54 protein-coding genes, 1 rRNA gene and 1 riboswitch (2 of these 56 cut by a window edge) are annotated in these 56301 nt (G+C 37.6%); of the genes, 17 read left to right on the top strand and 38 right to left on the bottom strand.

The annotated features are described in order from the left end of the window. The 7 genes from NIZ91_03545 to NIZ91_03515 all read right to left on the bottom strand — a co-directional run. Positions 1–460 (bottom strand): 16S ribosomal RNA (locus tag NIZ91_03545); it reaches 1093 nt to the left of the window's first position. 324 nt (positions 461–784) lie between these two features. Beyond that, the gene (aceA, locus tag NIZ91_03540; GenBank protein USY57081.1) at positions 785–2071 is read right to left on the bottom strand and encodes an isocitrate lyase; all 1287 of its coding nucleotides are present in this window, start codon (positions 2069–2071) and stop codon (positions 785–787) included. A gap of 393 nt (positions 2072–2464) precedes the next feature. Then, positions 2465–3724, bottom strand: a complete 1260-nt coding sequence (locus NIZ91_03535) for a M48 family metallopeptidase (GenBank protein ID USY55753.1) — start codon at positions 3722–3724, stop codon at positions 2465–2467. A 183-nt stretch (positions 3725–3907) separates the two neighbouring features. Next, positions 3908–4684 (bottom strand): enoyl-CoA hydratase-related protein, encoded by a 777-nt coding sequence (locus NIZ91_03530; protein ID USY55752.1) that lies wholly within the window; start codon positions 4682–4684, stop codon positions 3908–3910. Between the two features lie 39 nt (positions 4685–4723). Continuing rightward, positions 4724–6262 carry a fatty acid--CoA ligase family protein gene (locus NIZ91_03525; GenBank protein ID USY55751.1) on the bottom strand — a complete coding sequence of 513 codons (1539 nt, stop codon included), beginning with the start codon at positions 6260–6262 and terminating at the stop codon, positions 4724–4726. A gap of 421 nt (positions 6263–6683) precedes the next feature. Continuing rightward, positions 6684–7673, bottom strand: a complete 990-nt coding sequence (locus NIZ91_03520) for a lipoate--protein ligase (GenBank protein USY55750.1) — start codon at positions 7671–7673, stop codon at positions 6684–6686. Positions 7674–7688: 15 nt separating this feature from the next. Beyond that, entirely contained in the window at positions 7689–8423 is a 735-nt protein-coding gene (locus NIZ91_03515) for an MBL fold metallo-hydrolase (GenBank protein ID USY55749.1), read from the bottom strand. A gap of 222 nt (positions 8424–8645) precedes the next feature. On the opposite strand from NIZ91_03515, the gene NIZ91_03510 reads away from it, so the two are divergent. Next, positions 8646–8777: a YhfH family protein gene (locus NIZ91_03510; GenBank protein ID USY55748.1), complete on the top strand. Its 132-nt coding sequence runs from the start codon at positions 8646–8648 to the stop codon at positions 8775–8777. Between the two features lie 178 nt (positions 8778–8955). Here NIZ91_03510 and NIZ91_03505 read toward each other — a convergent pair whose 3' ends face one another. After that, entirely contained in the window at positions 8956–9120 is a 165-nt protein-coding gene (locus NIZ91_03505; protein ID USY55747.1) for an aspartyl-phosphate phosphatase Spo0E family protein, read from the bottom strand. Between the two features lie 166 nt (positions 9121–9286). Further along, a complete protein-coding gene (locus tag NIZ91_03500; protein USY55746.1) occupies positions 9287–10468 on the bottom strand; it encodes a peptidase M14 in 1182 nt (393 codons plus the stop codon). 244 nt (positions 10469–10712) lie between these two features. Then, positions 10713–10814: riboswitch (purine riboswitch) on the top strand. A 69-nt stretch (positions 10815–10883) separates the two neighbouring features. On the opposite strand from NIZ91_03500, the gene NIZ91_03495 reads away from it, so the two are divergent. Continuing rightward, positions 10884–12074, top strand: a complete 1191-nt coding sequence (locus NIZ91_03495; protein USY55745.1) for a NupC/NupG family nucleoside CNT transporter — start codon at positions 10884–10886, stop codon at positions 12072–12074. A 62-nt stretch (positions 12075–12136) separates the two neighbouring features. Here NIZ91_03495 and NIZ91_03490 read toward each other — a convergent pair whose 3' ends face one another. The 3 genes from NIZ91_03490 to NIZ91_03480 all read right to left on the bottom strand — a co-directional run bounded on the left by NIZ91_03490 (position 12137) and on the right by NIZ91_03480 (position 16971). Continuing rightward, positions 12137–13723, bottom strand: a complete 1587-nt coding sequence (locus tag NIZ91_03490; GenBank protein USY55744.1) for a response regulator — start codon at positions 13721–13723, stop codon at positions 12137–12139. Continuing rightward, positions 13704–15527 carry a sensor histidine kinase gene (locus tag NIZ91_03485; GenBank protein ID USY55743.1) on the bottom strand — a complete coding sequence of 608 codons (1824 nt, stop codon included), beginning with the start codon at positions 15525–15527 and terminating at the stop codon, positions 13704–13706. The genes NIZ91_03490 and NIZ91_03485 overlap by 20 nt, the downstream gene beginning before the upstream one ends. A gap of 154 nt (positions 15528–15681) precedes the next feature. After that, a complete protein-coding gene (locus NIZ91_03480; GenBank protein ID USY55742.1) occupies positions 15682–16971 on the bottom strand; it encodes an ABC transporter substrate-binding protein in 1290 nt (429 codons plus the stop codon). Positions 16972–17559: 588 nt separating this feature from the next. Here NIZ91_03480 and NIZ91_03475 point away from each other — a divergent pair. After that, positions 17560–19704, top strand: a complete 2145-nt coding sequence (locus NIZ91_03475) for a penicillin-binding protein 2 (protein USY55741.1) — start codon at positions 17560–17562, stop codon at positions 19702–19704. A gap of 36 nt (positions 19705–19740) precedes the next feature. Here the strand turns inward: NIZ91_03475 and NIZ91_03470 are convergent, their stop codons facing one another. From NIZ91_03470 to NIZ91_03450, 5 genes are all read right to left on the bottom strand, one after another. Further along, positions 19741–20313, bottom strand: coding sequence for a TetR/AcrR family transcriptional regulator (locus NIZ91_03470; GenBank protein USY55740.1), 573 nt, complete (start codon positions 20311–20313; stop codon positions 19741–19743). 122 nt (positions 20314–20435) lie between these two features. Further along, complete coding sequence (gene hemY, locus NIZ91_03465) at positions 20436–21872, bottom strand: protoporphyrinogen oxidase (protein ID USY55739.1); 1437 nt, start codon at positions 21870–21872, stop codon at positions 20436–20438. A gap of 72 nt (positions 21873–21944) precedes the next feature. Beyond that, on the bottom strand, positions 21945–22892 hold the full coding sequence (hemH, locus tag NIZ91_03460; GenBank protein ID USY55738.1) for a ferrochelatase: 948 nt from the start codon (positions 22890–22892) through the stop codon (positions 21945–21947). A gap of 95 nt (positions 22893–22987) precedes the next feature. Continuing rightward, positions 22988–24031, bottom strand: a complete 1044-nt coding sequence (gene hemE / locus NIZ91_03455; protein ID USY55737.1) for a uroporphyrinogen decarboxylase — start codon at positions 24029–24031, stop codon at positions 22988–22990. A gap of 192 nt (positions 24032–24223) precedes the next feature. Next, the gene (locus NIZ91_03450; GenBank protein ID USY55736.1) at positions 24224–26359 is read right to left on the bottom strand and encodes a PBP1A family penicillin-binding protein; all 2136 of its coding nucleotides are present in this window, start codon (positions 26357–26359) and stop codon (positions 24224–24226) included. 196 nt (positions 26360–26555) lie between these two features. Between NIZ91_03450 and NIZ91_03445 the strand changes: the two genes are divergently transcribed. Beyond that, positions 26556–27062 carry an antibiotic biosynthesis monooxygenase gene (locus tag NIZ91_03445; GenBank protein USY55735.1) on the top strand — a complete coding sequence of 169 codons (507 nt, stop codon included), beginning with the start codon at positions 26556–26558 and terminating at the stop codon, positions 27060–27062. Positions 27063–27148: 86 nt separating this feature from the next. After that, positions 27149–28540, top strand: coding sequence for a hypothetical protein (locus tag NIZ91_03440; protein ID USY55734.1), 1392 nt, complete (start codon positions 27149–27151; stop codon positions 28538–28540). Between the two features lie 134 nt (positions 28541–28674). On the opposite strand, the gene NIZ91_03435 is transcribed toward NIZ91_03440, so the two are convergent. Beyond that, positions 28675–29340 carry a phosphatase PAP2 family protein gene (locus tag NIZ91_03435; GenBank protein ID USY55733.1) on the bottom strand — a complete coding sequence of 222 codons (666 nt, stop codon included), beginning with the start codon at positions 29338–29340 and terminating at the stop codon, positions 28675–28677. Between the two features lie 192 nt (positions 29341–29532). Here NIZ91_03435 and NIZ91_03430 point away from each other — a divergent pair, with 192 nt between their 5' ends. Together NIZ91_03430 and NIZ91_03425 are read left to right on the top strand one after the other, a co-directional pair. After that, positions 29533–30735, top strand: a complete 1203-nt coding sequence (locus NIZ91_03430; GenBank protein ID USY55732.1) for a M20 family metallopeptidase — start codon at positions 29533–29535, stop codon at positions 30733–30735. Positions 30736–30842: 107 nt separating this feature from the next. Next, complete coding sequence (locus tag NIZ91_03425; GenBank protein USY55731.1) at positions 30843–31565, top strand: EcsC family protein; 723 nt, start codon at positions 30843–30845, stop codon at positions 31563–31565. 14 nt (positions 31566–31579) lie between these two features. Here the strand turns inward: NIZ91_03425 and NIZ91_03420 are convergent, their stop codons facing one another. Continuing rightward, the gene (locus NIZ91_03420) at positions 31580–32788 is read right to left on the bottom strand and encodes an ABC transporter permease (protein ID USY55730.1); all 1209 of its coding nucleotides are present in this window, start codon (positions 32786–32788) and stop codon (positions 31580–31582) included. Further along, positions 32781–33521, bottom strand: coding sequence for an ABC transporter ATP-binding protein (locus tag NIZ91_03415; protein USY55729.1), 741 nt, complete (start codon positions 33519–33521; stop codon positions 32781–32783). Before NIZ91_03415 ends, NIZ91_03420 begins: the two co-directional genes overlap by 8 nt. Before the next feature lie 748 nt (positions 33522–34269). Here NIZ91_03415 and NIZ91_03410 point away from each other — a divergent pair. Further along, complete coding sequence (locus NIZ91_03410; protein USY55728.1) at positions 34270–34701, top strand: HIT family protein; 432 nt, start codon at positions 34270–34272, stop codon at positions 34699–34701. A gap of 285 nt (positions 34702–34986) precedes the next feature. Here NIZ91_03410 and NIZ91_03405 read toward each other — a convergent pair whose 3' ends face one another. Further along, on the bottom strand, positions 34987–35439 hold the full coding sequence (locus tag NIZ91_03405; protein ID USY55727.1) for a GNAT family N-acetyltransferase: 453 nt from the start codon (positions 35437–35439) through the stop codon (positions 34987–34989). Positions 35440–35660: 221 nt separating this feature from the next. Between NIZ91_03405 and serC the strand changes: the two genes are divergently transcribed. The 4 genes from serC to NIZ91_03385 all read left to right on the top strand — a co-directional run bounded on the left by serC (position 35661) and on the right by NIZ91_03385 (position 38658). Continuing rightward, positions 35661–36752 carry a 3-phosphoserine/phosphohydroxythreonine transaminase gene (gene serC, locus NIZ91_03400; GenBank protein ID USY57080.1) on the top strand — a complete coding sequence of 364 codons (1092 nt, stop codon included), beginning with the start codon at positions 35661–35663 and terminating at the stop codon, positions 36750–36752. 116 nt (positions 36753–36868) lie between these two features. Further along, entirely contained in the window at positions 36869–37393 is a 525-nt protein-coding gene (locus tag NIZ91_03395; protein ID USY55726.1) for a tryptophan transporter, read from the top strand. Between the two features lie 159 nt (positions 37394–37552). After that, positions 37553–37927 (top strand): YtxH domain-containing protein, encoded by a 375-nt coding sequence (locus NIZ91_03390; protein USY55725.1) that lies wholly within the window; start codon positions 37553–37555, stop codon positions 37925–37927. 131 nt (positions 37928–38058) lie between these two features. Then, the gene (locus NIZ91_03385; protein ID USY55724.1) at positions 38059–38658 is read left to right on the top strand and encodes an HTH-type transcriptional regulator Hpr; all 600 of its coding nucleotides are present in this window, start codon (positions 38059–38061) and stop codon (positions 38656–38658) included. Positions 38659–38661: 3 nt separating this feature from the next. Here NIZ91_03385 and NIZ91_03380 read toward each other — a convergent pair whose 3' ends face one another. After that, positions 38662–39006 carry a YhaI family protein gene (locus NIZ91_03380; GenBank protein ID USY55723.1) on the bottom strand — a complete coding sequence of 115 codons (345 nt, stop codon included), beginning with the start codon at positions 39004–39006 and terminating at the stop codon, positions 38662–38664. Positions 39007–39317: 311 nt separating this feature from the next. On the opposite strand from NIZ91_03380, the gene NIZ91_03375 reads away from it, so the two are divergent. Beyond that, positions 39318–39497: a hypothetical protein gene (locus NIZ91_03375; GenBank protein USY55722.1), complete on the top strand. Its 180-nt coding sequence runs from the start codon at positions 39318–39320 to the stop codon at positions 39495–39497. 38 nt (positions 39498–39535) lie between these two features. Here the strand turns inward: NIZ91_03375 and NIZ91_03370 are convergent, their stop codons facing one another. Together NIZ91_03370 and NIZ91_03365 are read right to left on the bottom strand one after the other, a co-directional pair. Continuing rightward, on the bottom strand, positions 39536–39625 hold the full coding sequence (locus NIZ91_03370) for a YjcZ family sporulation protein (protein USY55721.1): 90 nt from the start codon (positions 39623–39625) through the stop codon (positions 39536–39538). A gap of 40 nt (positions 39626–39665) precedes the next feature. Further along, positions 39666–39758, bottom strand: coding sequence for a YjcZ family sporulation protein (locus tag NIZ91_03365; protein ID USY55720.1), 93 nt, complete (start codon positions 39756–39758; stop codon positions 39666–39668). A 266-nt stretch (positions 39759–40024) separates the two neighbouring features. Between NIZ91_03365 and NIZ91_03360 the strand changes: the two genes are divergently transcribed. Beyond that, the gene (locus tag NIZ91_03360; protein USY55719.1) at positions 40025–40918 is read left to right on the top strand and encodes a peptidylprolyl isomerase; all 894 of its coding nucleotides are present in this window, start codon (positions 40025–40027) and stop codon (positions 40916–40918) included. A 57-nt stretch (positions 40919–40975) separates the two neighbouring features. Here NIZ91_03360 and NIZ91_03355 read toward each other — a convergent pair whose 3' ends face one another. From NIZ91_03355 to NIZ91_03340, 4 genes are all read right to left on the bottom strand, one after another. Beyond that, positions 40976–41158 carry a sporulation YhaL family protein gene (locus NIZ91_03355; GenBank protein USY55718.1) on the bottom strand — a complete coding sequence of 61 codons (183 nt, stop codon included), beginning with the start codon at positions 41156–41158 and terminating at the stop codon, positions 40976–40978. A gap of 70 nt (positions 41159–41228) precedes the next feature. Continuing rightward, positions 41229–42170: a 3'-5' exoribonuclease YhaM gene (gene yhaM / locus NIZ91_03350; protein ID USY55717.1), complete on the bottom strand. Its 942-nt coding sequence runs from the start codon at positions 42168–42170 to the stop codon at positions 41229–41231. Between the two features lie 147 nt (positions 42171–42317). Beyond that, on the bottom strand, positions 42318–43565 hold the full coding sequence (locus NIZ91_03345) for an ABC transporter permease (GenBank protein USY55716.1): 1248 nt from the start codon (positions 43563–43565) through the stop codon (positions 42318–42320). Further along, a complete protein-coding gene (locus NIZ91_03340) occupies positions 43558–44457 on the bottom strand; it encodes an ABC transporter ATP-binding protein (protein ID USY55715.1) in 900 nt (299 codons plus the stop codon). Before NIZ91_03340 ends, NIZ91_03345 begins: the two co-directional genes overlap by 8 nt. A 298-nt stretch (positions 44458–44755) precedes the next feature. Between NIZ91_03340 and NIZ91_03335 the strand changes: the two genes are divergently transcribed. After that, the gene (locus NIZ91_03335) at positions 44756–44941 is read left to right on the top strand and encodes a hypothetical protein (GenBank protein USY55714.1); all 186 of its coding nucleotides are present in this window, start codon (positions 44756–44758) and stop codon (positions 44939–44941) included. Between the two features lie 43 nt (positions 44942–44984). Here the strand turns inward: NIZ91_03335 and NIZ91_03330 are convergent, their stop codons facing one another. The 10 genes from NIZ91_03330 to NIZ91_03285 all read right to left on the bottom strand — a co-directional run bounded on the left by NIZ91_03330 (position 44985) and on the right by NIZ91_03285 (position 54658). Beyond that, positions 44985–45257, bottom strand: a complete 273-nt coding sequence (locus NIZ91_03330) for an HU family DNA-binding protein (GenBank protein ID USY55713.1) — start codon at positions 45255–45257, stop codon at positions 44985–44987. Between the two features lie 114 nt (positions 45258–45371). Next, on the bottom strand, positions 45372–46175 hold the full coding sequence (locus tag NIZ91_03325) for an enoyl-CoA hydratase (GenBank protein USY55712.1): 804 nt from the start codon (positions 46173–46175) through the stop codon (positions 45372–45374). A gap of 6 nt (positions 46176–46181) precedes the next feature. Further along, the gene (locus NIZ91_03320; GenBank protein ID USY55711.1) at positions 46182–47801 is read right to left on the bottom strand and encodes a long-chain fatty acid--CoA ligase; all 1620 of its coding nucleotides are present in this window, start codon (positions 47799–47801) and stop codon (positions 46182–46184) included. A gap of 134 nt (positions 47802–47935) precedes the next feature. Next, entirely contained in the window at positions 47936–49432 is a 1497-nt protein-coding gene (locus tag NIZ91_03315) for a coproporphyrinogen III oxidase (protein USY55710.1), read from the bottom strand. A 271-nt stretch (positions 49433–49703) separates the two neighbouring features. Then, positions 49704–50582, bottom strand: coding sequence for a Cof-type HAD-IIB family hydrolase (locus NIZ91_03310; GenBank protein USY55709.1), 879 nt, complete (start codon positions 50580–50582; stop codon positions 49704–49706). Between the two features lie 131 nt (positions 50583–50713). After that, a complete protein-coding gene (locus tag NIZ91_03305; GenBank protein ID USY55708.1) occupies positions 50714–51418 on the bottom strand; it encodes a hypothetical protein in 705 nt (234 codons plus the stop codon). Next, positions 51411–52289 carry an ABC transporter ATP-binding protein gene (locus NIZ91_03300; GenBank protein ID USY55707.1) on the bottom strand — a complete coding sequence of 293 codons (879 nt, stop codon included), beginning with the start codon at positions 52287–52289 and terminating at the stop codon, positions 51411–51413. Before NIZ91_03300 ends, NIZ91_03305 begins: the two co-directional genes overlap by 8 nt. A gap of 2 nt (positions 52290–52291) precedes the next feature. Beyond that, positions 52292–52654: a GntR family transcriptional regulator gene (locus NIZ91_03295; GenBank protein ID USY55706.1), complete on the bottom strand. Its 363-nt coding sequence runs from the start codon at positions 52652–52654 to the stop codon at positions 52292–52294. A 363-nt stretch (positions 52655–53017) separates the two neighbouring features. Further along, positions 53018–53362 carry a YlbF family regulator gene (locus tag NIZ91_03290; protein USY55705.1) on the bottom strand — a complete coding sequence of 115 codons (345 nt, stop codon included), beginning with the start codon at positions 53360–53362 and terminating at the stop codon, positions 53018–53020. A gap of 162 nt (positions 53363–53524) precedes the next feature. Further along, the gene (locus NIZ91_03285; GenBank protein ID USY55704.1) at positions 53525–54658 is read right to left on the bottom strand and encodes a DUF445 family protein; all 1134 of its coding nucleotides are present in this window, start codon (positions 54656–54658) and stop codon (positions 53525–53527) included. A gap of 103 nt (positions 54659–54761) precedes the next feature. Here NIZ91_03285 and NIZ91_03280 point away from each other — a divergent pair, with 103 nt between their 5' ends. Continuing rightward, complete coding sequence (locus tag NIZ91_03280; GenBank protein ID USY55703.1) at positions 54762–56096, top strand: YheC/YheD family protein; 1335 nt, start codon at positions 54762–54764, stop codon at positions 56094–56096. 18 nt (positions 56097–56114) lie between these two features. Then, positions 56115–56301: the 5' portion of a YheC/YheD family protein gene (locus tag NIZ91_03275; protein USY55702.1), read on the top strand. Its footprint extends 896 nt past the window's final position; 187 of the gene's 1083 nt are visible here — the first part of the coding sequence; the start codon lies at positions 56115–56117; its stop codon lies off the right edge, out of view.

Raw genomic sequence — 56301 nt, 5'->3', positions numbered from 1 at the left:
TTCTTCCCTAACAACAGAGTTTTACGACCCGAAAGCCTTCATCACTCACGCGGCGTTGCTCCGTCAGACTTTCGTCCATTGCGGAAGATTCCCTACTGCTGCCTCCCGTAGGAGTCTGGGCCGTGTCTCAGTCCCAGTGTGGCCGATCACCCTCTCAGGTCGGCTATGCATCGTTGCCTTGGTGAGCCGTTACCTCACCAACTAGCTAATGCACCGCGGGCCCATCTGTAAGTGATAGCCGAAACCATCTTTCAATTTTCTCTTATGCAAGAGAAAATGTTATCCGGTATTAGCTCCGGTTTCCCGGAGTTATCCCAGTCTTACAGGCAGGTTGCCCACGTGTTACTCACCCGTCCGCCGCTAACGTCATAGAAGCAAGCTTCTAATCAGTTCGCTCGACTTGCATGTATTAGGCACGCCGCCAGCGTTCATCCTGAGCCAGGATCAAACTCTCCGAAGAAATGTTTGACTTGCTCATAAAAGTTTAAAAAAATTAACGTTGACGTTTGTCGCTTTGTTCAGTTTTCAAAGTTCAACCGTCGCTCTCAGACGACTTTACTATCTTACCAAGTTATCAACTTGTTGTCAACAACTTTTTTGTTTTTTGTTTCATTCTTAACTTGTTTGTTACCTGTTCGTTAAGAACATTTATTAATATAACAAATGAAATACTACTTGGCAATCCCTAAATAATAAGTTTAAATTTTCAATTATATTAAAGGGGTAATTTTTACTCACAATAAAAAAACACAAGTGGCTTTCACTTGTGTTTTTGGTTTTTCTATTATTTGCTGGTAAACTGCTCTTCTTCCGTTGAACCTTTTAGTGCTGTTGTAGACGATGTACCACCTGATACAACTTGAGCAACCTCATCAAAGTAACCCGTACCTACCTCTCTTTGATGTCTTGTTGCCGTATAGCCATTTATTTCACTACTAAACTCTCTCTCTTGCAGCTCCGAATAAGCCGCCATACCTCTATCTTTATAGCCTCTAGCTAATTCAAACATGCTATGATTAAGCGCATGGAAGCCCGCCAACGTAACAAATTGAAATTTGTAACCCATCTTTGCAATTTCTCTTTGAAACTTTTCAATCGTTTTTGCATCCAGCTTTTTCTTCCAGTTAAATGAAGGTGAACAGTTATACGCCAACATTTTACCAGGAAACTTTTCATGAATTGCGTCCGCAAATTGTTGTGCTTGTGCTAAATTAGGCTCAGATGTCTCACACCAAATTAAATCAGCATACGGTGCATAAGCTAATCCTCTAGCAATCGCTTGATCTAGCCCTGCTTTTGTACGATAAAAACCTTCTGCAGTTCTCTCTCCTCTAATAAATTGCTTATCAACCGGATCAATATCACTTGTGATTAAATCTGCAGCATCTGCATCCGTACGTGCAATTAATATAGTAGGAACTCCCATAACATCTGCCGCTAACCTAGCAGCAATCAAGTTTTTAACCGCCGTTTGGGTAGGAAGTAAGACTTTTCCTCCAAGATGACCACATTTCTTCTCTGAAGATAACTGATCTTCAAAGTGAACCGCAGATGCACCTGATTCAATCATACCTTTCATCAACTCAAATACGTTGAGTTGTCCGCCAAACCCAGCTTCAGCATCTGCAATAATTGGAGCAAAGTAATCAACTTCTCCTTCTCCTTCTAGATGTTGAATCTGGTCGGCACGTTGGAGCGCTTGATTAATTCTTTTTACAACATGGGGAACGCTATTAGCTGGATACAAACTTTGGTCAGGATACATATGGCCGGATAAGTTGGCATCTGCCGCTACTTGCCATCCGCTTAAATAAATAGCCTTTAACCCTGCCTTTATTTGCTGAACGGCTTGATTCCCAGTTAATGCTCCTAACGCATGAATGTAGTCTTCTGTTTGAAGCAAATTCCAAAATTTATTGGCACCCCTTCTAGCCAATGTATGTTCAATATCTATGGAGCCTCTTAAACCAATTACTTTCTCTGCTGAATAAGGTCTTTCGATTCCACTCCAACGCTCATCATTTTTCCAACTATTCTCTAATTGCTTTACTCTTAAATCGTTCACTTTAATATCCCCCTTGCGATTTTCTCTTCTTTTTAGCTTTCCTATTAGCTACTAATTCGCTTGCATGCATTTGTTTAGAAACAATACATCAACTTTATAAGTGTGAGAGTTACAAGAATGAAAGTGGGATCTTATTCAGCGTATAGCGGGATGCATCCGCTTCTTTGTTAAGTAATATGAAATATTCCGCTATTTTTATAACTTTAAATGTTATGAGAACCACAACTCCTCCTTATCACTTTGTTATAAAACAGATAACCTTATACAAAAATTATTATATAACAGTATATTCAAAAGATGAACCCTTGCTTTTACAAATTTTCTATATAAGCAAGGGTTCTACGCCTAAAACCCTTGCTGTTAGTGGTTTTTCAGTAATATTTACTTTCCTTATAACAGTTATTCTTCTTTATTATGCTCTTCCATAAACTCGATTCTCTCTAAGATGGTTGGATGGCTATAACGAAATACTTTCACAAGAAACGGAGGGTTTACCTGAGATAGACCCGAACGACTAAGTTCTTGAAACGTTTTAATCGCAGCTTCCTTGTCTTCTGTTAATTCTAAAGCATACGTATCTGATTGCACTTCATGATGCCGGGACAATAAGTTTGTAGCTGGGCTAACCGCAAACGTAAGAACAGAGAGTAATAGCAAAATTAGCGGTAATGATGATACATCCTGCAACGATTTAACCTTTATATTAGTTCCCCATCTACGCATTATCATGTCCGCCAGTCTCTTTGTCACCCATAACCCAACCAAAGAAAGCACTAGAGCACTGGCAATTCCAACATAGATATGCTTTTTCACGTAATGACCCATTTCATGAGCCATGATAAATAAAATTTCATTATCACTTAGTTTATTTAAAGTAGTATCCCAAAGTACAATTCTTGAGTTTGCACCTATCCCTGTTACATACGCGTTCATTGAATTTGTCTTTTCGGACATATTCACTTCATATACATGATCCGTAGGAATGGACGCTTCATCTGCTAAGCGGAGAATTTTTTCTTCTAGCTGCTTATCTTTTAACGGATAAAAATCGTTATACAAAGGATCGATGACAACCGGCTGAATAAATGTGATAAATAAAGTAAAAGGAATTGATAATAACCATGCATAAAACCACCACCTGTTTGGGGACTTGGTGATTAAAGTATATAGAACAAACACGATTACCCACATCATAACAAGGCTTACCCAAAAGTCAGTGGTCACATCCTTCATCCAGCTTGTAAAAGGCTGCGTTGTAATATTATACGCCATCGATAATTTGTAACTAATCCAATCAAGCGGGAACGTAAATACTTGTAAAAGCAACGATAGCCAGAATACATAAATAGCAGTTTGCAAAGGCTTCATTTTTGTAATGTCTTTTGCCCACTTACTAAATTTACGCGAGAATCCTAGTACTAGAACTAAAACAAAGCTTAACCATTCATACGGCACAGAGAGAAAGAATAAAAAATCTTTTATTTGTGAGTATTCTTGCGCTAATACAAGCTCTCTTTCATTCATAAAAGTAGCCGGATCCGCACTTGTCCCTTTTAACGCATCAGGAATAGAAGTGTCGCTCCATTGAAATAAGTAAAGCCATATTAATACAGCGTATATAACAAATAGAATAAACGAACCAAGTACTATCTTCTTCATATAAACCCCTCCTTTTAAAACTTTCCAAAAGTGTACAAACAGTTATCAACTATTATTATTGTAGGTTTCATCCTGAGATTTAGAACAAGATTATTGAATTCTCTATTTTATATGGGAAGGTTCCCTTTTATCCCTTCTTATAAAAAAAGAACTGCCGCTATCGACAGTTCTTTTTCACTCTATTTATCTTCCTTTAAAAATTGGCTTTCGTTTCTCAGCAAAGGCTGTTAGAGCTTCAATACGATCTTCTGTTGGAATCGTTAACTCATAAGCTTTCCTTTCAATTTGCAAGCCTGTCTGCAAATCTACTTTCATTCCTTCTTTAATAGCAAATTTCGCTTGCTGCAAAGCAATTGGTGCATTTGCTAATATACGGCTAATAAAACAGTCAACAACATCGTTTAATTCGTGGAGCGGGCTAACCTTTGTCACTAAGCCAATCTTTTCTGCTTCGTGTGCTAGTAACCGCTCTGCTGTTAGAATTAGCTCAAGTGCTTTGGTTTCCCCAACAATGCGAGGTAAGCGTTGAGTCCCACCAGCACCAGGGATAATTCCCAAGCTTGTTTCAGTTAACCCAAGACCTACATCTTCCCCAGCAAATCGAAAATCACAGGCTAAAGCTAGTTCCATACCTCCACCAAAGGCATAACCGTTAATGATTGCAAGCGTAGGTTGTGGAAGTTGCTCAATTTTAGAAAACACTTCACCAATTTTAAAGATATTTCGCTTTACTTCTTGATCAGTAAGCGTTTTTCTTTCTTTCAAATCCGCTCCCACACTAAATGCTCTTTCACCTGCACCGATAAATTTCACAACTCGCACATCTGGATCAATACGAGCTTTTTCTATCACTTGCTCTAATTCACATAGCATGTCGTAGTTAAATGCGTTCATCGCTTCCGGTCGATTTAAAATGATTGTGGCCACTTGTTTATCCTTATCATATACAATAGATTCCATAGTACCGCCTCCTATTGAAATCGCTTCCAATTATACGTTTTACTTTCCTAACAACTCTTTCCGTAAAGCCTTTCGCAAAATCTTCCCTGTAGCATTTTTAGGCAACTCATCTAAAAATGTAATACTGCTTGGAATTTTATATTTTGCTAAATGAATTTGACAGTAATCAAGTAAATCTTGTTCACCAATATTAGCGCCTTTAGTTACAACGTAACATTTAATCTGTTCACCAAACACAGGATCGGGAATGCCAAGTACTGCCACTTCTACAATGTCAGGATGTGAATACAACACTTCTTCCACTTCTCTTGGATACACGTTGTAACCACCTACAATAATCATATCTTTTTTACGATCTACAATATAGAAATAACCTTCATGGTCCATGCGAGCCAAGTCACCCGTATACAACCATCCATTTCGAAGTGCGTGAGCCGTATCTTCAGGAAGCTTATAGTATCCTTTCATGACGTTTGCACCTTTTACAATTAACTCTCCCACTTCTCCTATAGGAACCTCTCTTCCCATTTCATCGACTACTTTGTTTTCGACATTCATAATTGAAGTTCCAATCGAACCAGGTTTGCGTTCTTTATCAATTGGGTTAAAGCACGTAACGGGAGACGCTTCTGATAAACCATACCCTTCAGCAACAACAACCCCAAATTGTCTTTCAAATTCTTTTAATAAAGCAACTGGCATCGACGCGCCTCCTGATATGCATAAACGCAGCGTCTTTACTTTTTCTTTTGCACCTTTGTTTGACTGCAAAAGAAAATTATACATCGTTGGTACACCAGCAAAAATTGTTGCTCGTTTCTCTTCTACAAGTTGAAAGAAAGTAGTTGGACTAAATTTAGGCATTACTAAAACTGTGCCACCATTCATCAGTGGGGCATTCAGCGCAACAGTTAAGCAAAAAACATGAAACATTGGCAGTGCTGCCACTACTCGATCTTCTCCGTTAATACTTAAATAATCAGCGACATCTTTAGCATTTTGATATACGTTTTGCTGAGTAAGCATAGCGCCTTTTGGTTTACCTGTCGTTCCAGAAGTATATAAAATTAAAGCTGTGTCATCTTCATCAAGTGTTGGGAAAATATATGTAACGTCTTGGTGTTGTACAAGAGATGAAAACGAATGAATGCCGTTTGAAGATAGAAGGTTGTGCTCTTGTTGAAGGTTACTTTCACAAACAATAAGATGCTGAAGCGACGAGATTTCTTCTTTTACTTCTTCTAATGAAGGGACTAAGAAATCAAGCGTAATGGCCACCTTTGCATCGCTGTTCTTTAAAATATAAGTAATTTCCCCTTTCGTGTAGGTTGGATTAATTGGGATAACTGTAGCACCAATTCTTAAAGCACCATATAATCCAATAATAAAATGCGGTGAGTTTCCAAGTAGTAATGCAATATGGTCGCCTTTTTGAACTCCTAACCTTTTTAAACCGTTTGCAAATAAAGTGATAGAGGTATCAAGATCGGCATAAGTGACTTCTTTATCTAAAAACACGTATGCAACCTTTTCAGGATACTGCTTCGCAGTGGTATGAAGCTGTAATGACAAATTCAATTCTTCTCCTCCTCTCGCCATAATGAATGAACAACCATTCATTATTTAGGCGTAATATTGGAAACATTCTTACTATATTATACTTTTTTTTATCTATCGTTGACAAGACTCTTATAAAGATAAGACTGCCTTTAAATTTTCCCCATTACAAACGATTACTGCAGCTATTATAGTTCTCTTACTTTTCATAACGCCTTACTATATATAGAAAGAGGGTGGGACATAACAAAACAGATTTTCAAAAAGACAAACAATCCTTTTTTGACCTCTTTACGTTGTTGGAATGTCCTGGCTTCATTCCACCCTGTTTCCAAAATTCGTTTCACAATCAAAATAACCTGAATGATTAAAAGTTCTTTACTTTTAATCATTCAGGTTTATCATTGGCTAAATTAATTATGACCCAGCCTGCTTTATGCTCTTAATAAATTAGATCAATAAACTCTTCTTTTTCAACATTTCCAAAGTAGTGCTTCACATCAATATTGTCTAATGCTGCTGAAATGCTAGCTCTTTCATAACGGATATTTGTTAACTTTTCTTCAACTTCGCTAACATCCCCTACTCCAAAGAAGTCTCCGTAAATTTTACATTGTGTAATGGTACCTTTACTTACTTCTAAGCGCACATCAATTTGTCCAACTGGGAAGCGGTGAGCATGCTGTACGTTAAATTTTGGTGATTTCCCATAATTCCATTCCCACGTTTGATAACGTTCGTTTGAAATCTCGTTGATTTTCTCCCAGTCTTTTTCAGTAAGCTTATATTCTTTAATATTTTCTTCTCCATTAAAAATATAGCGTAAAATAAGCTGTTTAAATTCGTTTACTGTAATTTTGTCCGTTAGAAATTCACTGATATTCGCTACGCGACTTCGAATTGACTTAATACCTTTTGACTCAATTTTATCTTTTTTTACTTTTAAAGCAGATACTACATTTTCAATTTCAGAATCAAATAAAAGCGTTCCATGACTAAACATACGACCTTTTGTTGAAAACTGTGCATTCCCGGAAATTTTACGTCCTTCGGCTAAAATGTCATTACGTCCACTTAGCTCTGCGTTTACTCCCAGTTTTGCTAATGCTTCAATAACAGGCTCCGTGAATTTCTTGAAATTATGAAAACTTTCCCCATCGTCTTTAGTAATAAAGCTAAAGTTAAGGTTACCCAAATCATGATACACGGCACCTCCACCCGATAAACGGCGAACAACATGAATTCCTTGGTCTTCTACATACTTCGTATTGATTTCTTCAATGGTATTTTGATTTTTACCAATAATGATAGATGGTTCATTCACATAAAATAATAAATATGTTTCGTTAATATCTAAATGCTTCAGCGCATATTCTTCGATTGCTAGGTTAATCCTTGGGTCATGTATATCTCCGTTGTTAATATATAACATCTTTCTTTTATCCTCCTACTTATTCCATTGTAATCCTGAACTTGCTAGAAAAACGTTCCCTGTAAACTGATTTTGTGCTTCTGTCACTAATTGTTCTACATTTCCGTAGTGTGGCAAATGCGTTAACATTAGTTCTTTCACGCTAGCACCTTGTGCTAACTTCCCTGCTTCGGTACTGGTCATATGCCCTGCACCGCTTCCATTCTGGTGAGCATAGAAATTGCATTCACAGATTACTAAATCAGCTTGCTGTGAAAAAGGCACGAATTCATCAATGAAGCTAGAATCTGCCGTATACACGACAGTTTTATCTCCAGCAGAAATTCGCATTGCAAAGCATGTTACAGGATGCTTTGTTTGTAGAAATGTAATGGTAAATGGTCCAACTTCTAACGATTGATTAGGGTTATAAGAAATCCCTTTGGTAATGCCAGAATGCGTCAGCTTCTCAAACGCTGCTTGATCATATGTATGTCCATAAATAGGTAATTCTTTCACATCATTACCTAAGTGAGATTGAATTAATCGAGCATATTGAAGTACCCCAATATCCGCAACATGATCATGATGATAGTGAGATAAAATAACTGCGTCAAGATCTTGTGGAGCTACATAATTTTGCAACTGTGCAAGTGCTCCACTTCCACAATCCACCAACAACTTATAGCCATCATGTTCAAATAAATAGCTCGAGGTTGCTTCTGACACAGCAGGGTATCCGCCCCAAAAACCAACAACTGTTACTTTCATTCAAGTTGCCCTCCCTTTCTGAATGCCTTTAGCCCTAGTATACCCCAGACCTATTTAAAATCTAAACAAAAAAGAACGGAACAAGAATTAACAGATAACTAACTGTTATATAACAAATTACGTTTTTTTATAAAAATGGGCTGTTTTTGTTCTAAAACACAGTTGCTAAAATACATCTGTTATAATACAATGTTAATAACAAATTAAACGGAGGCGATGGAGATGTTAGAAAAAATGTCTGATTTTTTCAAAAAATTACCGACTAAAAAGTGCTTAGAATGCGGCCAGGAGATCGAAGAGCAGCATGAATGCTATGGAAATAAATGCGATAACTGTGTAGATGTTATGAAATAGTAAGCGGTCACATCAAAAAGGCTCTGTTTTATAACAGAGCCTTTTTGATGTGATTAACTTCATCACTTACGCTACTCTTTTCAATTATCGAACAAATAAAACTGTTCTCTTCCGAGTTTTAACACTTTAGTAGAGTCGTGCATACTCGGTTTGCTTACAGCGACAGAAAATCATTCATTTAATCACATGAATTCTTCAATTTTTGATACAAAAAAATTTTTTTATCTAACTCCTGGCTAACTTTTAAAATCGTGCCATAAGAGTACTCATTCGTTTCCTTTGCCAAGCGATAGATGATATCTTGTAAAGCTCGAATCTCCTTTTCTAACTGAGATTGTTTCATCCAGTTACTTCATCCCCTAGGTTTAATTTCAACTACTTCATAATACCATTAACACCCGTATAAATTCATAGTTTTTTTGTAATAAATGTCATAAATTTAGACCAATCAAAAAAAAGAGAGAGGTTTTTATTCTCTCTCCATTTAGTATATTCTATGAATTGTTATCTTATAGGCCTGGTTGATATGCGGTTTTGGGAATGTCATCATACTGATTTGAATTTAGCTTATAAACAGATTCGTCTGTTACACCATGTAAAATTCCATATAAGCCTGTTTCAACCGCTTTTACAAGTTGACCTTTTTTCTTTTGTCCAAATGTGTGAGTTTGACCTCGCACTTCAAATAAGACCGTTCCGCTTCCGTTTAATGCGAATGTACCAAGAGCTGTTCCAGGTAAGTCGATATTCTGATCATACAGCGTAATATTAGTAAAAGGTGAATTGCCAACCGCCTGCAGTGCATTATAAGCTGCTAAATTAAGCTGTTTAGAAAATTCAAGGTTGTAGTTTGATTGATATTCTTCATAACGGCTTTTATTAATATCAACAAATTTTCCTGAAAGTGACATTGTCACTAAATCGTCTGTTCCCTCTACATAATAAGTACCTTGATGATGCATATCAACAAAGACATCGACATTTCCGTGCTTTTCTTTTAAACCTTTATACACATCCCTTACAGTCTGAGCTTCTGGCGTGATGAACCATCCTGGATTTCCTGAGTTACCAGGAAAATCTTTGCTTGCTGGAACATAGTCTAAGTCGGGATTAAAATCTCTGTTTACATCAAAGCCTGGCTGATTTGTATAATTAAAATATTGATTGGTATACGTGTAGTAGTTCCATGAAGGTTTTGCATCTTTCAGTTGAGGAAAGGCCTGAGTAACTTCTTGCCAAGACAAATCGTTGCCACGGCGGTTAAGCTCAGACGCATCCGGATTCATCATTGGAAGGACAACTAACGTCATCTCCTCACGCATCTTTTTTGCTTCGGGTGAATTTGTACTAAGGTTTTGCAGAATGTTTAACAAAGCTTCCGTACCTGTTTTTTCATTACCGTGAATTTCTGTTTGAATAAGTACGATCTTTTTTCCAGTACCAACCGTTGCTTTATAAATCTCGAGACCACGATTAGAATGCCCTGCTACTTCTACTTTTACAGTGCCTTTAGACGAATGTTCAATCTGTTGAAGGCGCTTTCCCAACTCTGCATGATTAATAAATCCTGATACAGAATAGGATTGCTGTGTTGAGTTATTCGTTACATTATTTGCTCCCACATATGTAGGCCCCATAAGGCTTGCTCCCATAACAATTACACCAACTGCTGATAAAAGATGCTTTTTCATTTCTTCTCCATTCCCCTTCCACTTCTCTATTCTCTACATACTAAAGTTTCTTTACGAATTTTCCGTTTCCTTTTTTTAATAGAAAAATAGGAAATTTGACTTTTAAAATCCCAACCTTTTAACTAAAAGTCTGACTTATATTTTTATTAATGCCTTGTAAAAAATGAATATTTTCAATATATAAACTTCTTAATATCTATTAATTTAATGTTGTCATACAATAGTCATATTGATAGAATGAAAACACATTTTTATACGCTTCCTTTGTATAATCGCGATAATATGGATCGCAAGTTTCTACCTAACAACCGTAAATTGTTAGACTATAAGGGAAAGCGGTACGTATGAGGTAAGACTTACTGCTGCTTTCTCCTATAGCTTGGAGGAAGCAGTTTTTTTATAGGAGGATTCCATCATGTCTTATCTCATCGGTCTACTATCACTTGTAGCAATTTTATTTGTCAGCTGGCTTTTAAGTACAAATCGCAAAATTTTCCCTTGGCGTACGGTTCTCGTAGGTCTTTCACTTGAAATTTTGTTTGTACTCTTTGTGCTTAAAGTACCTCTAGGCCAAACTTTTCTTGAAAAAATGGCATTAGGTGTTCAAAAAGTTATTAATTATAGCAATGAAGGTGTTCAGTTTGTATTCGGTGGTTTTTTTGAAAACACCAATATTACTTCTGTCTTTGCCATTAACGTACTAACGGTTATTATCTTCATTTCAGCTTTAGTGTCTGCACTTTATTATTTACGAATCATTCCTTTTTTTGTCCGAATTGTTGGAATTATCTTAGGAAAAGCCCTTGGCACTACGCAAGTTGAAACATTTAATGCAGTTGGAAACTCATTTTTAGGGCTCGCTGAAGCTCCTTTACTTGTAAAACCTTACCTTGACAAGCTTACAAGATCTGAGCTTTTTGCGGTTATGGTAGGAGGAACCGCTTCTGCTAGTGGAGCAATTCTTGTTGGATATTCTTTAATGGGAATTGATATGAAGTATTTGCTAATTGCGGTTTTTAGCGTTCCTCTTGTTTCAATTATTATTGCAAAAATTATGTTACCAGAAACCGAAGAGTCTCAAACAAAAGAAAACGTAGCAATGGAAAAAAGTAATCATGCAAATGTATTTGAAGCGATGGCAGATGGAACAGCAAGCGGCGTTATGCTAGCTTTAAACATCGGGGGCCTTTTAATTGCTTTCATTAGTATTCTTGCATTGGTTGACGGAGCACTAGGCCTTGTCAACATAGATTTAGCAACTATTTTTAGTTATGTATTTTATCCGTTTGCTATTATCATTGGTATTCCTGTCTCAGATGCTTTACAAGCTGCTTCTATTATTGGAACAAAGCTTGCAGCTAACGAATTTATTGCGTATTTAAGCTTAACTGAAGTCATGGATCAGCTATCGCCAAAAACTGTAGCAGTTCTTTCGATTGCTTTATGTAACTTTGCAAACTTTTCATCAATTGGACAGCTAATTATTGGATTAGGCTCTTTAGCCCCTTCTAGACGAAAAGATGTTTCAAAACTTAGCCTGCGCGCAATTATTGGTGGAACATTAGCTAGCTTCATTACAGCTATTCTTGTCGGTGTTTTTATGTAAATAGAAGTCTGACGACAGACGTCTGAGAAAAGACCCCCTTTTATCACAAAGGGGGTCTTTTCTCAGACCGATAGTTGACGATATTCATTCGGTGTTAATCCTTCTAGTTTCTTAAACACTTTGCGAAAATATTTATCATCTTGATAACCAATCATGTTTGCTACTTCATAAATTTTCAGCTGCTCATTTTTTAAGAGGGACTTGGCTTTTGTCATTCGAACTTTCACAATGTAGTCAGAGATGTTTTCCTGAAATTCTTGTTTAAACTTCCTTGAAATATACTCTCTACTTAAATAGAAGCGTTCTGCAATCTCTTGAAGCTTCACGTCTCGATCATAATTCATTTGTAAAAACTGCTCAATTTCATAAATTGTATCACGATTGCTTTTTTGCTTATCTCGCTTCACAATATTTAAAAAACGCACAATCTCTCTTTGTTTTCGGTTCATGTATTTCTCAAAATCAAACTTGCCTTTCGCATCAAAAAATGAAGCTAGCGCCTGCTCATAGTGACTTTGCGCATTATATGAAATTTCGTATTTCTTTAACCAGTGTTCACTAAGGAGCTGATACTCTTTTTCAATATGCAGCAACTCCTTTAAGGATAAGTAATTGGCCTGCTTCACAGCGTTCTTCACTTCATCAAAAATTGCTGTGAAAGCATCTATCTTGCCTACTTGCATTCCTTCTACGATTTTTGTATTGTAGTCCATCAAGTTTAATAATAGGCTACTTCCCTTTAAACGATCTGCTTCTTCATAAAACTCAACACAACTGTCAACTAGCACATTGCTCGCTAATAAAGCTGCCTTTGCTGTTTGATAGGATTCTAGCAATACTGAAACAGATTCAACATGACGTCCCTTGGCAAGTGGACAACATACGTTGAAAGCTAAGAAAATCTGCTTGTGTAGCCTGTTCAAAAGCTGCTTAATTTCAGAAAAATGGTCCCAGAAGATTATTACGATTTCACCCTTTTGTGATAAATAACGAAAAGCCACTCCATTCTCTTTTTCAACTAAGAGCTCATTAGCCACGTTTAAAATTGAAAAATAGGCTAAGTCACGATCTCCACCAAATGCTTGGATTGTCGCTTCATCAACCCGAATAATAGCTACTTCATACTCACTGTTTGAATGAAAGCCAAGCTCTTCATATACCGTGTCTTGTAGCACGTAGTTATTGATAATTTGGGTCAGTTTGCGATCACGATACATCGGCTTCATCTCATTAATTAACTGATAGCTATTATTGTGCTGTTTTCGTTCATGCTCTTCTTTATTCCATTCGTTTACGGCTCTTTTTAGCGTATCGTTTAAGATTGAAGGATCAACTGGCTTTAAAATGTAATCTGTCGATCCAAAATGAATTGCTTTTCTCATGTAGTGGTAATCATCATAACCAGTTACGACAATGGTTTTGGTTTTAGGAGCATGGTGCTTCATCCATTCCAATAGAGCAATCCCTCCCATATTGGGCATCTTCATATCTGTGAAAACGATTTGTGGCTTTTCTTTCTCGATAAGCGCAATCGCTTGCTCACCGTTTTCAGCTTCAATAATACTTTCAATGTGATGTGCGTCCCAGTCGCCTAAGAGCTTAATTCCTTCACGAACGTGTTCTTCATCATCAACAATCAGAACTTTCATTATTATCATCTCCTTTATTTAAATCTCGTGGTAAGGTCATTTTCACTGTAAAATGTTCGTTTTCTTTACTTTCAATCTCCATCCTTGCTACGTTTTCATAGTAGATCAATAAGCGATCTGAAATGTTTTGCAAGCCTATATGCTCTCCTATATGCTGATTAGATAGCGCTAAACTTTCACGTAAGGATGCTAATGCTTTCTCATTCATCCCTTTTCCATTGTCTCTTACGCAAATTTGTATAAAGTGTTCGTTTATTAAAGAAGCTGAGATTGTTAGCTTTCCATCTCCTACCCTTGTTTCAAATCCGTGCTTAAAAGAATTTTCTACAAGCGGCTGTAAGATCATCTTTGGAACCAATGTGTGTTTTAACTCTTCGTCAATTTGAAATTCATACGAAAACTTAGAGCCAAAGCGCTGTTTTTGTAGTGCCAAGAATGCTTCAGCATGCTTCACTTCCTCAGTGAGTGTCACAATATCTTCCTTCATATTCATACTGTATCTCATCATATTCGAAAGGAGGGTTAGTAGCTTATAGACTTCGACCGCCTTATGCTTTAAAGCAAGCGTGCCAATCGATTGAAATGCATTGTATAAAAAGTGAGGATTCACTTGGGACTGCAGCACTTTAAGTTGCGTTGATTTATTTTCAATCTCCAAGCGATATTTTCGCTTAATTAAGTCATTAATTGTTTCGACCATAGATTTAAAATGCTGACCTAGCATACCAAACTCATCGTTACCTAGTGTTTTAAAACGGACAACAAAGGAACCTTTTTCAACTTCTTTCATATTTTGAATTAAAATTCGAATCGGCTCTGTAAATCGAACTGATACAATCAATGTAGCAATAATAATCATCAATAAAAACGGTACTCCGATTAAGACACTGATCAGAGCGGTTCTTCTTGCATCTTCATATAAAACACTATAGGGAATTCGCTTTACGATATGCCATTCATCAAATGGAGCTGCTAGTTTGTCATAAACGAGTACTCCCGAAAACTTTGAATCTTCCCATTCTACGCTATGAGACTCTTTGTTTTTCAGTTGTTGAATCCACTTATACTTTTGCGTTGTCCCAATTGCTTGTTGATCTGATGAATACATAATCATTCCCTCATCGTTAATTAAATAAAAATCTTCTTCTTCTTTATTGTACAAGCTGTCTGAAGTAGATTTAACTTTAGATAAATCAATGTCTATTGACAGAAAGCCTAACAAGTTGTTAGAAGGAACTTCATTAATCATGTGATGAAAGCTAATGACTTGCTTTGGATCAGAATCTAAAATGGTTGATAAGTTATTGTAGCTGTATACTGTATGAGTAGGTTCAATTAATAGAAACCGCTGTTTTTCTTTTAACCTAGCATAATAAGAATGTGAATAAATATCTTCATATTTTTTTCGACTGCTAATTTTAGAATTGTATACCGTATAAGAATCTTGTCCGTTTTCAATATATAAATGAAGCTGCCTAATTTCTGGTCGCGTATTAAATAAATAAGATAATGTTCTTCGGACTTCTAACTGACTTGCTCCTAAATCATTATTTACACCTTCTTGTAACACTTTAATAAATGGATAATAGCCGTATAAACGCGGTGTAATATCGGAAATTTCCTGCAAGTATGTGCTCAGGTCTTCACTGCCGCTTTTGACTACCTGATAGTTAGTTGAAATAAAGCGGTTTTTAACAGTTTCTTTTGTATATTGATAAGTGAACGCATTGGAGATAATAAACGGTACAACAGTCGCAATGAGTAGAAACAAAATAAGCTTCTTGCGAATGCTCCACCCCTTCATCACAGCCCTCCTTCTTCTTACTATTCTATAAATTATATTGCATTGCTATCATTATACAATAAAAGCGCTTTCAATCTACTTTTTTTTTACAGTTTCATCACAAAAAGCCTTCTATATGTCTACTCTAATCATACAGAAGGCTTCCGTTTTACGTTTATTTTTTCATTTTCGCCCAGATTTCATCTAACTTTTTCAAGAACTCATCTTCTGAAATTTGATCTCCTGCATAAGATTGCATTGCTGCTCCAATTTCTTGTACAGCACCATCTGGATACTTAAACCAGTTCCACGATAACGTTTTACCTTCGTCAGAGTATTTTAAGATATCGTCTGATAAAGAGTCAATTCCTTTTCCATCAATGCTCTTAAATGCCGGAATAAATTTAAATTCTTCTACTAAGAATTTTTGTCCTGTTTCAGACGTTACCAGCCAGTTTAAGAATTTTTTTGCTTCTTCTTTATCAGCTTCTGGAGCATTTTTATTAACTACCCAGTTATTTGGTACACCAACTGCTAGCTTATCATTTTTCTCTTTGTCATCACTAATTGGCATTGGGATAAAGCCCATTTTCATATCTGGATTAATTTTTGTAATCATATTTACAGTCCAGTTTCCTTGCTGCATCATTGCTGTTTCTCCAGCAGCAAATTGCGTTACTTGCGTATTATAATCCGTTGTTAACGGATTTTTATTTCCATATTTTAGCGTTAAGTCAAATAAATCCATAAATTGCTTAAACGTTTCGTTACCTTCAAACTTTGCAGTACCGTCATTTAATCCTTTAATGAAAGCATCAGGATCATCCTGCTGAGCTACTGGAATGTTAAACAAGTGATTTCCTAATACCCACCACTCACCATATCCATTTGAAAATGGGGTAATTCCTTTTGCTTTTAACTGCTTAGACGCTGCTTCTAACTCTGATAATGTAGTTGGTAACTCTTTTATACCAGCTTTTTCAAATAAATCTTTATTGTAAATAAAACCGTATCCCTCAAGGTTTAAAGGCTGACCATAAATCTTTCCATCCACTGTCATCGGCTCTTTCGCAACGTCATACAAATCATCAACCCAAGGTTGATCAGAAAGATCTTCTAGCTTTTCTAACCATGTTTGTGCTTCCTGGAAGCCACCGTTATTAAACAAGTCTGGCTCGTTACCAGAAGCAAACTGTGCTTTTAAAGCAGCACCATAATCTGCGCCTCCGCCAACTGTTTGAATATTAAAAGTAACGTTTGGGTTTTCTTTTGTATATGCATCCGTTACTTCTTTTAACTGTTCAGCAATCTCCACTTTAAACTGGAACATATCAATTACGACTTCGTCTCCTGAACTTCCGCTTGACTTTGCTGTTGACTCTGAACCAGAATTTGAACATGCAGTTGCAAATAACAATGATGAAGCTAGTACCCCGGATAACAATGTAAGCCTTTTCATTTTCATTTTATATACCCCCTTGATTGTCAGGACCTTAATTCCATTGTACTGATTATAGGTAATTTGAATAGGAGACAATATTGAACAAAAGAGTGGAAAATATTGATGACCTGTTCAAGTCTCAAGAATTGTTGGCCATATTCTCTAACTCTTCTATCAATGGAAAACAAATAATTTGAAGAAAAATCAAAACTCGTTGATTATGTCCTGCCCTCTTTCATACCCCAACTACACTAGAAATAATTGATTTCCTCTCATTCCAAAAACAGTGATTGAAATGAAAGAGGGTGAGACTCCTGCAGGATTAGCGAGCAGGCGAGACCCCGCAGTTTACGAGGAGGCTTGGCGCTCGCCCTGCGGAAAGCGAGCAACCTCGAATGAAAATCACTACTTGTTGTGTGCGCTCTTCACTCTCCCACTCTATTTTAAACGACTAATAACCCAAACCTTTTTTCCCACATTATGATAATGCGAAAAATTGGATGCGATTAATTTCTTATAACTATTCCACCTAATAACAAATTTAGACATAATTATGTTAAGATGTAAGATAGTAGATTTATAGCTCTATTTTCAATAAGTGAAGGTGTTTATATGAAACAAAAGAAAAGAAAAAGAAATCATGTCTCTTTACGCGTCAATATATTATTCTTTATTGTATTTATCCTATTTTCTGTTCTCATTTTGCGCCTTGGAATTGTCCAAATCGTTCATGGTGAAAGCTATAAACGTGAAGTCGAAAAAACCGAAGACGTCACCGTTAATACGCCCGTACCGAGAGGGAAAATGCTTGACCGATACGATCGTGTTATCGTGGACAATAAACCTTTAAACGCGGTTACTTATACCCGCTTAAAAGGCGTAAAACAAGAAGAAAAGCTCAAGATTGCGAAATCATTAGCTAAAATAATTGATCTTCCTGTCACAACAAACGCGTTTGGCGACGAGAATCAAAAAAGCGATGATAAAAATATCGTTAAGCTCACTGAACGTGACTTGAAAGATTATTGGATTGCAACAAATCCAGAAGAAGCAAAGAAAAAGATTACCGATAGCGACTTGAAGAAAGTAGAAGATGGAAAACTTAAAGAAGAAGACCTTTACCCTCTACAGCTAAAGCGCATCACTAAGAAAGAACTTAATACCTTAAAAGATGATTTAGAAGTCATTGCTATTAAAAGTAAAATGGAAGCTGGCTATGAGCTAACACCTCAAATTATAAAAAGTGGATTAAACGACCAAGAAATGGCCGTTATTAGCGAACGGCTCTCTGCTCTACCTGGCGTCGATGTGACAACCTATTGGGACCGTATGTATACATATGATAGTCTCTTAAGTACGCTACTCGGTAACATCACGTCTGCTGATGAAGGACTTCCGCGCGAGAATTTACAGTACTATTTATCACACGGCTACAGCCGAAATGACCGCGTTGGAAAAAGCTATTTAGAAAAGCAGTATGAAAACGTATTGCGCGGACAAAAAGCTCGCATTCAGCACGTTACGGACCGATCTGGAAACATTCTAGAAGAGAAAGTTGTCTCGGAAGGTCAACGTGGGAGCGATTTAGTCTTAACCATTGATATGGAGCTTCAAAAACAAGTCGAAGAAATTTTAACTAAGGGATTGCTAAATGCAAAAGCAGCCAAACCTGGAACTAGCAAATTAGATCGTGCATTTATTATTATGATGGATCCACATACTGGTGAAATTTTAGCTATGGGCGGGAAGCAGCTTGTTTACAATGACAAAAGTAGCAAATTAGAAGTAAAAGACTTTGCGCTCGGTAATATTACTACCTCTTATGAAATGGGATCAACTGTTAAAGGTGCAACCATTTTAGCCGGATTGGATTCTGGAGCCATTAACTTAGGCACTGTATTTTATGACGCTCCGATGTACTTTAAAGGCGGTGGCAAGAAGCAGTCTTCTCACCCAATTGGATCTGCTGGTATCGGTCGAGCTTTAGAACAGTCTTCTAACGTATACATGTATAAAACCGTTTTAAGCATGGCTGGAGAAAATTATGTACCGCATGGTGGTCTTAATATTCCTCGAAAAACGTGGGATCAGCTTCGTTCATACTACAGCCAGTTTGGCTTAGGCGTTTCAACAGGTATTGAGCTAGACAACGAAACTACAGGGATGATTGGAAGTGACTATTCTTTACCTGGTAAAGCGCTCGATTTGGCAATCGGCCAGTATGACACGTATACGCCTCTACAGCTCGTTCAGTATACAGCTACTATCGCCAACAACGGCTACCGGTTAAAGCCTCAGCTTGTGAAGGAAATTCGTGAGCCTGAACTTGATACGGAGCTTAAAGGCAGTGTACAAAAATCCGTTGAGCCGGAAGTATTAAACCGAATTACGATGAGCCAAGAAGAAATCAATGCTGTGAAAGCTGGATTCCGCCGCGTAATGACAAACGGAACTGCAAAAAATGAGTTTAGTTCAGAGCCCTATAAGCCTGCCGGCAAAACAGGAACAGCTGAGACTTACAACCAAGGGGTAGCCGTTCGTAACTCTAACTTAATTGCCTACGCACCTTACGATAATCCAGAGGTTGCAATGGCGGTTGTTGTACCATCTTCTTACGTAAAAGGCCCTGGACATGCGTTAAATAGACAGTTAGGTCAAGCGGCTCTACGCGCTTACTTTGACTTAAAGAAAAAAGGCGAACAAGAGCTAGGTGAGAAAGAAAAGCAGCAAGAAGAACATAACCAAACAAACGATTAACGAAAAAGCCGGACTTTAATGAAGTCCGGCTTTTGTTTATTTAGTAAATAATCCTCTTAGAAAATAGAGCTCAATCAGATCTGAAATTTGTTGCTCAGATAGCGGCTGATGCTGTTTTTCCCAATCATAAACTAAAGCAACATACATTTTCACAAGTAAAAATGCCGTCACTTCTGGGTCACAGCTTTGAATTTCACCTTTTGCAATCGCTGCTTCAATTCTCTTTTTTATATACGTCAAAATTTCATTTTCAACTTGCACCAATACGTCTTTAACAGCTGACGTACCCATTTCCTGTTCCTGAACGAGCTTAAGCATAAGCTGATGCTCTGTTCGAAATTGGAGCATGCGATAAATAGCAGCTTGAGCATTTTCAAAAAACGTTCGTTCAGAAGAGATTGCTGACTCTGCTTGTTGCAGCATATCCCGAATCATTCTAGATACAATTTCATCAAAAAGCTCTTCTTTATTTTTAAAAAACGTATAGATGGTTCCTTTTCCGACATTGGCCATTTTAGCGACTTGGTCCATTGTCGTTGCCTTATAGCCAAACAGTGAAAACGATTTTGACGCTGCGTCTAGCACCGATTGCTTTCGATCAATCGCCAATTGATACACCCCTCTTTTTTGACCAAATGAATATTATGGTCAATTAGTACGTTGTAACTATAGCATAAATCTGTTATACTACGCAACCTCATGAAAGTTCTTACAGAAAAAGCGGAGCAGATTTACTTCTGCTCCGCTTTTTCTGCTTGAAAATATTTCAAGACTTGCTTCGCTGCATCCTCACCTTGTTCGATACAGTCGGGTAATCCTAGTCCTTCATAAGAGCTTCCTGCTAGATATAAACCTTTAAGCTGTTCTTCAATAGCTTGAGTAATTTCTTCTAAGCGCTCTTGATGCCCAACCGTGTACTGAGGCATTGCTTTTTTCCATCTCGTCACCACATAGAATTCTGGCTTTTCCGTAATCTGCATAATGCGATTTAAATCCTCTAATACCACTTGGACAATTTCTTCATCCGACTGGTCAACAATGGCTTCGTCTCCTGCTCTTCCCACGTAACAACGCAGTAATACTTTACCGTCTGGAGTAGAATGAGGCCACTTTTTATGTGTCCATGTACACGCTGTAATTGTATAATCACTGTTGCGAGATACAACGAATCCAGTACCATTAATATCTTCTTTCACTGCTTCTTTAGGAAAAGCCATTGCTACTGTAGCAACAGAAGTAGACGGCATCTCACGAAGCGGCTCAAAGATTGGGTAGTGAGACAACATTGATTGAGCAGCGAAGTGAGGAGAAGTGATAATGACTGCATCAGCTTTCATCTCTTTTCCATTGCTCAATGTTAAATCATATTGTTCACCCATACGATTTACTTTTTCAACTTTAACTCCTTTGACCACCGCCAACGGGTCAAGCTGCTCTTCAATTGCATCAACAAGCGACTGCAGACCTTTTTTCAATGTTAAAAATGCACCTTGTTTTTTTGCATTAGCATCTTCAGCCTGCTTAGGTTGAAGTTCTTTAAACTTCTTCATGCCAACAATTAAACTGCGGTGTCGCTGCTCTGCATGTAAAAACTGTGGAAATGTTGATTTTAAACTCAAGCGGTCAATGTCTCCCGCATAGATTCCAGAAAGCAAAGGCTCAATTAAGTTTTCAACAACTTCATCGCCTAAGCGTCTTCTAAAAAACATGCCCAGTGATTGGTCTCCTTCATGCTTTGTTTTGGGAATGACAAAATCGGCAGCAGCGCGTAGTTTACCAATGGGAGAAAATAGACCCGTTGTTACAAACGGAGAAATCTTTGTTGGCACACCCATTACGGCACCTTCTGGCATTGGATGAAGGTTCTCTTTTACCAGTACATAAGACTGTCCGGTTGAGTTATGAACAAGTTCATCTCCTAACCCTACTTCTTTTACCAGCTTAGAACCAGGTAATTTGCGCGCTAAAAAGGAATCGGGACCTCTTTCAATTGTAAAACCATCACGGGTTACAGTTTGAATTTTCCCTCCTAATCGATGGGTTGCTTCAATTAATTGAAATTCATACGGCAGGCCTTTCTCTTTAATCGCTTTTTGTAGGTAATAGGCAGCTGAAAGACCAGTTATTCCACCACCGATGATAACAATCTTTTTGTTTGCTTCCGTCATGTAATCATCGCCTTTTCATTAAATTCAATAGAAAGAGAAGCGGCTAAGGTTATAGCTCGCTTCTTCTATTTTTTATTGATTTTGAGATTCGTTATTTACTTTCTTTAACACTACTGTTGCTAATGCATCAATAAATTCAGGCTTTGCATTCGGCATTTCTGGACGATAGTAGTTTGCACCTAATTCATCCGTTACAACCTTGCATTCATAATCATTATCGTACAACACTTCAAGATGATCCGCAATAAATCCTACAGGTGTATATACGAAAGAACGATAGCCTTTATGCTCATACAAATCACGTGTTAAATCCTGTACGTCTGGACCAATCCATGGATCTGGCGTATTGCCTTCACTTTGCCATCCCACTTCGTAATTGCTAACTCCCGCACCTTCAGCAATAAGATCCGCTGTTTCCTGTAGCTGCTGTGGGTAAGGGTCTCCAGCCGCAATAATTTTCTCTGGAAGACTATGAGCTGATACAATGAGTACGGCTTTTTGTTTTTCAGCGTCTGACATTAAATCAAACGTTTGTTTAACTTTTCTAACCCAATAATTAATGAACTTAGGCTCTTTATACCAGCTTTCAATTGAATGAATAACCAAGCCGCCTAGTTTTTCAGCTGTTTCTTTTGCACGACCATTGTAAGATTTCACACTAAACGTTGAAAAATGTGGAGCAAGCACAATGCTAACTGCTTCTTTAATCCCATCTTTGTGCATCTGCTCTACTGCTTCTTCAACAAATGGCTCAATATGTTTAAGGCCCAGATAAGCCTTAAACTCAATGTCGTCTTGAATTTCATTTAAATGCTGCTCAAGACATCGCATTTGCTCTTCAGTGATTTTCGCTAACGGTGAAATGCCTCCTATTGCTTCATAACGCTGTTTTAAATCTTCAAGCGCTTCTTCAGATGGCTTTCTTCCTCTTCTGATATGCGTGTAATACCTTTCGATATCTTCTTCTTTATATGGCGTACCGTAAGCCATTACGAGTAACCCCATGACTTTTTTACTCATGATTTACACCTCTTTGTTAAAATCCGTCTGTTCCTATATTTTCTCATGAACAAAAATGAAAAAACAAAAAATAAGGCTCTGTTTTTTTTGACAATTTATTGTCTATTTGCTGAATATTCATGAATAAAAGCAGTAAGCCTTTTCAACGTCTCAGGATTAACCTGTGGAAATACACCGTGTCCTAAGTTAAAGATATACCCGTCTTGTTGCATTCCTTGATCAAGGATCGCTTTTGCACGTTCTTCGATTACTTCCCAAGGAGCTAGTAAAATTGCTGGATCTAGATTACCTTGCAGCGTTTTAGTTAGACCAAGCTCTCGTGCTTCTTGAACCTGCATACGCCAATCAAGACCTACTACGTCTAGAGGAAGGTCGTGCCATTCTTTTGCCAAGTGACTTGCCCCTACGCCAAACATGATAAGCGGAACATTCTTTTCTCTTAGCTCTGTAAAAATCCGATTCATTACTGGTTTAATAAAGTAGCGATAGTCTGCTACGTTTAACGCGCCGACCCATGAATCAAAGATTTGAATAGCCCTTGCTCCAGCATCTATCTGTGCCTTTACATATGTAATTGTCATATCTGCTAACTTATCCATTAATGCAAACCAAGCCTTTGGCTCTGTATACATAAATGCTTTTGTCTTATTATAATTTTTAGAAGGGCCGCCTTCAATCATGTAGCTAGCTACTGTAAAAGGTGCACCAGCAAATCCAATTAAAGGAACGTTCAGCTGCTCCGTTGTTAACAGCTTAATTGTATCTAATACATAGGCTACATCTTCTTCAGGTGTAATATACCCTAAGTTTTCAACATCTTGCATCGAACGAATTGGGTTTGAAATCACGGGACCAATACCTGTTTTAATCTCAACATCCACTCCAATTGCAGGAAGCGGTGTCATAATATCTTTATATAAAATAGCTGCATCGACTCCGTACTGCTCAACTGGTAAGCGCGTCACATAAGCCCCTAATTCAGGCTGATGCGTAATTTCAAACAGTGAATACTTTTCCTTTAAAGCACGATATTCCGGCTGAGAGCGGCCTGCTTGACGCATATACCAAACTGGTACATGATCTGTCTTTTCTCCTCGGCATGCTTTTAAAAATGTATCATTCATCAGTTGTTGATTCATGGCTTCCACCTTTCTCTATCTGTTCATCTCAAGTACTATTTGTTTTTCCTAACCAAACTTGTCCTCAATACTAACCGCAGCCTGATAAAAACTGCGGTTTATCTCTTTTCTCTACTTGTCACTATACTCATTTCTGTATCCGTTGTATAGACACCTGCTCAAAATGTCAAAAAATCGACTAACTATAACAATTTAATCGCTAAACAATGTTGGTGTTACCTCATTAGAAGGCATTCCTTCTTCTTTTGTTTGGGAGTTATAGGGAACGATGTAGTATGTTGGTGATTTAAATAGGTTTACGCGGTCTACTTCGTATGCCCCTTTGCCTTTCACTTTTCCAATTACATTTTGTTCCCTGCCTCGCTTTTCATAAACATAGTAGACAACGCGTTTATCTTCGGAAGCTTCCCATGTTAGGCTAACCGTTAATAGTCCAAACGGTTGAAATGTTAGTTCTTGTTTGAGTGAGTTAATAATTGGCAGCCTAATTGGTTCAGGTAAATCGTTGATGCCTTTTGGTTTTTTGAATGCTTTATCTGTTTCTTGCTCTGCCTCTGTCAAAATATCTTTGAACAATTGACTTGGATAGGAGCTTCCCTTTGTAAGATAATGCTGGCTATCCGTACGATCATACCCCATCCAAACCGCTCCAACTACATTTGGGGTATACCCAACAAACCAAGCATCACGTGTTGCTCCTTTCACGCCTGCATAGGAAGTGGATCCTGTTTTTCCAGCAAGAGCTCCTTCATATTTGCCTACGGATGCTGTTCCGTCTTTGACAACAGCCTCTAGCATTTTTGTCATATACCATGCGTTTTGCTTTGAAAATACCTTTTTATCACTCTGCTCTGCCTTAGCAATTACATCACCGTTATGATCTTGAATCTCTGAAATAAAGTAAGGTTCTTTTTTTTCACCATTCTGTGCAAACGTACTATAGGCAGATGCTAGTTGAAGAGGCGTAACTCCTTCTGTTAGTCCTCCTAATGCAATGGATAGACCCTTGTCTTCTGTTTCTATGTCCAGCTTTGTTAAATAGTCTTTTGCACTCGAAATTCCTAGCTTATTCAAGGTCCAAACTGCTGGAATGTTCTTAGAGTCTTTAATTGCGTCGTACATTGTGACTTTTCCTGCATACTGCCCGTTAATATTTTGGGGCTTATATTGTCCAAAGTTTTGCTTCTCATCACTTAAAAGTGAGTATGGCTTATACAGAGCTTCCTGCAAAGCCGGCCCATAAACTGCCAAAGGCTTCATCGTTGAACCAGGCTGACGCTTTACATTTACACGATTTAATCCTTTTTGCACATAGTCTCGTCCACCTATTACCGATAAAACGCCCCCCGTATGATGGTCCATCAATATAAAAGCTCCTTGGGCTTGTTCATCCACTCCCGGAAAATAAGCAGCTTGCTGAAATAATTCATAAGCCGTTTCCTGATAACTTTTGTTCATAGGAACGGTTACCGTATATCCACCTCTCAATAGATCATTGCTTGAAATGTGATGCTTTTCCGCTGCTTCTTCAATTACCATATCAATATAGGTTAAATAAGCAGGATTTTTCGTTTTTTGCTGTACATCTAAACTAAGCGTGCGTCCTTGCAATCGCACCACCTCTTCTGCACTTAAAAAATCAGCTTTTTGCATCGAATTTAATACCACGTTTCGCCGTTCAATACTCTTCTCTGGATGAAGGATAGGAGAATATGAATTTGGACCTTTTGGAAGAGCAGCTAGCAGAGCTCCTTCTTCTACGGTAAGCTCTGCTACATCTTTGTTAAAGTACAGCTGAGCTGCAGCTTGAATACCGTAAGCACCGTGTCCAAAATAAATTTGATTTAAATACATTTCTAGGATTTTTTGTTTACTATAGCGCTGCTCTAAGTTAATAGCTACCATTACTTCTTTTGTTTTACGAAGCCATGACTTATCATTTGTCAAAAAGATATTTTTAGCTAGTTGTTGTGTCAGCGTGCTTCCACCTTCCACTTTACTACCTGCTAAAATATCTTTATATAGAGCACGTCCAATTGCTTTTACATCGATGCCGTGATGCTCGTAGAAACGGACATCTTCAACTGCAATAAATGCGTTTTGCACATGCTTTGGCACCTCTTCTATTGAAATTGGATCTCGGTTTTCCACATACAGCTTAGTAATCTCATCACCGTTTTCGTTAACCAACTTTGTAGCAGAATTCATGACAAATTTTTTCTCGTCAATTACATAACTCCCAAAAAACAAAATCATAATATAGCCAATCAGAGCAAATAATAAAATGCCCGCTACGGCAGAGAATAGATAAAGTGCTCGTTTGTACATGCTACCACCTCTCTTCTTTTCATTGCATAATAGCGTATGTAGTACGGCGGTCATATGAAGAAAGCATGAGCCTGTCACTATCATCTTAAAGGACGAGCATCTATTTTTGTATTTTTTTGTTTAACATTTTATAATTTTAGTATGATTAACCTCTTTAAAATGTATGCATTTTCCAATTGAGAAGGAGTGTTCAAAAATGAATTTCTTTATTACATATGGAACCATTGAATTTTTACAACGCTTAAAAGAGCAACATCCTAAAGAAAAGTTGTATTTACTTCATAAAGAAGGCGACCAAGGCTGCCTTTTACATGAAACAACTGGTGAAACGATATTTAAAGAAGGACATAATTATGAAGCGCTAGATCACGTAGGCTCGATTGCAGATGGAAAATATGTGGTAATGAACAACATTGCGGTTACAGATGAAGGACGTCCTTCATTTGAAAGTAGATTTAACCAACGAGCTCGCTTAATTGAAAAAGAACCTGGCTTTGCTGCAATTCGCGTTTTGCGTCCACTAAGCAACGATACCTATATTATTTTAACTGCTTGGGAAGAAGAAAAATCCTTTACTGATTGGCAAGCGTCTCAAGCATATAACCAAGCTCACAAAAAGCGCGGAACATCAGAAGGAGTAGATAAACAACCAGCTATTTTTCTGAGACCTTCCTACGTCACGAGCTATCATATTATGCACTAAAGACAGCTACTCTCCCTACTAGGTCAGTGTCATATGAAAACACCCATTCATATGATACTATACACTGAACTATAGGGGGATTTTTTATGGGAATCGACCTCGTTTCTCTTCATTGGATATACGTTTGTTTTATTTTACTTATCTTAGGGTTTATGATTATGAGACGAGATACTACAATCATTTGTATTATCGGTATTTTTCTTCTGTCATTCACTGCTACTTCTTCTCTAACAGGTTCAATTAGCAGCGTCTTTTCAAGTTTTATCTATGCTATTACAGAGCTGCTACCTACTATTTTAATCATTTCAATTATCGTTTCCATGAGTAAAGCACTTATTACAACGGGCGTCAACGACATGATGATTTCTCCTTTTGCTCGCTTCATTAAGACACCTAGTCTTGCTTATTGGGTTATTGGACTTGTCATGATGGTCATTTCCTTCTTTTTCTGGCCTTCTCCAGCCATTGCACTATTAGGGGCCGTCTTATTACCTGTGGCATTAAGAGCTGGATTACCAGCACTTGGTGTTGCAATGGCTATGAATCTATTCGGGCACGGCATTGCTCTTTCAGGGGACTTTGTCATCCAAGCAGCACCGAAGCTAACAGCCGATGCAGCTGGATTACCCGTTTCAGATGTTATTCAAGCGAGCATCCCATTAGTTATTACAATGGGCGTTGTCACCACCGTTACGGCTTTTATCTTTTTAAAAAGAGATTTAAAGAACGGTACACTACCAGTTCAAGGTTCTCCTCTTATTGCAGCAGCTGAAAACAACGAAAGGGTTCGCATTCCTCTTTACATGAGAAGGATTCTAGCACTTTTCATTCCATTATTATTTGCTTTAAACGTCTGGGCAATGTTTGCATTTGATTTACAAGGTGGAGATGCAACGGCGTTAATTGGGGGTACTTCACTTTTCATTTTAATGATTATCTCCATTATCGGACATCAAAACAAAGGATTAGAAAAAACAACGTCTTATCTAATTGAAGGATTTCAGTTTGGATTTAAAGTGTTTGGTCCGGTGATACCTATTGCTGCTTTCTTCTATTTAGGAGATGCTGGGTTTACGAGTATTATCGGAGACTTTTTACCAAAGGGTTCTCACGGAATTGTAAATGATTTAGGCGTAGCCATTTCTTCGGTTGTTCCATTAAACGAACAGATTGCTGCCGTTACCGTTATGACAATCGGTGCGATTACAGGCTTAGATGGCTCTGGCTTCTCAGGCATTTCACTTGTAGGATCGATTTCTCAACTATTTGCTACTGCAATTGGCAGCGGTGCTGCTACGCTTACTGCTTTAGGCCAAATCGCAGGCATTTGGGTTGGTGGCGGTACGCTCATTCCTTGGGCATTAATTCCCGCTGCAGCTATTTGTGGTGTGAGTCCGTTTGAGCTAGCCCGCAGAAACTTAAAGCCAGTGGCAATCGGCTTAGTTGTCACGACCATTGTAGCGATGTTCCTTATTTAAACTTTACTTTTTTATAAAATATAGCGTTTAAACCATATCTATAACCATACCGTTAAAGAAGGAACAAGCATGAGCAGTATAGTTAACTTCAAATACGAAAAAAACCTGGTCTAGTAATCTAGACCAGATTTTTTTCATCCCATGTATTGCTTTGAACTCATTGGAGTAGTTGGTGCTAAATACGCCTTTACCAACGTATAAAATAGCAATCCTACCGTCAACCAAAAACCACCTAACAAGTAGCCACCCAAAACATCTGTCATATAGTGCTCAGCTAATAGGAAACGACTAATACCAATGAATAAAATTAGTAAACTAAAAACAACAATTGAAGCCTTTTTCAATGCTTCGTTTTTCACATAAAGAATAATAAAAAACAACAAAAACCCATACAGCATCAATCCCAGCATCGCATGACCACTTGGAAAGCTGTAACCTTCTACTCCTAGCGTCGGACGGAGGCGTTCAATCCATACTTTGACGGCATTGTTCAGTAAATAACCGCTTAAAACAAAAGCCAATACAGTCACAGCTCCTACAGCATCACGTTTGTTAAAGCCTAATATTCCAACAAGTAAAAGGGATAAAACAATAATCATCGGCTTTGAAGCAAAAAATGAGGTACCTTCTAAAATTTGAATTACTAACTGATGATTATGTATGTCTGTAGCAATTGTTAGAAAGAATGCATCTATTCCATGCACCGGACCATCGATTGTTATAACAACGCCTATAAACATTCCCATCAGTGCAAGTAATAATAAAAGAATAAACCGATATTTCATACGCCACTTCCTCATGTATAAATTCATCTCCTTCTATTATTCATCGAACAAAAGCAAATGTGCAATCAATTTTTTATTGGGAACGCTTCATTTGTTTTCATTTTCAACGATTATTGATATAATATAAAATGTCAAATAATTCTAAACTATTTATTTATTTAAAGAAAACTCTACAAATAGCTATTATCAACGAAAGGATCTGACTTAATGATTTCAGAACTACACTCTTTACTAGAAAAAAGCTATGACGAAATGATCCAAATTAGACGCCATCTTCACCAATACCCTGAACCTTCCTTTAAAGAATTCCAAACAGCTACTTATATTCGTGCTTTTTATGACAAAATTGGCGTTCCTTATCGGGCAAACGTTGGCGGGAATGGTATTGTTGCAACGATTAAAGGAGAGAAACCTGGACCAACGGTTGCTTTACGTGCCGACTTTGATGCTTTAGCCATCCAAGATGAAAAAGACGTCCCTTATAAATCAACTGTCCCTGGTGTAATGCACGCTTGTGGACACGATGGACACACGGCTACCCTTTTAGTTCTGGCTAAATCCATTCAACAGCTAAAAAACCAGTTAGAAGGAACGATTGTATTCATTCATCAGCATGCTGAAGAGTATGCGCCTGGTGGAGCGAAACCAATGATTGAAGATGGATGCTTAGATGGGGTAGATGCTATCTTCGGCACACATTTATGGGCGGTTACTCCTACCGGTGTCATTCAGCACAGAAACGGTCCGTTTATGGCAGCAGCTGACCGATTTGAAATTACGGTTAAAGGTGCTGGCGGCCACGGGGCACAGCCTCATAAAACAAAAGATGCAATCGTCATCGCTTCTCAACTTGTTGTTAACTTGCAGCAAATCGTCAGCAGACGCGTCAACCCAGTAGAATCAGCCGTCATTACTGTTGGTTCTTTCGTAGCGGAAAATGCTTTTAACGTAATTGCTGACTCCGCAAAACTTATTGGTACAGTTCGCACGTTTAGCGAAGACGTACGCAATGATATGGAAAGAGAAATTGAGCGTGTTATTCAGGGAACTTGCTTAGCTGCTGATGCTTCCTATGATTATTCGTTTAAGCGTGGCTACCCCGCTGTTGTCAATCATAGCGAAGAAAATGCGTTCTTAGCAAAAGTAGCAGAAACAATCCCAGAGGTGGAAAAAGTGGAAGAAACCGAACCGCAAATGGGGGGAGAAGACTTTGCCTATTACCTTCAACATGTAAAAGGAACATTCTTTTTTACAGGAGCGCAGCCTGACGGCGTCGATACTCCTTACCCACACCACCATCCCAAATTTGATTTTAATGAAAAAGCAATGTTAATTGCTTCAAAAACACTGGGCACAGCTGCAATTGAATACCTAGCCAAAGAACAAAAAGCTACATCTGTCACATCTTAATCAGGTTGCCCCCCATATGTTGGATATGGGGGCTTCTTTGCATAGATAGAAACTTTTTACCTCTTACTTCGTATATAAGAAAAGTGGTTTTTAAAAGGGGTGTCTGAATGACTGATTATGAACAAAAAGCGCTGGCTGATGCCGAACACTGGAAGATTACGCTGTTAAAACGTCCATCTGCCTTTCAGCGAAATGCGAAGCAGCTACAAAACAAACTGAATAAAAAAGTACCAGAACGCATTCATAAAATGATTACGGAAAGCATAAAAAAAATGGTGGAAACCACCATTTTTGGTTCTACCATTACTACCAAGAAGGACTATAATCCCCATTTAAGCTTTGAAGAGCGTGAAGCTGAAGTTAAAGCAACGATTTCTAAATATCGTAAAACAGCTGCCGTCGAGGGAGCGGGAACAGGCGCTGGTGGACTGTTGTTAGGCGCGGCGGACTTTCCTCTCTTTTTGTCTATTAAGATGAAGTGTTTATTTGACATTGCCACTATTTACGGTTTTGACGTCCGCAAGCAAGACGAACGACTATTTATTTTGTATATTTTTCACCTCGCGTTTTGTAGCGAAGAAAAGCGAACAGAAGTCTTCGATCTTTTACAGAAATGGAATAAAGAAGCTCAACATGAACTCGATTGGAAGAGCTTCCAGCAAGAGTATCGTGACTATATTGATGTGATTAAAATGCTTCAGCTCATGCCTGGATTTGGGGCTGTTGTAGGTGCTTTTGCGAATTATCATCTGCTTGATCATGTGACGCACGTTGCGATGAACGTTTATCGACTGCGTTTATTATCCTCAAACGAAAAAAATCTGCCTTAAAAGGCAGATTTCTTTTATACGGTTGCTTTTCTCTTAATATAAGTTGTCACAAAAAACTGAACAAATAACACACCAGCCACAAAAGTAAGTAAACCAACAAACAAGTTAGCAATAGCTGCGACAATACTTAAGACGGCAGCTTGTAAAAATAAGGCGTTTCGAATCAAGCTTAAAAATGCTGATCGACGCGTCTGCTCTTGTAGCGGATACAATGATAGCCATAAAACCTGTTTATGATGCTTCCAAAGAGGCATCATTTGAAAACCTGTTACATAAAGCGTTAACAGCACAATCACAATGTTACCGTAGGTAAAAGGAGCAGCGAGTAAAATCAGTCCACTAATGACCGTCAAGCGCACCAATAGCCCTAGATAATCACCTGCGCGTAAAAATGTACGCGTATATAAGTAGCGATGAGTTGCTTGTTGTTGAAACGGAATGCCTTTTAAAATGACATCTAAATAAGCTCGGCGCTTCACTTGTTCTTTTAGCTGAGGAACATCGGTAAATAAGTTAGCTAAGCGGTAGAACATCGCTACTCTCCGCTCTTCAAGTTCAATTAATGTTTCCCATTTTAACGGCTTGGCTTTTACAAGCGAACGATAATATAAGGCTAAACAGATAATGATGGCTCCTGTAACAGCAGGGAAAAACAAGTAAGAGCCTACAAATAGAAAATAAACAAATGCCCCGTTTAAGAAAAAGCGCACGAGATAGTCAATCCACCTAGCGTACTTCTCTTCAAAGTAAACGCTCCACCACGCCATTTTTAAGTTTACTCCTTTTAAAATAAGAAGCAGAATCAAGTTCATAAAAATTGTAGAATACGTCTGATCAGTAACTTTTACATGCATAGGAGCAACAGCAGCCGTTAGTAAAAGCAGCGTATAGATATATGTAGAAAACGTATAGAAAAATGACTTTTTAAAATACGGCTGCAGCTTTGATTCCAATGCAAGCATAAAGACTAAGTCAGGCCTCTTTAAAAACGTCCGAATTGAACCGCTCGTCAACACAACACTCATAATTATTGCGATTAAAAATGCTGATGGAAAAGCTGGTGTTAACGTCTCTAACCACTGTTGGTAATAATAAGCAGCTGCTCCAATGGCAAATACGAGCACAAGCTTTAGATGATCGTTAAAAATATATTTCATATAGCGACGCGTATCTTTTAGATGCTGCTGAAATCGCTGTTGCCACAGCGCTTCAATACTACTCATAGTCCTCTTCCTTCGTCAATTCAATGTAAATTTCATCTAGCGTTGCGTTTGGCTTATTAAACTGAGTGCGTAAATCCGCTAGCGTTCCTTGTGCTCTTACTTGACCGTTATGTAAAATAACAAATTTATCGCAATAGCGCTCTGCCGTGGCTAAAATATGAGTAGACATTAAAATGCCTGCTCCCTGCTTTTTCATATCTGTCATTAAGTCTAATAATGACTGAATACCAAGTGGATCTAGCCCTAGAAATGGTTCATCGATAATATAAAGTGAAGGCTGAACTAAAAAGGCACACATAATCATTACTTTTTGTTTCATCCCTTTTGAGAAATGCGCTGGAAACCACTTTAATTTCTTATCCATACGAAATTCTTTTAACAATGGCTGCAAACGAGCTTCATATGTTTTGGAATCCAACCCATAGGCCATCGCCGTCATATCTAAATGTTCTTTTAACGTTAGCTCATCATATAAAATTGGCGTTTCAGGAATAAATGTAAATTGCGTACGATAACCAGTGGAATCTTGTTGGAACGTTTTATTATGAATAGCAATAGATCCCTTCTTCGGCTCCATCAACCCAATAATATGTTTAATGGTTGTACTTTTACCTGCTCCGTTAAGGCCAATAAGCCCAACTAGTTCTCCTGCATTAACTTCAAAAGATACGTCCTTTAATACAGGCGTTTTTGTATATCCTCCAGTTAAGTGTTGAATTTGTAATAAACTCATTGGATTCTCCTTTAAATACGTGTATTAGTAAACAAAATTACGTTACATATGTGCTAAATGAAAGCGTTCCATACAGCATAGTGATGATGGAAACCGTTCATTTTTATCTATTGTACCAAATCTTCTTCAAGGATACATTTTTTTAACCATTAAAATAAGGATTATATTTCCAGTGTAAGTTTTTAAATACGTGGACATTCTAATTAGGGAAGAAGGAAAGCAGTTGATGTTCAACAATTAGCTTTCTATATCTGAAATGAGGTGTCTACACCAGACATTAATCATGAAGCCCTATGTTAAGCGTTATGATAAGGGGATGTTAGTCATGAACGTAGTTAGAATTGATTTATAAAAGGTAGACAATATTGTTCATTTATCACTGTGTAAATGAGGTGTTTGTCAAAGACCACGAACGATTTCGTTCAATTTATTTATCCATTCTATAAATTGCTTAAATGAGGTGTTTGTCAAAGAGAAGAAACGTTTTATTCTACGTTAATGCTTGTCATTAAAATGTCGAATGAGGTGTTTGTCGAAGACAATTTACATGAATTAGGCACATTATTACGTAAATGAGGTGTTCCTTAAACGCAATATAGTGAAATAGAAGCTTTGTTTCCTTCTTCATAGCGAGGTGCATCATTCGATTGCATCTCGCTTTTTACTGTTCTCTTCTTTTCCCTCTTCTATTTATGCTAAAATTAAGTCGTACAAGCTATTTTATTTTTATGAAGGAAAGGTGAACAATATGAGTAATCTTGATGAGAATTGCATCTTCTGTAAAATTATTCGCGGAGAAATTCCATGTGCCAAAGTGTTTGAAAATGAACATGTACTAGCATTTCTAGATATTAGCCAAGTCACAAAAGGCCATACGCTTGTTATTCCTAAAGTACATAAAAAAGACGTTCATGAGCTTACACCTGAAATTGCTCGTCATTTATTTGAAGTTGTACCTCAAATTGCAACAGCAATCAAAGAAACATATGAGCCAGTTGGAATCAACATTTTAAACAACAACGGTGAAAAAGCCGGTCAATCCGTGTTTCATTACCATATGCACATCATTCCTCGCTATGGTGAAGGTGACGGCTTTGGTGCAGTATGGAAAGAGCATACAAGCGACTACACACCTGAAAAGCTACAGAGCATCGCAGCTGAAATTTCGGAGCGTTTATAAGACAAACGAGTCTCGGACAAAACAAACTTTGCCTTTCTACAGGAAGAATGATGCCTTTTGTAAAGTAGTGAGGTTAATAACGAGTTCGTTCCATTGCGCTACAGACACTCGCTTTCTGCGGAAAGAAATCTGAGCCTCCTCGCTATGCTGCGGGGTCTCAGCCTTTCCTCTATCTCCTCCAGGAGTCACGTGTCTTACGTCCTGTTTCACAATTAATAAAAAAATCTGAACTATTAAAAGAGTCACTAATGCTCAATGATTCGGATAGATGATTAACTGAAACACTTATGCCTCAACCTCTTCTTTAATCATATCCACATGCGGAATTCCATCGTCATCATACACATCTGATATTGCTTGAAATCCAAATGATGCGTAAAAGCGCTGGAGATGGCTTTGGGCTTGAATCCTTACTACGTTTTCCCCCATCGCATCTCCTAAGAACGCTAACCCTTTTTGAACTAACTCCCTGCCTAACCCCGTCTTGCGATAATCTTCATGAACAAGTACACGACCAAAGGATGCTTCTTTATAGCTCACTCCTTTAGGTATTAAACGAATATATGCAATAATCTGTTCATTTTCGACTTTAAATAAATGATACGAAGCCTGATCCTTCCCATCCACCTCTAAATATGCACACTCTTGTTCAACAACAAATACTCTGGTACGCTCCTGCAAAATGTCGTATAGTTCATGCGCTGATAGTTGATCAAATGTCTTAATATGCCACGTCAAGATGATAACCTTCTTTCTCTTTAAATAGTTTTGTATTTATGGATTTTAACACCTTTTGTCACTCATTCCTACGTTTTTAATTTTCTATACTGATTACTTAAAATTTTTCAAAAGTTTTCACACATTAAATTATTTTCATGATAGTATAATGATATTCTTTCTGACAAAGAAGCAAGATACAGTCTGTGATGAATGTGAAAAATTGAGGAGGAATTAACGTGATTTCAGTAAAACGAGCTTACAATTTTAACGCAGGACCATCTGCACTTCCCCTACCTGTCTTACAACTCGCACAACAAGAGCTAACGGATTTTAAAGGAACAGGCATGTCCGTGATGGAGCTATCGCATCGTAGTAAAGAATTTGAAGATGTTTTGAACCATGCAAAAGAAACATTAACAGAACTGCTTTCAATTCCAGACACACACGAAATTTTATTTTTACAAGGCGGAGCTAGCCTGCAGTTTTCAATGATTCCAATGAACTTTTTAGGAAAAGATCAAGTAGGAGCATTTGTATTGACTGGTGCTTGGTCAGAAAAAGCATTAAAGGAAGCTAAAAAAGTGGGTGAAACAACGGTTATCGCGTCTACAAAAGAAGAAAATTACCGTTCAATCCCAGTGCTAGATCGCAGTGAATTGCCTTCAAACACGGCGTATCTACATATCACATCTAATAATACAATCTTTGGCACACAGTGGACTGAATATCCTGAGTTTGAAAATGTCGATTTAATTGCGGATATGTCCAGTGATATTTTATGTCGTCCAATTGATGTATCAAAGTTCTCCTTAATCTATGCTGGTGCTCAAAAAAATCTAGGTCCGTCTGGCGTAACCGTTGTTATTATAAAAAAAGACTTGTTAAAGCGCATCCCAGCAAACTTACCAACTATGCTCGATTATAATACACATATTAAAAGCAACTCATTATATAACACGCCTCCGACGTTTGGTATTTACATGCTATCTCTTGTTTTAGACTGGATCAAAGAACAAGGTGGCGTCACAGCAGTTGCAGAAAACAATAAGAAAAAAGCAGAGTTAATCTACTCTAGCATCGACAACTCAAATGGCTTTTACACACCGCATGCAACAAATGATAGCCGTTCCCTAATGAACGTGACGTTTACTTTACCAAATGAAGAATTAACAGCTGCTTTCTTAGCACAGTCAAAGGAAAAAGGCTTTGTTGGCTTAGCGGGACACCGTTCTGTAGGAGGCTGCCGTGCTTCTATTTATAACGCTGTTCCACTAGAAGCATGTCAAGCATTAGCGGCATTTATGGATGAATTTGCATCCGTTCACGCGTAAACTGATTGATTCTATTTTCACAGATTTATGTTATAATTAGTCTATAAATATATGCAATAGGCACAAGCGCATTATTGGTATATTTAGAGCTTAGCTTAGAAGAGGAGAGATGAGAAATGAACACAAAAACATTAGTATCACTATCTTTATTAGTTGGAATTGGTGCCGTACTGCATGCGATTATGCCACCTGTCTTGTTTGGTATGAAACCAGACATGATGTTAACCATGATGTTCTTAGGTATTTTACTATTTCCTGGGGTCAAAAACGTTTTACTACTCGGATTAACAACGGGTGCTATTTCTGCCTTAACAACAGGATTTCCTGGTGGACAAGTGCCAAATATCATTGATAAACCAATCACTGCTTTTATCATTTTTGGTTTATTACTTCTTGTTCGTAACATTACAACAGTGAAGACACCTGTAGCTGCCGTTCTAACAGCGGTTGGCACACTTGTATCAGGCATTATTTTCTTGACATCAGCAGCACTTATTGTTGGTTTACCAGGTGGTTTAATGGCTCTGATTGCAGGCGTTGTGTTACCTGCAACGGTTGTAAATACCATTGTTATGGTTGTGGTGTATCCAATCGTAAACTCTGTACTAAAGCGCACAAGTATTTCAGCAAAAGTATCATGATTTGAAAGGGCCTGTATCATGCAGGCCCTTTTTGTATTTAGCAGGTTTATTTCTTAACGGTTAGGAAACATAATACAATATAAACTCTTTCACTTATACAAAGACTATGCCATTGAACCACCTTGTTTATTAACAGAAATAATATATAGGAGTGATTTTATGAAACGTACTACTTCACTTGTTACAGGCATCGCGGCTGGGAGCATTGCCGCAGCCGCTGCAACACTTTTATTAGCCCCAACCTCAGGTAAAATATTACGCCAACGTATTGCAGAAGAAAGTCATCAAGTAAAAGAAACAACAGAAGACATCTCTGGAAAGATTAAGCACCTTAAAGCGCAGATTCAAACGACTGCTCAAGATGGAAATACTATAGTGAAAAATATCGCAAAAGACCTTTCAAAAACGCTTAACGAATTTCAAAAAGACATTCGTCCACACCAGCAGTCCATCCAATCACACTTAAACGAAATTGAAGACTCACTTTCACACCTAGAAAAGCACATACAAACAGCTAAATCTGAAGCAAAATAAAGGAGGTTTTTCACCTCCTTTATTTAATTTTTTAAAATTTCGTAAATTTACATCTTTATAATTTTTTATTTTATTGGCATAATAGAAGATAAATAAAAAAAAGCAATTGCGCTAAAGTAGGTGGGGAGAAAATGAAAAAGACAAGTGATCAAGTATACGATTTAAAAGAAGCACTCTTATTTAGCCAACGTATTGCCCAATTAAGCAAAGCACTGTGGAAGACCGTAGAAAAAGATTGGCAGCAGTGGATTAAGCCCTATGACTTAAATATTAACGAGCATCATATTCTATGGATTTCGTATCATTTAAACGGGGCATCAATTTCAGAGATTGCAAAGTTTGGCGTAATGCATGTTTCAACAGCGTTTAATTTTTCTAAAAAGTTAGAAGAAAGAGGATTGTTGGAATTTTCAAAAAAAGAAACCGATAAACGCAACACTTACATTCAATTAACGCAAAAAGGCGAAGATATTTTACTAGCTTTAATGGAAAGCTACAAGCCATCCGAAAACTCTGTATTTAATGGTGCTCTTCCTCTTCGAAACTTGTATGGCAAATTTCCAGAGTTTATGGAACTAATGACCGTAATTCGTAAAATTTACGGAGAAGACTTCATGGATATTTTCGAACGCTCATTTCATCACATTGAAGAAGAGTTCGTTGATAACGATGGCAAATTAGAAAAAAAAGAAAAAATCGTGACTGATCAAAAAGAAAGCATTTCTAATTAAGAACTAGTCACGAATCCATTGCACGATATTAAAAAGCTCTGTCATTACGTCTTGATACGAGCTTTGATTCACCAAAGACTCGATTGTTTCTTGCGGGTCCAGCTTATAATTAAGCATTCCAACAAATTGTGTAAGAAGCGGAACGAAGTCAGTTAAGCCTTCCGCTTTTTGCTCAATGTACACCTCTTTAATTTCTTCGCATAGAAGTAAAACATCTTCTACTTCTCTTCTCGTCAGCTCTTCTTTAACAACGAGCTCAATAAATGGCTTTGCTTCTTGTTCAGGCGTTCCAGCTAGCAGTTTTATGTAATATTCTAAACGTGACACTTTAGATTCTAAAGTTTCCATCCTTTACTCTACTCCTTCACCGTTCATGTCCCTACTTCATATTGTACATGATTCGTACACTTTCTTCCAAATAATTCTTTATGTCAAAACGCATTTAACGCCCTTTTCTTTATTTCGCAAGGACATTTCGATACTCCCTTATTTTCGACAGTTCTTCTGCAATTTAAAGGAAGTTTTAGCGAATCTCTATCTATTTTCCTTATTTTTTGGTAATGTTAATATTGACATTACTCGCTAGATATTATTTTTATCATTAGATAAACTACGTATAGTCCAAATAATTGACGTCGATTTTAGGGGGGTTCTACTTTATGTACATATTCTTTATACCGTTTGCTTTATTCATTTTATTTTACATTAATACACTAACAAATACATTATGTCTACAAAAAGAAATTCCGGAAGAGAGACAGCCGAAGGTATTTCGTACAATTAATATTTTGATTACAATTTTATTGATCTCCTCCTATGTTGAGGTATTATTCACATAAAACGCGGTGAACTCAGTCACCGCGTTTTACTTTACTCTTTAGTATGCTAAGCCATAGCCGATGATTACTAGTAAAATAAACAGGACTACAATTAAAGCAAAGCCGTTTCCATATCCATGTTTACCCATTTGTTTCTTCCTCCTTCATCTCCTATAGTCTCTGGTGTTATTAGTAGTAACAAGCACATCCGATAATTACTAATAAAATAAATAACACAACTAATAACGCAAAACCGTTTCCATATCCATATCCATTACTCATAATATGAGCACCTCCTTCGTTTACTAATACTGCATGTTATGCATGAACACTCCAAAGCGTCTAGGCGTTTATCACGATTTTGTTAATTATTTCTGTATTTGTTACTTGCAAAACGAGTTTTATGATGGGAAATAATTACTTTTTATTCTTGTTTTCACTTTATTTCCATATTCGTTTCGTTAAATTTGAGAAATATGGTATAGTAAAACGTATGAGTGAACTATCATTACACTTTATGTGAAAACAAAGAGTAGGAGTGTGTACATATGAAAAAAAGCTTAATTGCGCTATCAACTGCTGCAAGCATCGTGGCATTATCAGCTTGTAGTAGCGATGCTTCAGAATCAAAAGGTGACTCAGCAAAAGTAATTGTTGAAACTGATGCAGGAAACGTTACTCAAGGTGAACTATATGAGGAAATGAAGAATTTAATTGGTCAAGACCAATTCAATACTTTAGTGCGCAATGTAGTAGATGAAAAAGTACTTAGCGAAAAATATAAAATTACTGATAAAGAACTTGATCAAGAGTTAGACAACCTTCGTGAACAATACGGAGATCAAATTGACCAAGCTATTGAGCAAAACGGTGAAGATTCCGTAAAGGACATGCTTAAAGTTGATCTTTTACGTGACAAAGTAGCAACAGCTGATATTAAAGTATCAGAAAAGGAATTAAAGGAAGCATATGAAGCAAAAAAACCTGAAATTAAAGCTAGTCACATTCTAGTTGAAGATGAAAAAACAGCAAAAGAAGTAAAAGCCAAGCTTGATAAAGGCGAAGATTTTGCGAAATTAGCGAAGGAATATTCAACTGATACAGGTTCTGCTGAAAAAGGTGGAGACCTTGGATATTTTGGTGCTGGGGAAATGGTAGAAGCGTTTGAAACTGCTGCTTATAAGCTTAAAAAAGGCGAAATTAGTGAACCAGTTAAATCAGATTACGGCTACCACATTATTAAATTGGAAGATAAAAAGAAATTGGCTTCTTTTGAGGACATGAAAGCTGACTTGGAACAAGAAATCAAACGTTCAAAAGTTGACCAAGCTAAGCTTGAAGAAAAGCTTTTAAAAGAGCTTGAAGATGCAAATGTGAATGTAAAAGATAAAAAAGTTGAGCCTGCGTTTGAAAAAGCAGATAACGCAAATTCTCAGGGTTAATAAATTAATTCAAAAAAAGGACCGTTCGAAGGAACGGCCCTTTTTTTATTTATGCGCTTAGATTGAATTTCCTTCACGGCGCTCTTTTTCTACATTCATCCGGTCAATAAAAATCTGACCTTCCTTTTCAATAAATGACTCATCAATTTGCTTTTCTTGCTGTGCAGAGCGAATGGCCATAAATCCACTAAAAAAGATACCTGCTACAACTAAATAAATCCAAATCGGTAATGTTACCATCTCTTCATCCTCCACATCCGTTATTTACAACCACTATATGTACAAGTTGTCTCGGATATGACTGATAAATTTATTCGGCTGTTGGTTTATAAAAAGATCGATTATCTAATGCAAAGATACGCTCTGTATACTCACCTGGCTTTGTTTTGTCTAAAGCTCGATCTAACATATTCATTTTAGCATCAACGTTATCAATTAAATGTAACATTTCTGCTTCTTTAATAAGGGGCTTTTTAGGGCTCCCCCACTCTTCTTTCCCGTGATGAGATAAAACCATATGCTGAAGAAGCATAACTTCTTCGCCCTCAATGCCTAATTCTTCAGCAGTTTTCCCAATTTCATTCACCATAATTGATATATGCCCCAATAAGTTTCCTTGAACTGTATATGTTGTTGAAACAGGTCCAGAAAGCTCAAATACTTTCCCTAGATCATGTAAAATAACCCCAGAGTATAATAAATCTCGATTTAACGATGGATATAAGTCAGCAAACGCTTTAGCAAGCTTAAGCATCGAGACAACGTGATAAGCTAAACCTGAAACAAACTCATGATGATTTTTCGTTGCCGCTGGATATTCTAAGAACTCCGACTGATACTTATTTAATAAATGACGAGTCATGCGTTGAATATTAGAATTTTTCATTTCAAAGATGCTTTGCGTAATATATTCAACCATCTCTTCACGAGATAACGGTGCTACTTCTAGAAAGTCAGAAACTCGAACTCCATCTTGCGGCTGTGCGGGGCGAATATTACGCACCTTCAACTGGTTTCTACCGCGATAGTTCATTACTTCCCCTGCAACCTTTACGATTTTTTCTGCAGCATACGTTTCTTCGTCTTCAGGAGATACATCCCATAACTTCGCTTCAATATCGCCTGTTTTATCTTGTAAGATCACTGTCAAAAACGGCTTTCCGTTACTTGCGATTCCTCTTGTTGACGATTTTATTAAAAAGTATAAATCCACTTGTTCGCCTACTTCATGCTGGCCGATTCCTTTTGCCATATCAGTTCCTCCTTACGTTACGCGTCTGTTCTCGCTGTAACCTGTCATTCCTTTACATTTATTTTAACACCATCACTTCGTTAATGCACGACTCGAACAAAAAAGGCATGAACTCCATTACGCTATGAGCTCATGCCTTTTCTATTGTTATTTCTTTATAGATTCTTTCTTTGTTAGCTGAAGTGCTTTTTTAATATCTTTAAACGATGAAGATTTTCCGTACATTAAAACGCCACCTCGATAAACTCGAGCACCAAACACAGCTAACAAGCCGATTGTCGCAACGAGTAAGCCAATGGAAAGCGCAATTTCCCATGCAGGCACTGTTAGCATTCCAACGCGTAAAAACATGATCATCGGCGCAAAAAACGGAATAAATGACGTGATGGTAATAAATGATGCATCAGGCTTTCCTAAACCGAACATAGCAATCATAAATGCCGCTACAATAACAAGCGTCATTGGCGTAATCATTTGCTGTACATCTTCAATACGGCTAACCAGAGAGCCTAAAAACGCAGCTAGCGTTGCAAATAAGAGATAGCCTAAGATGAAGAAAATGAAAGCATACACAAACGTCTGAATCGGTACATCTGAAAATCCTAGGAATTCAGAGAGTTCGCTGGAACTTCCTTGTAAAGACGTATAGCCAACCGCAGCAATAATTGTAAACTGAGTCAAGCTTAGCAGCGCGATCCCTGCAATTTTTGCAAACATTTGCTTTACGGGTGAAACGCTGGATACAAGAATTTCCATCACTCTTGATGACTTTTCAGTCGCAACTTCCATCGCAATCATGCTGCCGTACATAATAACGGAGAAATAAATAACGAACAGTAAGACGTACACAAGTCCCCTAGCTTGATTCAGCTCTTCCTCTGTTTTCGCATTATCCACTAACGCTTCTTTTTCAAATGCAACGGGACTATAAATCTCTTCAATCTGCTGAGGATCTAAATCAACTTTCTGAGTAGCATAAGCAACTTTCATTTGTTGAAGACCTTGTTGTAATGAAGTCACAACTGCAGATTCTGCTAAAGAATTGGACTTGTAAACACCTTGTGGTAACTCTTCACTATTAATTGATAGCTGAATATACCCTTCAATCTCTTCGTCCTTGACCTGTTTCTTCGCTTCTGACTCCGACTTAATTTCTTTTAGCGCTAAATCTTCATCAATGAGTTTCATATTTTCCTTGAATGCGCTGTACGTCTCTTCGGATTCACTCAGAACTCCCACAGTCGTTTGCTCGTCATTATCAAATGCTTTAATAATTGTATCTAAGTTCGTAATTCCTAATAAAAGCAGGACTGTAATGGCAGTCGTAATGATAAACGATTTTGTCTTAAGCTTGTTTAAGTACGTATGCGCTACGATGATCCAAAATTTATTCATAAGAAGCACCTACCTTTTCAATGAAAATATCATTTAGAGAAGGCTCTTCTACAATAAATTTTCGCACAAACGAAAAGTCATTCAGCTCTTTAAAAATGGCTTGGGACACGCCTTCATTCTCAATTTGCAGATTAACACCTTCAACCGTTTGTTTCATTTTGACAACTCCATCAACAGCTTCTAAGCGTTCAAATGGACCTTCTCCATGTACAATAACATTCTTCTTACCAAAAGAACGTTTAATGTCTCCTAGCTTACCGTGTACAACAGGTCGACCATGGTGCATGATGCATAAATGCTCACAAAGTTCTTCCACGTGTTCCATACGGTGGCTTGAAAAGACGATTGTTGTTCCTCTCTCTTTTAAGTCAATAACCGCTGACTTAAGAAGCTCAACATTCACCGGATCCAGTCCGCTAAACGGTTCATCTAAAATCAGAAGTTCTGGACGGTGAATAACTGACGCGATGAACTGAATTTTTTGTTGATTTCCTTTTGATAGTTCTTCTACCTTTTTATTCGCATAGTCAGGTACGTTAAAACGCTTCAACCAATAATCCATTTCTGTTAAAATAGCATTCTTGTTCATCCCTCTTAGTTTACCAAGATAAACAAGCTGATCTCGTACTTTTAATTTCGGGTATAGCCCTCTCTCTTCGGGTAAATAACCCACGATATTACTTGTTTCGTATGTAATTGGTGCATCATTCCACGTAATAATTCCCGCTGATTGTTCAATCAAGCCTAATACCATTCGAAACGTTGTTGTTTTTCCTGCACCATTAGCTCCTAAAAATCCAAATATCTCACCTTTTGGAATATGTAACGATAAATTGTTTACGGCTGTAAATGAGCCGTATTGCTTTGACACATCCGTCAATAACAGAGACATGTTTCTCCTCCTTTTAATAAAGTCATGCTCTAACTATCTCGTGAAACAACAATCTTGTATTCACCAAAGAAACAAACTAATAGAAATGAGCAAAACGTTTCACAAAATTGGATTTGCGTGATTTCATTTTTTACTAACCGGTATAACTTTGGCTACATGCTGAAAGAATCACTCAGTTAGACCTACTACTCATTGTATGGAAATTTTATGTAGTTGTAAACCGAAGCAGGAATTTTCAATATAAAATTCGAATTTTAATAAAATGAACTGATATTCATTTTCTAAAGGAGAGGTCTTCATGACAATGTATACGCTAACAGTCTTTGAAAAAGACGGAGAAAAATTATTGGATGAAACGTTTGAAGCTGCAAGTGAACAGGATGCAAAAGAAATTGGAATGAACAAATTAACGGATTTAAATTACCATGAAAAAACGCACCGATGCGTACAGGCTAACGGGAAACTTGTATTATTTCATCGTTAAAATAAAAAAGCGCGGTTTCTAATAAGAAACCACGCTTTTTTATTTACTTTACAGCTTCTTTTAGTTCTTTACCTGCTTTAAATGCTGGTACTTTAGAAGCTGGGATTTGCATTTCTTCACCAGTTTGTGGGTTGCGTCCTGTACGAGCTGCACGCTCACGAACTTCAAATGTACCAAAACCGATAAGCTGAATTTTTTCACCTTGACCTAATGTTGTAGAAATTGTGTCTAATAGTGCATCTACTGCTTTTGATGCGTCTGCTTTTGTTAATTCCGATTTTGAAGCTACTGCATTTACTAAATCTGTTTTATTCATCTTTCAATCACCTCATTAATTTCTATTATTATCTTTTGATACCACTGATGCTAATTTTTTAAACATGCTCTATCTACATGATAGACAAAAACACTTGCTTTTAAACTAGTTCACTTAATTTTCGGAAATATCTTTTGAACGCTGATTAAACACCGGCAAACGTTTCGCCAAAAATGCTTCAATCCCCTCTTGATGATCATCACTTTGGCTCATTCTAAACTGACTTCTTTTCTCTAACTGTAATACAGTCTTCAGCTCTTCAATTGACGTTTCAACGAAAATTCGTTTCGTCTCTTTTAAAGCAAGCGCTGGCTTTTTGAGCCAGTATGAAACATAATCTTCTACATGCTTCGCCAAATCTCCTTCTTTTACTTCATCAATTATCCCAATTTCATACGCTTTTTCTGCTGATAGCGTTTCGCCCTGCCAAATAAGCTGTTTTGCGCGGTGATTACCGAGACGTTTTGCTAGTAAGAAGTGGCCTCCTCCATCTGGAATAAGCCCAATTCCAATAAAATTCATAGCAATCTTCGCATCTCTTTGCGCAATCACATAATCACTCGCTAGCGCAATGCTAAGCCCTAAGCCAGCTGCTGCTCCGTGAATAGCGCTGATGGTAAGCTGCGGAAGGGCATATAACCTTACCGTCACTTCATTGATTAAATCCATTACTTTATTAAACGAATCCGCTCTGTTTGGATCTAGCATCATTTTGATATCGCCACCTGCTGAAAATACGTTTCCTTTCCCCTGTAAGACGACAATATCAGTTTGACTCTCTTCCACTTCTTTTAAGCATTGAACAAGCTGCTGCAGCACTTCTACATTAAGCGCATTTAATGATTCTGGTCGATTTAAAGATAAAATAGCTACACGTTCTTTCACTTCTAATTCAACAACTTTTAAATTTACAGTCATCTTCCTTCACCCTTTCAATTCATAGCGTTCTAGTACTTGTTCACGAAGTGCTCGTTTTAGAAATTTGCCCACGGTTGTTTTCGGAATTTCGTCCATAAAAATCACATCATCCGGAAGCCACCACTTCGCAAATTGTGGCTCAAGGAAGGTGATGATATCTTCTTTAGTTACTTGTGCTACATATCCTTCCTTTAAAACAACACAAGCTACTGGACGTTCCTGCCATTTTTCATGGGGCACAGCAATAACTGATGCTTCAAAGACCCCTTCATGCCCCATCAGTGCATTCTCAATGTCCACTGATGAAATCCATTCTCCACCACTTTTAATTAAATCTTTTGTACGGTCAACAATTTTAATAAAACCTTCTTCATCAACCGTAACCACGTCTCCTGTATATAGCCAGCCATCTCTAAACGCTTCGCTCGTACGTTCATCTTCGTAGTATTCCGAAGCAATCCAAGGCCCTCTGAGCAAGAGCTCTCCCATTTCATTACCATCCCAAGCTACTTCTCCGGTCTGACCGATTACTTTCATTTCAACTCCAGGAACAAGAAACCCCTGCTTAGCCTTTAATGCTAACCTCTCAGGAGCAGACTTCTCTTCTTGATAGCTCTTTAACCTAGATATCGTGACAAGCGGACTGGTTTCTGTCATACCGTACGCATGCATAAAGGGAATATTAAACTTTTCTTCAAAGCGTTGAATAACGCTCGGTGGTGCCGCAGATCCTCCACATAAAAACGCACGCACATGACTGGTATCATATTCGCCTTTTTCAAGCTCTTGCAGTAAACCTAACCATATTGTTGGTACTCCAGCTGCAATCGTTACTTTTTCGTTTTGAATCATCTCCGCTAAGATAGCCGGAGTAAAAAAAGCTCCTGGCATTACCAGCGTTGTGCCAAGCCACACAGCAGCAAACGGTAAGCCCCATGCATTAACGTGGAACATCGGAACTACCGGCATAGCAATATCAGCTTCAGACAGCTCTGCACCATCTCTTAATCCGAGTGCCATGCAGTGCAAATAAATGCCTCGATGTGAATAAACAACTCCTTTTGGCTTACCTGTAGTAGCGGAAGTGTAGCAGATTCCTGCGGGCTCTTCTTCTTGAATATCTGAAAGAAAAGCAAACGTTTCGTCTCCTCGCTTCAGCAGCTCTTCATAATGATAAATTGGCTTTACACTACTTTCAGGCAGCGAGTGTTCGTCAGACATAATAATATAGGCTTCTACGTGAGGTAGTTCTTGGTGGATTTTTTCAAAGAGCGGTAAAAAGCACTCATCAATCAAAAGTACTTTATCTTTTGCATGGTTAATGACATAAATGATTTGCTGAGGATCTAAGCGAATATTAATGGTGTGCAGTACAGCACCAATTCCTGGAATTGCAAAATAAGCTTCTAAATGGCGATGATGATTCCAAGCAAACGTTCCAACACGGTCACCTCGTTCTACTCCCAGCTCTATTAGCATGGAAGAGAGTTTTCGCGTTCTTTTTCCCGTTTCCTCATAGGTAAAACGCTCCATCCCTTTTGTGGATCTTGAAACAACCTGCTTTTTCTTAAAAAACGTCTCCGCTCGCTCCATCATTGAAGGAATCGTTAATTGTACATTCATCATTGGACAGCACCTCACTCTTTTTTAGAAAACGCTTGCAACAGATTATATATTCAATCGTCTTCGACATATTTCCTTCTCTTTATGCAAATTAAAAACTGCCATGTATTTTCGGAATAAATACATGGCAGTTTCTATTAAACATTGAATAAATCAGTTAACAACTTAATTTTTTCTTCTGTATAGTGCTTAAACCCATCATTGTATGACTTAGGATCTTTCGGATTAGCAAAACGCGTAATCACACCTGTCTTTGGATGAACAAATTTACTAGAAGCTCCGCACCCTAATCCAATAATCGTCTGTTTCTCTTCCATAATCATAATATTATAGATGCTCTCTTGACCTGGAAATGCATAGCCGACATTTTCAAGATTACCTAAAATATTTTTTTGACGATACAAATAGTAAGGCTTGTAGCCATTTTCTTTTGTCCACTCTGTTGCCATATCCATCATCTTGCTGATTTCATAACGATCAGCCACTTTATATTTACGCTTATTTTGCGTCATTTCAGATGCACGCTTAAAAGAAAGCGTATGAACCGTCAATGATTCAGGCAACAGCTTCTTTGATTCTTTTAACGTATGTGCAAACTCCGTTACACCTTCATTTGGTAACCCAATAATCAAATCCATATTAATATTGTTCATGTTCATTTCACGAGATAAATGGAATTTTTCAATCGTCTCTTCAACCGTATGATGGCGTCCGATCGCTTTTAACGTCTCTTGCGTATACGACTGCGGGTTGACGCTAATGCGGTCAATATTCCATTTTTGCAGCACTTTTAACTTATCAGCTGTAATGGTATCAGGACGACCTGCTTCCACCGTAATTTCACGAATGTTTTTTACATCAGGAAAGGATTCATACATTTCTTCATACAGCATGTCCATTTCTTCAGCAGTAATGCTTGTCGGTGTTCCTCCACCGTAATAAACGGTTGTAATTTTAATATTGTGTTCTTTTAACCATTTTCCAATTTCTCGCATTTCGTAGTGAAGGCCGCCTAGAAATGAATTTACCGAACCTTGGCGCCCGTTAATTGCATACGCGGGAAACGTGCAGTATGCGCATTTTGTCGGACAAAAAGGAATGCCAATATAGATACTAACTTCATTAGCTAACTCATGAAGATCCGGAACAGCAGCTAGTTGGCGATCAACAATATCCTGCATCAGCTGAATTTTATCGTCCGTAATTAAATACTGCTCTTTCAACTCCTGATGAGCTTCCTTTTTTGTTTTTCCAGCTTGAAGCTTCATATGAAGAAGCTTTGTTGGACGAATTCCCGTTAGAACTCCCCACTTTTGTACGATATTCGTATACTCTTGGAGCACAGCTAAGAAGGCGCGAAGGACAACATTTTTCACTTGCTTAAACTGTTCTTTTTCAGCTAAACCTATTAAGTTTGGCTTTGATAGTTCTTCTGTATATACTTTATCGTCGTCTCGAGCCTCTAAGGAAATATGTGCTGAAATCTGCTCATTGACAGTTAGTGTAAACGTAATTTGTAAGTCTTCTTGATTTGGAGTAAAAGAAACATCGCTCTCTTCAAAGAATAAATCCGAAATGAGCTGAAGCGGTCGAAGAAACCGTTCGTCTTCTAACCCTTTAACATATATTTTCACGATAATCACCTTTCAATTTTAAACATAGATAAGCTTATATCAGTTTACAGAACATCAATGACTCGGTCAATTGCTGCTGAATTAAAAAACGGATTATGCCTTTTCTAAGATGTTTAGGTTATAATAACAAGTCCATTCCATCATGCTTCAAACACTAGTTCTCTAAAATAGCTTATCAACCAACAAAAAATCCGAACTATAAAAGAGTTGTTAACTCTCAATAGTTCGGATTGATGATTCCCTGAAATACTTTTGCCCTAGCCTCTATGCCTTAGTTTAGTTTAGTCCCATCAAGTTGATTCAAGTAACCTAATCGCTGCTGTTTTCTAAACAGCTCTTTAATCATATATGCCACTCCGTTTTCATTGTTTGACCTTGTAACCCAATCAGCCAGCATTTTAAGATCGGTTGGTGAATGTCCCATCGCTACACCCATACCGGCTTGCTCAATCATTTCCACGTCATCATAACAATTGCCGATTGAAACGACATCTTCCATTGGAATTCCTAGTCGACTTGCAACATAGCGAATACCCGATGCTTTATTCGCTCCTTTTGGCGTAATGTAGCACCGATTTTCGTTAGGATAAGAAAACCATTCAATATCCTTTACCGCAGATGCAATGGTCTGTTCTGCATATTCCTTTTCTCTTTTATCTGCAAAATACACTTCTATCTTTGGAGTCGATACTGGCTCATCCCTTAACGTATCTCCCAATGAGTCTACAAACTGAACAGGATAAAAGAGCGGCTCCCCTGTTTTTAACATCGTTTTAGCAACGATATTATTTGGAAGCTTTACACGATTACCAATTGAAAAGCGTTCATGTAAAATTCGAATATGACAGTTAAAGTTCTCTAACAGCTGAATAAGATTAAACGTTTTTTCCTCGCTTAATCTTCGGTCTAATACGGGTTTATCAACCGAAGAAGCAATAAATCCACCACTGTGTGTAATGAGCATTGTTGGATGAATTTTTAAGCTCCTTGCAATTTTTCGAGCAGATGGAAAGTGGCGATTCGTTACGAGCGTAACATAGACGCCTTTATTTTTAACGAACTGAATTGCTTCTTTCGTTTCTTTTGTCACACGGCCTTGACTATTTAAAATGGTACCATCAATATTTAACGCTAGTAATCGATATGTCATTGTTAAATCCCTTCCTTCTCAGATGTCTCTCAGATTATTACCACGTTAGAACGTTGGTATTTATTTTAAAAAAACTTGATAATTAGTTATATGAGCATATGACAGTAATTAGAAGGGATTAAAATGTGATTTTATCGTACGTTATATGAGATTGTTGATGCTTTTCTGAGCAATAGCCATGTCGGTATAACCGTTAAAACAGCCAGTACCAATATTATACCGAGGTTAGGGGTGACTTGAAACGAATCGTTTATTGTGACAAACAGTTCAACAAGCCAGTCTCTTGTAGTTGAAAATAAAAGCAGTCCAAATAAAAAAGCAATAGCAATTGCCCCTCCAATTAAGCCTGTGCGGTAAAAGATGCTTCCTAATAAAAGCCCCGCTGATAACAAGAAGAAACAAAGAATGGAGTCAAATAAAAGTTGGTTGTACCAAGTAGGATTCATAGTAGTAGCTTCAATAGTACTAAAAATTTTAACTTGTGTAGATGTGATATCAACGACCAGACGAAATAGTTCATTTACAAAAGCCTGAATAATAGATATTCCAATCGCTAACAACATGTTAAATAAAAAAACGCTTGTTAAAAAGCTTTTTCGAGTCATGCCCATTTTAATACAAAAAGGCAGCGACTCTTTTACCATTACAAATCCTGCAATTCCACAGAAAATAAGAATCGGTAAGCTCGGTGACACGACCATAACAGAAGTATCAGCAGCCATCGTAATTGTTAAAATAGCCAAGATACTTCCAATAAAGATGCTCCAAAAGATTAAAATCGACGAGCGGTGGTCAAGAAATAAATAATATAGCATTGCTTTTATATCTTTAAACATAAAGCTTTCCACTCCTTTTATCTTCTGTGAGATAAACCATTAATTGTTGAACGTTAATAGATTCAATCGTTAAACCATGCTCACGTACTTCACTAGGATTATGGGATTCACCATATAACACAGCAGATTTTTTCCCTACAAGAGTCGATTCATAAATCACGTTCTGGTTTTTAATAAAAGCATCAACTACTTCTTCTTTCCCGCTAATATGAAGAGCTTTATTCATCATATTTTCCGCTGTTTCATGCAGCAGCTTCTTGCCTTTTTGAATAACCACTACTTCTTCAAATAAATTACTTACTTCATCAATTAAATGTGTAGATAAAATAATTGTTCGAGGTTTCTCCTCGTACGCTTCCAAAATCAAATCGTAAAACAAATAGCGTGCTGACGCATCTAATCCAATATATGGCTCGTCAAAAATGGTAAGCGGTGCTTGACTAGCTAAACCAATCGTGATGCCTAAAGCAGATTCCATTCCTTTTGATAAGCCTTTAGTACTCATTTTCCCTTCAAGATTAAAACGTGTTAATAAATCATTCGCAATATCTTGTGACCAGTTTGGATAAACAAGAGATGCCACTTTTAAAACATCTTTAATTTTAAGCTTTTTTTTAAAGTTGTTATTCTCACTAATGAAACAAATATTCTTCAAAACCTCTCGATTTTCAAAAGGTGATAGCCCCTCAACTTTCACCTGACCATCAGTTGGTGTGATGTGTCCTGCTAGCATCTGCATAAGCGTGGTTTTTCCTGCTCCGTTCCTTCCCAGCAAACCATAAATTTTATTAGCTTCTAGCTGTAAACTTAAATTACTTAAAGCCGTTTTCTCCCCAAACGTTTTTGTAACGTGTTCAACCGCAATATTCACCCTTATTCCTCCCTCTTTAATAAAGACTGTAGTTCCTCAAGCTGGATTCCTAGCTTTTCAGCTTCTTGCTTTAAGGGGACGATGTATTGATCAAAAAATGCCTTTTTTCTTTTTTCTAAAATAATACTCCTAGCTCCATCTGCTACAAACATCCCTACGCCCCTCTTCTTAAACAAAATTTCTTGGTCAACAAGCTGATTAACTCCTTTAGCAGCAGTGGCTGGATTAATTTGATAGTACTTGGCAAACTCATTCGTAGAAGGAACACGGTCACCTTCTTGAATGGATCCATCCAATATACTGGTTTCAACCTGCTCTGCAATCTGCTGGAAAATCGGCAGATCCTCTCTTAATTTAAAATCCATACGACCACCTTCTAAGTTCTTTGGTTAGTTACTTGTGTAACTAACTATATAACATATGTATTTATTTGTAAATAAGTTACTGTTATTTTTTTGAAATTTAAGCGCGGACAAATCAGGCATAGAGATAGTGAGGACTTCTCCTATGACAGAAATCCATAATTAAAATGAAAGATGTATGACTCCTGCAGGAATAGCGAGGCTGCTCAAGGTCTCTCGGGAAAGTAGTGACAAGAAGATTCAGTGCCCGTCTCGTGGAGACCAAACAATCCGGAGTAGAAATTGCCCTTTTTGCATGTGTTCCTTCTGTACAAAAAAAGCGACTAGAACTAAAATTAGTCCTAACCGCTTTTATCACTTAAGCTATTATTCAGCGTATAATTCTTCTAATGGCTTCATGATAATTTTGTTTAATTCACCAATTACCATGCTCATACGTTGCTCAGCTTCCATTAGCTTCGCGATATTTTCATCTTGTTGAACGATTGCTACTGTTTGCTGTGCTCGTTGAACTTCTTCCTCCGTGATTTCTTGACCCGTCATTTGCTTTTGCTGTAATTCCATTTGTAATGTACGAAAGCGCTCAAATAATTGCTTTGAACCTTCGTCATTGTTTACAGCCGCATACAAGCTTTTTAGGTTTGTATAATCGTCGCTTTGACGAATGGCTCTTTCTAATTCATTTGCTACATCGTACAAGTTTACAGACATATAAACGTCCTCCTAAATTTTTTTACTATAATCATCTTCCCAACTACTATAACAAATTATGGCGAGAAATTCAGCTTAAGACCTTTATTTCTCAAAATCCATCAAATAAAGTAAAACCCCAAATAAGGAGTAAGCCCATTCTTTCTTTCGTTTGGTCAATATCTAGACAAGAAACAGAGCAATAATGCCTTGAACCACTCCAATTATCCCTCCAAGTAAAGCTCCTAGATACGTGATCATCTTAAATTCGCGCTTTGAAATCCCTAAAATTAATTCCTCAATGCGCTCGACTGAAAAGGACTCTACCTGCTCACGAACAATATCTTCTAACTTGAGCTGGCTCATTAATGAATCAATGCGCCCTACTAAAAAACCACCTGCTTTTTCAACAGCGACTGGCACAACCTTTTGCACATACGAATGAGCAGGTGCTACCAGCTCAGAAACAGGCTTTTCAAATAAGCTTTCTACCGATACAGTACGATCAACAATATTCTGAATACCCTCTAATACTGTCTCTCTTCCGATAAACGCTTCTGCCTCATCTACCGTCTTTTCTTGCAGCTTCTTCCACTCTTTTTCAATTAGACTTTCAAATAATTCACTCGTTCCTTCATGCTTGAAGAATTTAATAATCTCTGGTTGAACCTTATCAATGACCTTTGCATTTCCAAGAAACATTTGAATCATGTTTCCAAGCATTCCTTTTTTCATTAAAAAGTCATCAATCATACGTTCTAAGCGCTGTTTTCCCTCTTCGCTTTCAAAATAATCAACCGCTTTTTCACAAATTTGTTTGGTGATAACAGGAATAACTTGCTCGACCTTTTGCTTTGTACCCTTACTTAATAAAGAAGAAAGCGATTGACCTGATTTGCTCATCATAAATTCAATATACTTCTTTTCTACAAGCTTACGAATAGCCTTGTTTGTCTTATCCTGAGCGTCTTTAATCCCGATAGCATCAAGCAGTTCAGCTAACGTTTGCTTCGTTGTAAATACCTTTTTAAGCCCGTCATTTGCCATTCCTAACAAGATTTGATGAAAGGCTGGATCTTTTAACTTTCTTTTTAAGCTTTCCGGTGTTAATAAGTGATCAACCACCGTTTTTCCAAGCTGAACAGCAAGTTCATCTCGTCTTTTTGGGATAAGTCCAGGAGTAAATGGAATCCTTTTCCCAAATATATACTTGGCTTCGTATGGATGAAACAACATTTTAATAGCTAAGTGGTTCGTAACACCACCGATGACTGCCCCAATAACAGCCATAATAATAATTGTAATAAACTGTTCCATTATTTTCTTCGACCTTTCTGTTACAAATTCTCTCACATATTTTGTTTGCAAGTCATAGGATATATCAGCATTCGCCTATAAAATCAAAAATGAGGACGTATTTATGAACCCTCCATGCGTAACGATTAAAGCATCTCAGTCAAAGCTGGGTAAAAATCAGGTTTACATGAGTCATGGACTTTGCCAAAAACTTAGCTGTGATACTCATATTACCATCACATTCGGCCGTATGCACAAAGAAGTGAGTATTATACCATTTAAAAGCTCTGATTACTGTATTATGTGTTGTAAAACTCTTTTACAAGAATGGGGACTATTTGAAGATGAAATCGTTTTGCGATTTTCTTCTCCATCTAAGGATGAACTATTAATTGGTCCCGTTATTTGTGTCGTCACGGAAATTAAGTCTTCGCTAGATCTTTTTGGCAGTATAACAACTTTCTGTGAAGAGTTTGCCTCTCTTAGCGATTCGGAAAACTGCTTCTTTTATGTGAGTACATTGGATGACTTACTGCAAGGAACGAAAAAAGGGTATACGTTCCAACGTAATTCTTGGATACTTCAAGATGTACCTCTGCCAAATGTCATTCATAACCGAATCCACAATCGAAAAACAGAGAATACGGTTAAATTTCAAGAACTTACTATTCAAGCAATGGACAATGAAATTCCCTTTTTTAACGCTCATTACTTAAACAAGTGGAAGGTGTTTGAACGCTTGTCGCAAACAGTCCACTTAAACACCTATTTACCGGATACGTATCAACTGCGGTCTAAGCAAGATCTATTAGATGCACTGTCATCCTACCAAACCATTTTTCTAAAACCTATACACGGTAGCCAAGGTAAACACATTTTTAAAATCGCACAAGTCGACGCTCAATATCAACTTGATTATACTACGGTTGGCCATGAGTTTAAAAAAGAATACGATTCCCCGCATGACATATTTGAAACTCTCTTTCACACGTTAAAAAAACAAGGATTTATCATCCAAGAAGGAATTAACCTTCAAACGTATAAGGGGTGCCCCTTTGACTTTCGTATTCTTTGTCACAAACAGTCCCATGCAAAATGGAAAGTAACATCGATTGTAACACGAGTTTCACAAAAAGGGTTCTTTGTCTCAAACGTTGCACGAGGAGGGGAAATTTATTCACCAAAACATATACTCACTTCATTATATGATGAACATACCGCTAAACATATCATCGCTTTATTAAAAGAGATTGCTCTTGAAATTTGTGTTAACTTGCCATTCCAAGATGAAACTTATGCCGAGTTTGGCATTGACTTAGCTATCGATGCTAACGGGCAGCCTTGGATTATCGAAGTAAATACAAAGCCTTCTAAACAAAGTGACGAAGCCTCTCAAACGATTCGTCCATCCACTAAAGCACTTATGAATTATTGCCTTTTTATTACACGTTTTCATTAAGATGAGGAGGTCTTTCTTATGATTTCATTAGGTTTTATTACCATTCATCCCGAGCAGGAAGTAGAATATGCAACCAACCTTGCAAAGTATGCGGCTGCGTACAATATTGATTTTTATCGATTTACGCCCTTTCAGCTTCAGCCGGTATCACAGAAAATTACGGGCTATAAATATAATTCAGAAACAAACGAATGGCAGTATGATA

The organism is Bacillus sp. 1780r2a1, assembly GCA_024134725.1.
Taxonomy (GTDB): domain Bacteria; phylum Bacillota; class Bacilli; order Bacillales; family Bacillaceae_H; genus Priestia; species Priestia aryabhattai_A.
The sequence above is the reverse complement of the archived record's forward strand: the minus strand, read 5'-3'. Positions and strand labels throughout refer to the sequence as shown.

What these genes read in the sequence shown, in the direction of transcription:
- NIZ91_03360 (USY55719.1), top strand. Translation starts at nt 40,025, where the DNA reads ATGAAAAAAAGCTTAATTGCGCTATCAACTGCTGCAAGCATCGTGGCA.
- NIZ91_03450 (USY55736.1), bottom strand. Translation starts at nt 26,359, where the DNA reads ATGTACAAACGAGCACTTTATCTATTCTCTGCCGTAGCGGGCATTTTA.
- NIZ91_03410 (USY55728.1), top strand. Translation starts at nt 34,270, where the DNA reads ATGAGTAATCTTGATGAGAATTGCATCTTCTGTAAAATTATTCGCGGA.
- NIZ91_03495 (USY55745.1), top strand. Translation starts at nt 10,884, where the DNA reads ATGTCTTATCTCATCGGTCTACTATCACTTGTAGCAATTTTATTTGTC.
- NIZ91_03445 (USY55735.1), top strand. Translation starts at nt 26,556, where the DNA reads ATGAATTTCTTTATTACATATGGAACCATTGAATTTTTACAACGCTTA.
- NIZ91_03415 (USY55729.1), bottom strand. Translation starts at nt 33,521, where the DNA reads ATGAGTTTATTACAAATTCAACACTTAACTGGAGGATATACAAAAACG.
- NIZ91_03355 (USY55718.1), bottom strand. Translation starts at nt 41,158, where the DNA reads ATGGTAACATTACCGATTTGGATTTATTTAGTTGTAGCAGGTATCTTT.
- NIZ91_03500 (USY55746.1), bottom strand. Translation starts at nt 10,468, where the DNA reads ATGAAAAAGCATCTTTTATCAGCAGTTGGTGTAATTGTTATGGGAGCA.
- NIZ91_03375 (USY55722.1), top strand. Translation starts at nt 39,318, where the DNA reads ATGTACATATTCTTTATACCGTTTGCTTTATTCATTTTATTTTACATT.
- NIZ91_03335 (USY55714.1), top strand. Translation starts at nt 44,756, where the DNA reads ATGACAATGTATACGCTAACAGTCTTTGAAAAAGACGGAGAAAAATTA.
- NIZ91_03380 (USY55723.1), bottom strand. Translation starts at nt 39,006, where the DNA reads ATGGAAACTTTAGAATCTAAAGTGTCACGTTTAGAATATTACATAAAA.
- NIZ91_03480 (USY55742.1), bottom strand. Translation starts at nt 16,971, where the DNA reads ATGAAAATGAAAAGGCTTACATTGTTATCCGGGGTACTAGCTTCATCA.
- NIZ91_03425 (USY55731.1), top strand. Translation starts at nt 30,843, where the DNA reads ATGACTGATTATGAACAAAAAGCGCTGGCTGATGCCGAACACTGGAAG.
- NIZ91_03340 (USY55715.1), bottom strand. Translation starts at nt 44,457, where the DNA reads ATGTCTCTGTTATTGACGGATGTGTCAAAGCAATACGGCTCATTTACA.
- NIZ91_03385 (USY55724.1), top strand. Translation starts at nt 38,059, where the DNA reads ATGAAAAAGACAAGTGATCAAGTATACGATTTAAAAGAAGCACTCTTA.
- NIZ91_03320 (USY55711.1), bottom strand. Translation starts at nt 47,801, where the DNA reads ATGATGAATGTACAATTAACGATTCCTTCAATGATGGAGCGAGCGGAG.
- NIZ91_03290 (USY55705.1), bottom strand. Translation starts at nt 53,362, where the DNA reads ATGTCTGTAAACTTGTACGATGTAGCAAATGAATTAGAAAGAGCCATT.
- NIZ91_03330 (USY55713.1), bottom strand. Translation starts at nt 45,257, where the DNA reads ATGAATAAAACAGATTTAGTAAATGCAGTAGCTTCAAAATCGGAATTA.
- NIZ91_03395 (USY55726.1), top strand. Translation starts at nt 36,869, where the DNA reads ATGAACACAAAAACATTAGTATCACTATCTTTATTAGTTGGAATTGGT.
- NIZ91_03440 (USY55734.1), top strand. Translation starts at nt 27,149, where the DNA reads ATGGGAATCGACCTCGTTTCTCTTCATTGGATATACGTTTGTTTTATT.
- yhaM (USY55717.1), bottom strand. Translation starts at nt 42,170, where the DNA reads ATGGCAAAAGGAATCGGCCAGCATGAAGTAGGCGAACAAGTGGATTTA.
- NIZ91_03530 (USY55752.1), bottom strand. Translation starts at nt 4,684, where the DNA reads ATGGAATCTATTGTATATGATAAGGATAAACAAGTGGCCACAATCATT.
- NIZ91_03430 (USY55732.1), top strand. Translation starts at nt 29,533, where the DNA reads ATGATTTCAGAACTACACTCTTTACTAGAAAAAAGCTATGACGAAATG.
- NIZ91_03390 (USY55725.1), top strand. Translation starts at nt 37,553, where the DNA reads ATGAAACGTACTACTTCACTTGTTACAGGCATCGCGGCTGGGAGCATT.
- NIZ91_03325 (USY55712.1), bottom strand. Translation starts at nt 46,175, where the DNA reads ATGACTGTAAATTTAAAAGTTGTTGAATTAGAAGTGAAAGAACGTGTA.
- NIZ91_03475 (USY55741.1), top strand. Translation starts at nt 17,560, where the DNA reads ATGAAACAAAAGAAAAGAAAAAGAAATCATGTCTCTTTACGCGTCAAT.
- NIZ91_03310 (USY55709.1), bottom strand. Translation starts at nt 50,582, where the DNA reads ATGACATATCGATTACTAGCGTTAAATATTGATGGTACCATTTTAAAT.
- hemY (USY55739.1), bottom strand. Translation starts at nt 21,872, where the DNA reads ATGACGGAAGCAAACAAAAAGATTGTTATCATCGGTGGTGGAATAACT.
- NIZ91_03505 (USY55747.1), bottom strand. Translation starts at nt 9,120, where the DNA reads ATGAAACAATCTCAGTTAGAAAAGGAGATTCGAGCTTTACAAGATATC.
- NIZ91_03305 (USY55708.1), bottom strand. Translation starts at nt 51,418, where the DNA reads ATGTTTAAAGATATAAAAGCAATGCTATATTATTTATTTCTTGACCAC.
- NIZ91_03370 (USY55721.1), bottom strand. Translation starts at nt 39,625, where the DNA reads ATGGGTAAACATGGATATGGAAACGGCTTTGCTTTAATTGTAGTCCTG.
- hemE (USY55737.1), bottom strand. Translation starts at nt 24,031, where the DNA reads ATGAATCAACAACTGATGAATGATACATTTTTAAAAGCATGCCGAGGA.
- NIZ91_03365 (USY55720.1), bottom strand. Translation starts at nt 39,758, where the DNA reads ATGAGTAATGGATATGGATATGGAAACGGTTTTGCGTTATTAGTTGTG.
- NIZ91_03510 (USY55748.1), top strand. Translation starts at nt 8,646, where the DNA reads ATGTTAGAAAAAATGTCTGATTTTTTCAAAAAATTACCGACTAAAAAG.
- NIZ91_03295 (USY55706.1), bottom strand. Translation starts at nt 52,654, where the DNA reads ATGGATTTTAAATTAAGAGAGGATCTGCCGATTTTCCAGCAGATTGCA.
- NIZ91_03285 (USY55704.1), bottom strand. Translation starts at nt 54,658, where the DNA reads ATGGAACAGTTTATTACAATTATTATTATGGCTGTTATTGGGGCAGTC.
- NIZ91_03535 (USY55753.1), bottom strand. Translation starts at nt 3,724, where the DNA reads ATGAAGAAGATAGTACTTGGTTCGTTTATTCTATTTGTTATATACGCT.
- NIZ91_03435 (USY55733.1), bottom strand. Translation starts at nt 29,340, where the DNA reads ATGAGGAAGTGGCGTATGAAATATCGGTTTATTCTTTTATTATTACTT.
- NIZ91_03515 (USY55749.1), bottom strand. Translation starts at nt 8,423, where the DNA reads ATGAAAGTAACAGTTGTTGGTTTTTGGGGCGGATACCCTGCTGTGTCA.
- NIZ91_03520 (USY55750.1), bottom strand. Translation starts at nt 7,673, where the DNA reads ATGTTATATATTAACAACGGAGATATACATGACCCAAGGATTAACCTA.
- NIZ91_03420 (USY55730.1), bottom strand. Translation starts at nt 32,788, where the DNA reads ATGAGTAGTATTGAAGCGCTGTGGCAACAGCGATTTCAGCAGCATCTA.
- NIZ91_03280 (USY55703.1), top strand. Translation starts at nt 54,762, where the DNA reads ATGAACCCTCCATGCGTAACGATTAAAGCATCTCAGTCAAAGCTGGGT.
- NIZ91_03485 (USY55743.1), bottom strand. Translation starts at nt 15,527, where the DNA reads ATGAAGGGGTGGAGCATTCGCAAGAAGCTTATTTTGTTTCTACTCATT.
- NIZ91_03490 (USY55744.1), bottom strand. Translation starts at nt 13,723, where the DNA reads ATGAAAGTTCTGATTGTTGATGATGAAGAACACGTTCGTGAAGGAATT.
- hemH (USY55738.1), bottom strand. Translation starts at nt 22,892, where the DNA reads ATGAGTAAAAAAGTCATGGGGTTACTCGTAATGGCTTACGGTACGCCA.
- NIZ91_03345 (USY55716.1), bottom strand. Translation starts at nt 43,565, where the DNA reads ATGAATAAATTTTGGATCATCGTAGCGCATACGTACTTAAACAAGCTT.